We start from the raw sequence: 57,671 nt of genomic DNA, 5'->3' as shown, positions 1-57,671 counted from the left end.
ATTGTGAGGGCGGGAGGTTGCTATCCTTTCTCTGATCTTAGAGAGGAAGGAGGTGACCGAATGGATTCTTTATTTAATTTATTGTACGACGCTGCTAAGGTATTCCTTACAGTATTTGCTACAGCTTATGCGAATGAGCTGGCGAAAAAGATTAACAGTAAACGAAATAAAAGAACCGCCCCAAATGCCGGCAAGCGAAAGGGCGGTTCTAAACGCAAAAAATAAGTTTAAGTAACCGACCACCTTGCGGTAGCAGTTACTAGAAGAGATGTTAGCGCATCTCTTCTTTTATTATATACATAAGATATTCCTGTGATACTATTAATGTAATTATATCAAACGTACATAAAAAATTCAAAGTGTATAAATGTATAAAAAATTGTACCCAAAGAAAATTAATTTTAAGGTGCATTCTTCAGATTGGAACCATTTAAATTCTAATAACATGTATTGGTTATCATCTATCTTTATTTTATTATGTTAAACAATATTGGCCGATGAGAAATATAATTCAAGTCTATTGTTTTCCTTTTAAATACTTTCGGATTCCTTAGCTTCATCGATATTTTTAAAAATTAAAATTAAAACTTACTTAAAACTAAACATAAAAAGTATGTACTACTGTCTATTGTGAGACAATTTCTTTGATAAATAATAATCACCTTATGCAATATTGCATAAGAATCAATTGTTACTCGTGCTATAATTTCAAGAGTAAACTGTTGCATCCAACATTTTATAAACTGCTATATTAATTAATATAGCAACCCTAATTACAGGAGAAAGGGAAGAATATTGGTGGTTCTTCCCTTTTTTCTATTGTTAACAGTCTAATGATTTATTCTATAGTCTAAAATATTTCTATTAATGACACATATTAAAATACAAAATTTTTATTTAGCAGACTAGAGATAATGCTTCATTATTGTTTTTACTATATGAAAAAATTCCTACTCTCAATATAATAAGAAAAGCAAAAAGAACTTGTAGAAATTACTACAAGTTCTTTTTGGGTTAAAGCGAATACAAGGGACACATAAATTATCTCATTATTCATAACGGGGAAAGCATATTGATTACGGCTTAGCTCCATTATATAACAATCGCTTAATGCTATAGGTTGATATTTTTGAAAATTATGTGAATTAAACTAAGGAGATAATACATCATTTAATAATCCTATTATTACTCAACTTTATAGAAAGGTATGTTCAAGCGTTGTCATAAGGGTTAGGGGATTTATTAAATAGAAATAATTAGTTGTAATATAAAGTGTTTTTTACCTAATAAACCTTTTGAATTCTAAATATTAACTCCAAAGTAATTCATTTCATAAATTTTAAATTTTTGTGAACACTGTTATTATTTTATATAATATTATTCCAATAAGTGTTGTGTTAATTAGTTATTTTCTGATAATATCTCTGTGTGTTCTATTCTAGTAATTATAAGAAGGTGGTGTTTTCTTTATGTCCAACATGTTTCATCAAATTGGTGATGCGATTGAAAGAAGTATGTATTTTAAATCTTGTTTTTATATCTTAACAGGAGCTCTGCTTATTTATATTGGTTACATTGTAGGTAAGTGGGTGGGTTCTGTAGTATTTTAAAGTAAAAAAATGTAATTAAATCAAGAAAAAAGAATTTTTTCAAAAAAAGTGTAGATTTTTATTAAAAGGTGTATTAATATAAAGCTCATATTACTTAAGCGTAATATAAAAAAATAAGGATAGGTGATATTATATGAATTCAGTATTAAAAAAAGAAATGCCTAATTTAGCAGTATTAAGCAATGAGGAATTAAAGAACATTGATGGTGGAGTGGTTCCTTTAGCAATTGCTGGAGTTGCTGGTTTTACAAAAGTAGCTGGTGCAATTACAGCTGGAGCTGGAGTTGTTGGAGCAGGTTATGTAGGTGGAAAATGGGTTGGTAAAAAGATTTTCAAATAAGAAGTAGTAAGGAGTGCTAAAAATGAAAACGATTACTTTAGAAAAGTACAAAAGTCTAACTGAAGAAGAGATGTACGATACGAATGGTGGTATCGTTCCTGTAGTGATTGCAGGTGGATTACTAGCTGTTGGAGCTGGTGCTGGAATGTGGGATGCTTACGAAGAGAGTCAAGCAAAGAAGAAAAAGAAGAAAAAATAAACATTTTTATAAAGAGGAAAAGATTGTATGAGCTTAATAGTACAATCTTTTCTTCTTTATAAAAAGCCTTTCAATATGAAATTTTTGAAAGGCTAACAAATTTTATTGTTAATTACAATAAGTTTGAAACTCCTGTTTTTATTAACATATGTGGGAGAGAATTCATTTAAAAGTTAAATATGAGAGGTTGTTTAAATAAGTATGTCTTTATTTAAAAAATATCATTGGGTGAGACAACACGATATTAAAGATTGTGGTGCAGCATGTATTTCTACTGTATCTAAACATTATGGATTACATATACCTATCTCTAAAATTAGAGAATATGCTGGAACTGATAGAAATGGAACTAATGTTTATGGTTTAATACAAGCGGCTGAAAAGTTAGGTTTTTCAGCCAAAGGAGTAAGAGGAAATGTAGAGTCTTTAAAAGAGATTCCATTACCCGCTATTGCGCATGTCATAATTGATGGGAAGTTATTACATTATGTTGTTATTTTAGAAATCACCAAAAAGGGTAAAGTAATTGTAGCTGATCCTGGAGAAGGGATTATTAAATATGATATTAAGGAATTTAATGAGATTTGGACGGGTGTTTTAGTCCTTTTAATACCTAATGAATCTTTTCAATCACGAGATGAAGAGAAAAATACATTCGGTAGATTTATGTTTCTTTTAAAAAATCAACAAAGTCTCTTAATTCCTGTGTTTCTTTCATCAATTTTAATAACAATTTTTGGGGTTTTGGGTGCTTTTTATTTCAAAATTGTAATTGATAATATTGTTACTGAGAATTTAAAGCATACACTAACATATCTTTCTATTGGTATCATCGCATTATACATTTTTAAAGTTATTTTAGAGTTGTTTAGATCGCATTTAATTTTATATTTGAGTCGTCGGTTAGATATAAAGTTAATGTTTGGTTACTATAAACATGTTTTATCCTTACCCATGAACTTTTTTGAAACAAGAAAAGTTGGTGAAATTATTTCGAGGTTCCAAGATGCTGCTAAAATTAGGGAGGCACTTGCAACAACAACTTTAACTGTGATGATTGATACTATCATGGTAATAGCGGGTTCTATTTTGTTGTATACCCAAAGTTCTACTTTATTTTTCATTACAGCATTACACATACCTATATATATCCTTATTATTTGGATGTTTCAAAGTTCTTATGAAAAAATTAATCGTCAAGAAATGGAAAGTAATGCGGAGTTAACTTCCTATATTGTAGAATCGCTAAACGGGATATCAACAATAAAATCCTATAATGCTGAAAAAGAGGCAGAATTTCAAACCGAAAAAAGATTGATAAGTCTTTTGCAGAAATTCTTTAAACGTTTTGTGATTACAAATAGTCAAGAATCTATTAAAACGATTGTGGAATTAGTAGGTGGTGTAGTAATTTTATGGGTTGGAGCTATTTCTATATTAAACGGGGAAATGACAATAGGTCAGTTAGTTGCATATAATGCACTATTAGTGTATTTCTTAGATCCTATAAAAAATCTAGTAGATTTACAGCCGACATTACAATCTGCTTTTGTTGCTTCAAAAAGATTAACCGAGATTTTAGATTTAGATTTAGAAAAAAATGATCAAGAAGATAAAAAACTTTCACCTACTTCTTTTCATCACAAGATTAGATTGGATAATATAACTTTTAAATATGGAACTAGGCAAAATATATTTAATAATTTAAGTTTTGAAATCCCAATAGGATATAGTGTTGGGTTTGTAGGGGAAAGTGGTTCAGGTAAAACAACAATTGCTAAATTATTAATGAGATATTATGACGTAAACGAAGGTAACATTTATTATGATAACTATCATATTAAAGATATGAATAGGACGGGTTTAAGAAATAAAATAGCTTATGTTGCTCAGGAATCTTTTTTCTTTAGTGGTAGTATTTTTGATAATTTAGTATTTGGTTTGAATAGAGAGGTAACGATGGACAAAATAATAGAGGCATGTATATTGGCTGATGCCCATGAATTCATTAGTTCTTTGCCACTCCGATATGACACATTATTAGAAGAAAATGCTTCTAATGTATCTGGTGGTCAACGGCAACGGTTATCAATTGCCCGTGCTCTATTAAAAGAAGCAGATGTACTTATTTTAGATGAGGCTACAAGTCATCTGGATTCCACTAGTGAGAGAAAAATAATTGAAAACTTAAAGGAATATAGAGCAGGGAAACTAACTACCATAACAATCGCTCATCGATTAAGTACAATTATGCATTGTGATAACATATTTGTAATGAGCAAAGGAGAAATTGTTGAGGAAGGTAAACATGGAGAATTAATAAATAAAGATGGTTTATATAGAGTGTTGTGGAATAATCAGCTACCACAAGAATTATTAGAGATAACTCGATAAAAAGGAGCATAAGAGGAGTATACATAAATGTCACAACCAATAAGAGACATAACAGAGCTGACAGATAGCGTTGAAATGCTGGAGAAAAATCCCCCGAAATTTATTAAGTTATTTATTTATCTAGTACTAGCTATACTAGTTAGTGCTTTGATGTGGGCTTATTTTAGCAAAATAGATATCTCAACTAAAGGGTCTGCTACTATCCAATCTTCTACGGCTACAGTAGCTGTTAAACCAAAAGTATCAGGAGAAATTAATGATATTAAGATTAAACAAGGCGAAAAAGTACATAGGGGAGATCCTTTAATAGGCATAACTAATAAACAGTTAGAGCAGGAAAAAAAACACGTAGAAGAAAATAGAGATAAATTGGATGCGGAAATTAAGAGTTTAAACATTCTTAAAGATGTTATTGAAAAGAACCAATCAAAATTGCCTGTAGATGTAGAAGGCAGTATCAAAAATGAATTAGATAGTTATTTAAAGCAAAAAGACTTATTAAAGAATGAAAATAAAAATAAGATAGCTGATTTCACCTTTCGCCTTCAAGTCCTAAATCATGGAAAAGATGAAGTTATAAATAATCTGGAATTTGAAATTGAAGCTATAAAAAATCAAAATGATATCTTGAAAATCGAAAAAGAGGGTCTTCTTAAACAAAATAAGATTATTAAGAATGAAAATATTAATCAAGAAACTGAAGCGAATATGAATAAGGTTAATCAATTAGATTCTCAAATTGAGGGAAATCTAAAGAGTATTTTAATAAAACAAGAGCAAATAAAAAATAGGACCCAGGAAATAGCATTGGAGAAAAAGGTTATCAATGAGAATATAAGAACTCAAGAATCTAATATCCAGGATTCTGTTGAAAGTCTTAGAATTTCTAAAGTCTCGGATATTTCGAAGGAGATTGATGAGAAGAAAAAACAGTTGTCTTTGTTGCAACAAGATATTAATAATATTAATTTGAGTTATGAACAAACCGTAATTACTGCACCAAAAGATGGCGTAATTGAAATGCCGAATCTTATTAAAATCGGAGATATGATTGAACAAGATAAAGAGGTATTATCAATATCACCAGATGAAAATACGAATAGAGTTTTACTATATATTAATTCAGAAGAGATTAATAAAATTAAAACGGGCGATAAAATTAAATATACTTTTGAAGTAGGAAAGACGGAAACTTACTATGGAAGTGTAGTTCAAATCTATCATGACCCTGTTATTAGCAAGAATAAAGATACTACATTCTTTGTTGTAGAAGGAACAATTGAAAATACAGGGAAAAAGAAGTTGCGATCGGGTTCTACTGGAAAAGCTGCAATTGTAGTAAATCAAAAAAACATTCTTTCATTGATATTAGAAAAACTAGATGTACTTAATTAACAATTAACCAAAGAGTAATAAATTAGCTTTTTAGGAGGAACATTCATGTTCATGGTGTCTACAGCAGTTTTTTTACTGGTCACTTTACTGTGTATTACGTTATATTTTAAAACACATGATAAACGTTTTATGTATCTTGGATATGTAGCATTATTTTTAACTTTTTTTGTTATTGGTACTTTTTCATAATTAAATGTCCAGCGGTTTATTACAAACTAAATGAAGAAGAGCATATATAAGAGAGAAAGAGCATTCATAAGAATGCCTTTTCTTTATCAATAGTCGGGTGAAAAGAGATTATACATACTTCTTGAGCAAATAGTTGTAATTTATCAGATGCAGAAATAGATATATATAAACACGCAATTCATTCCGATCATGCTACAGAAAGAATTGCGTGTTTTGATATTTTAGGGGGGCATTTTTTAATTATCTTGATAATGATAGGTGCTACTTCTACTGTAAAATTTAAGTTTATATATATATATATATATATAAACTTAATATTCAGAATGTAATTGATAAATATACTAATTTAAACTATGTATTACAATAACTGTGTTAATCTTAATATAGTAAAAAAGAAGAAGAATAAGAAAATTAACAAACCTAGTATATATACTAGGTTTAATTTGTAGAAAAAATACATAAGAGAATTTTAATTTATATTATTAATATTACATTTGGTTTAATAATATCTTCGCTTATATACACTTTAACATTTTAACCTATAAATTAACAGTATTGTTATAATTTTCTAATTAACGTAACATTTAGGTTGTAAAGAAAAAACATAGGGAGGAAGTTTTATGAAGAATAAAATATTTTTATCTGTGCTGTCTTTCTTGATGGTAATTTCATTTTTAGTGCTACCTTCTAATACTCCAGAAGCAAATTCTTTTAATGGACAAGAAAGTTTAAAAATTGAAGGGCTGGAAAGTATTAGAGATGTAAATGGAAATCAGATTATTAGTGAAGATGACTTTTTTGAGTTTGCTGATGCGTTAGAACCAAAGCAAAATGAGGCGCTAGAAGTAAAATATTTTTATAATAATGGTGATGATAATACTTCAGTTTTAAATTTAAATGTGAAGAAACATGAAGGTGTCATTCAAGTTAATCTAGTAAATAGTATAGAAAAAGACACGCCAATTAGTGATGAAATTACAAATCAAACTATTTTAGAAAAAAATGTTTATCATGCAGCGTTAGCTAAGGGTAAAGGGAAACCAAAGCCAAAACCAAAACCAAAGGGAAGCAAAACAGTACCAACTAAAACGAATGGTGGTTCTAATAAAGGTGACTTCATTAATTCGCATGCATATGATAGACATAAATATGATGCGTCAAGGAAATCTACTAAGAATAGAACTCAATATGGAAAAAATGTTGATGTGAAAAAACTTAGAGAATCAACAATGAATGAACCAGATCAAGCATGGTCTGCTCGTGATAAAGGAGGACCTTGGAGAACATTCTATAGAAAAGAATTCAATAGTAATATAAGTACTGGAGATACTCCTACTGTTCATCATAGGGTTATCATTAATACAGAAGATAGTAGTAAAAGTACTCAATTTCCGCTATATTTAAAATAAAGGGAATGTTGAATTATGATCGAAAAATATACAACAGAAATTGTCATTGATGTTTACCGTAGAAGCGAAAGTGATTTAGAAAGCATGGTTGATGAGATAAAGGCTTATACAAAAACATATGAGCATGATAAAGTTACAGTTGTAGGGTTAAAAAAGGAAGATACATACTTTACAGATAAGGAACAGTATGTATTAACTTTACAGGTTGAAAGAGATATGCTTAATTTAGGTAGAAAGTATGAATACGAAGAAGAAAAGTTATTTGGCTTTTATGAAGATGAAGAAAATTAAATGTAGTTGAATTGTTTTTTTAAATAACATTAAAAAGCTTTCCGCAAAGGGAAGCTTTTTATGTTAAAGAAAAGCCATATTACGAAGCTGCACAAAAAAATTGGGTTAACTATTTACTATATTAAAAATCCTATTATTTATATAATATAAATAATATTCTTGGTGCGAATAATAAAAAGATAGGTTGAATTTATACTCGCTACAACTATTACTACAGGGGGAACTAAGTTTATTTTTACTATGCATATTGGAGAACATTTCGAATCTTATTTTTTAATAAGGAAGGCATTTAAATTTCCGTAAAGTATTATACTGCGTAGTTGAAAAGGTTATATAATGGTTATGATATAATAAAATTCGATAATAACAAGGGGGATTAATTAAATGATTTTTCAAAGCATGATTACAGCTATTATAGAAAAATTACAAGAGACAGTGAATCCCTATTGGATAATTGTATTTGGATCTATAGCAGAGAACAGAGAACGGGAAGATAGTGATATTGATATAGCATATTTAAGTGACATAAATTTAGGGAATTATGAACGTTTTTTATTAGCACAGGAATTGGCAGATATTGTTCATAAAGATGTTGATTTAGTTGATTTATCAAAGGCTTCAACAGTTTTTCAAGCTCAGATTATACATACAGGAAAGACAATATTTTGTTCTGATGAAGAACGAAAGGTTATTTTTGAAATGAAGACTTTAAAAATGTATTCAAAATTGAATGAGGAACGCCAAATAGTATTCGATGATATAAAGAAAAGAGGTTCTATATATGAAGAATGAGGTTATCTTAAATAAAATTTCTACAATAGAGCGTTGTATAAAAAGAATACAGGATGTATATGGGAATGCTCCTGAAAATTTAGAAGATTATACAAAGCAAGATTCAATAATATTGAATATACAAAGAGCTTGTGAAGCGAGTATTGATTTAGCGATGCATATTGTTGCAGGTAAGAAATTAGGATTACCCCAATCTAGTCGAGAGGCATTTGATTTGTTAGTTGACGCAGATTTACTTAGTAAAGAATTGGCAAGTAAGTTAAAAGCAATGGTGGGGTTTCGAAATATTGCTGTTCATGATTATCAGAGTGTAAATTTAGATATTGTTCGTCAAATTATTGAAAAACATTTAACTGATTTTAAACTATTTACAAAAGAAGTGATGGGAATATTGGAATTATAGGAAGGTAAGTCCTAGAATTATCGTTATATAGATGGGGAGAGTGTGATATGCTCTTTTCTAATTTTAGGGTGAGACAGATAACTATTTAGTTGTTTACTTACTTCATGTAAATATGAAAGAAACAAGTATTATATGGCTGTACTGTAGAAAGATACTCCCCGAAGAGTGTCTTTCTTTAATTTATCCCGTTACATATAAAATATTAATTTTTTTGCTAAACTCTAATTTTTATATATAAACATACATTAAACTCAAAAATATTCATCATGAAAAATAAGAAAGGTGAAATTAATGAAAAAATATTGGAATAAGCTATCATTGCTTCAAAAAAATGTATTACTAACTGTATTAGTAATTCTGACGCTTGTTGGAAGTATGGGGGCGTTAAGTTTTGATATGTTTCAAAATAGTATGATGTCTATATTTGAGAAGCAGTCTTTTGAAACAGGGGATACACTAATAAATCAATTAGATGTAGAAATAGTGAAAGATGTAGCAAAAGACCCCACAGCACAAAGAGTGAAGAAAGGAAAATTGACAGAGCAATTAGATAAAGCTACAAAAGATTTGAAAAGTGTCGGCCAAACATATGTTATAGGGGCCAAGTTAAATGATAAAGTTGAACTTCAAATAGTAGGTTTGGATACAGAATTAGCAAATGCAGTTTCTGTAAAACCAGGTGACTATTATGAACAGCCTACCCATTGGATGAAATCATACGATAAAGTAATGAAAACGAAACAGGCACAAATGACAGAAGTGTATGAAGATGAATTAGGTTCATGGGTAACAATTTTAGAGCCAATTATAGATGAAAATAAAAATATAATTGCAATTGTTGCAGCGGATTTAGACGCTTCTATCATTCCTATTACAAAGGAAAAATTTATAGTACAAGGTTTACTCTTTATTATAACTTCATTAACAATCGCAATTACGATTCAAATATTAATCTCACGAAATTCCCTATCGCCTTTAAAGGATTTACAAGAAGGCTTACGTAAAGTTGGTGAAGGTGATTTAAGTATTAAATTAAATGAAAGATCTGATGATATAGGGATAACCAATATTTATTTTAATAGCACTATTGAAAAGTTTAATAGGATTATAGATAAAGTAAGGCAGACTGCTGAACAGGTTTCGACATCTTCACAGGAATTATTGGTAAGTACAAAAGAGAATAGCATGTCATTTCAAGAGATTGCAAGCTCTATGACAGGATTAAAATTAGGTGCACATTCTTATGAACATATAGTGCAGAAATGTTTAGGAATTGTTCAAGAATTGGAAAGTAAGATGGTAGAAATTAAAGGATCTGTAAAACAAATTACGACTGCTTCGGAAGTCATGGAACAGCATTCTCTAGAGGGGGAAAATTTGATTAAACAAATTGTGAATCAAATGAAAATAATCCGAGATACAGTTCAAGATACATCTTCTAGTATTTATGCATTTGAATCAAGATCCAAGGAAATTAGTGAAATTGTCACTGTAATTACAACTATTTCGAATCAAACAAATTTATTAGCTTTAAATGCTTCTACAGAAAACTCATGTACTGGAGAGTATGATAAAGGATTTTCAGTTGTTGTAGATGAGATACGTAAATTAGCCAAAAAAACCGAGATATCTGCAAGGGATATAGCTAAATTAACTAGTGAAATCCAAGCTGAAGCAGAAGAGGCTGTAGTATCCGTGCAGAAGAGCTCAAAGGAAGTGGAATCAGGAATAAAACTTTTTCAAAGTAGTGGTGCTTTCTTTGAAAAAAATTCAAAATCTGTACAATTTGTTACAAATCAAATTAAAGCGACTTCGATTAATTCAAGAGATATTTTAGAAAGTAATCAATCCATTGTTCAGGTTGTAAATGAATTATCATATATTGCAAATACATATGTGAATAGTAGTAGTAATGTTGAGATAAGTATGAAAGAACACCAAATTTATGTACAAGATATTGCAGAGCTAGCAAATTCTTTAAATTGGCTCGCCCAAGAATTACAGGAATTAATAGGGGGATTCAAAAGTAAGTAGGAGAGGGGAAGGCGTAGGTAAGACCTGGACATTTATTTATTCAAATATAAGGTGCGAAGCCCAGGTATATAAGTAAGATAGCTAAAGGAATAATTTTTTACATATTTTATTGGAAATAGAGCATGATATTACCAAGTTAAACGGAGGTGTGTAAGAAATGCAAATTCGTGAAAATAATAATTCAAACGAAATCTTGGTAGCAACTGCAACAAGCGCTATTGAGCGAATGAAATATGAAATCGCTCAGGAATTTGGGGTTAAACTTGGACCGGATTCAACAGCACGAGCAAATGGTTCAGTAGGTGGAGAAATTACGAAACGTTTAGTTCATATGGCGCAAGAACAATTATCAGGTCAATATAAAATTCACTAAAGTTAAAGGTATATCTCATTGAAGGGATATACCTTTTTAATTTGTTTTTAAAGAGGGTAGTTAAATTCTTATATTAGTTAAGTTTAGAAACTGCAAATTTTGCTGTGAAATTCATCTTCTTCATGTAAGAAGAATTTACTCCTGCTTGAAATTGAACAGAAATATTACCATCTTTTTGTGCTTTGAATACACGGCCATATGGTGAATTAGCATTGTATGTGCCAATTACTTCATTATCTGCATCAAAGACCGTATAAGAAATTGGGAATCCAGAATTTTGTACAAAGACTGTAAGTTCTTCCCCTTTATTGAGATCAAATGATTCTTTTTGAGAAACTTCATAGGAACTCATAGAGTAATATTTTGTAAATTCTTGAATTTCTAAATTCGTAGTTGCTGCACTTGCTTTTGATGCCTCTGCTCCTGGTAAGTTCATACCTGATAGTACTGCAATTCCTAGTGCCCCTGCTAAAATTACTTTTTTCATAATTCTAGTTCCTCCTTTAATATATTGTGAGATTTGAAAAGGAAGTGAAAACACACCTCCTGAAACCATTATAGTTACAATGAGAATCATTTTCAACAAAGTTTGATATGTAATTTTGCATACATAAGATGTTGATATAAGGTAATAAATAAAATATTTCAATGTTGATAAAGTTCTGTTTTTGGGATTATTAAACAAAAATGAGATATTGTGTGTTACAATAAAGAGGCAACAAAGCACACCATCCTGATAATATTATGTATATTTACCCTATGTATGTCGTTTGTATTAGAAATAAGAAGTCTCTTAAAAAGAGACTTCTTACTTTGTATGGAGGGTTATTACAGAAGGTCGATTATAATCAAATTATTTTAATTACCGTGGTAGGTATTGCCACAATTTATTATATACAAAATGCTGAAAAATCAACTAAAAAAGCATTAAATAAGAGTAGGATTTAAAAATGAAGATAAAAACATTTGAAATGCCTGAGAAACGATTTGGAGAACTATTAGAGCACATAATTACTGTGGGATTTGTAGGTGCTGTAACAGGACAGAGTGAGAAGAAGTTAGAGTTTACATCAGGTTGATTAGAATCTGTATTCATAAATGTAAAAGAAGCCATTCAATTTCAAGAGATGAAAGAGAGTATTACAAAAGCCTCTGTAAAAACAAAGGCTAGTATGTTAGAGAAAGATAGTTGATTTATAGAAGCGTATGTAGGAATAATCAATGATATGTTTGTTATTTCTGGATTATTTGTAGGGTTTTTATCTGTTCTAAAAGAATTAAATTGTTTTGTTCAATCATCTTTGCTACTGCTTCAAAATAGGCTTGATTATCCAGAACCTCAATCTGCTTCTCTTTAGGAAGCGATTGTAGTATTTCTTTTATTTCTTTACACTCGTATATGTCATTCTCAGAGTCTTCGATTAATCTATTGCGACGATTTGTGTACTCAAGTGCGCCTAAAGTTGCTAATGCGCGAGTATCTAGTCCTAGGATTTCCATGTATTCATCTCCTTTCCTCTACAATAATTCGATAGAGTGAAGGAGATTCCTTTCGTGATTGGATTATATAGCATGTTACTTATTTGTGGTAATGTAATAGAATTAAATTTGAGCTACTCGTTATTTAGCAAAAAATGAACTGAGCGCGACTTCGTGGTAATCTAAATCTAGATATCCAATGCTTGTACAGATTTTGGGCATTTTAAATGGGGGAGATTTAATCCGATAGTGATAAAGAAAATTGAAGACAATATAAGGTTGATTTCGCATTAAGTCGAGCGATGAAACATACTAATAAAATGTTATTGAATTTGAAGAAGTTAAAGTATGAAAGATGTCATTTATAGTCGCTCCAATATCTATTGCAATTTCTCTATATAAAAAAGGTAGCTACACAAAAGTGTAACTACCTTTTTTCACAAAAACATTATTATTCTAATAAAAACTCTAGCGTAAACTTGCACTTAGAGGCACTTGAGAATAAACAGTAAAATTACTACCATAAGTACCGTGTCTAGAAAATGAGGAAGAAATCGAGCTGTTCCAACTTTTGTAGGTAGATCCAGATGTATCTGCTCTTAGAAGTACGTTTGAAAAGCTAGCTTGGCTAAAAGAATTACGCCCAGCATCTTCAACTCCCTGAACCATTTTTACTGGTTCATATTGAGAAAAAGTACCGTAGACAGGCTGATTTGTGTATCTAGGGCTTCCATTTACATACATAGTAACCGTACCATTTCCGTTATTAACTAATTTAAGGTTGACTCGATCACCATCTTTAATTGATGTATCATACTGTGTGTTCCAATATTTACTGTTTTGACCTGATTCATTATATCCTGAATTAAGAAATACTTTATATCCATTTGGTGTTTTTGAAATACCACCTTCAACTTTAGATGCTCCAATACCTAAATACCAATTCACATATCCATCCTTAACAACTACTGATTTTGGTAGATTTATATCAGCCGCGATCCCAGTATATTTACTATTTGTAACACTCTTTACAGCACCTTCTGTAGCTGCAAAACTTGTAGTTGAAAACATAGATAAAGAAATTAGAAGTGAACCAACTAGATACATCATTTTTTTCTTACTTTTCCTTAATACTTGATTCATTTTAGGTCCCCCTGACTTTTTATTATTAAATTGCATTGAAAGTTGGCCAACTAACTACGACTTACAACGCAAAGATACATCAGGTTTCGTTTTATGTATATATTTTCCTGTTATAAGTCATTAAAATGTCAAATAGATTGAATGTCTGATATTTATCAATATAGAGAATGTTGACAGAATAGAATGGTATTCCAGTTTTAATTTAGGAACGATTTTAAATAATATTATTAAGCCTATAAACATGTTGGGTATAATATGTAATACCCATTCATGTGTGAGAAATAAATATGGCATTAATATAAGTAGAAAAGGATATATTAGAAATTTTTAGGGTAGAATACCTGCAAGTGAAATTTCCTTATAAATTTAGAGAATAAACTAATGGATTTTTTTGTTTAGTAAATATAAAGCTGAGGCTAAAAAAGTGATTTGTAAATTATTTTTATAGTATTAGTTTTCATTATGAGAGCACGTTTAAGCTTATCAATATAGTTTAGTTAAATTTGATTTTAAACAGACCGCTCATATAAAGCGGTCTGTTTTGTGATAAACTTTGTAACTACTATAACTAATCTTATATTGCGTTTAGTTCAAGAATTGAGAGTAAAAGAATAGTAATAGAAAAATTAATGTTTTACCAAGTAATTTATAAAATAAACTTAAAGGAATCACAAGTTCTCCTAGTGTAAAGCTTTTTAGTTTATTCTTAGTTGATCCTTTTGTTAAATTCTTAAGTGTTTGGAAGTTTATTCTATTAACAAAAGACCAACTTGGCACAACTTTTGTACCTGAATCTATTTTGAAAATGATATGAATACTATGGGCATTAAAGCCATTTATAATTAAAATAAGCGTAAATCCTAAAATAATGAACCAAGTCATTTTTCAGCACCTCCTTTCGGTATCTAATATTAAGATATTAAAACTGTTGCGAAAGTGTGCTATTGTCCATGAAAAATATTGAGAATTTATTGAGGAAACGTTGAGAATGTAGCAATGCTATTGATTATAGAAGAGTTAAGTATGTGCCTATATAGACGAACAAAAAGAATCTCTGTAATAAGCGCGTTAGTTATGTTTGCTTATTCATTAGCATAAGTGAGAGTATCCCAATAATCTTTAGAGAGATTAAGACAGAATGTTTTATCGTATTTCTTGTTGGGAGATATATTAGAAGGTAAAACACAGAAAACGAAGAGAGAACAGTTGCGTAGACTGTTCTCTTAAGGAGCGGAATTGCTGAATATGTTCAATGACAATGATTCAAGCATTCCATTAGTAGTATGCGCTTAGGTTTAAAATTTATACAAGAAGGTAGTTATAAGAAAAGCTGACTTTCCCTATCGTTTCAATTTAAATATTATTTACGGAGCTAATTTTTCAATGGTAGGCATAACAGCAATTGGTGGTAGAGATTTAGTCCATGCAGCTGCATATATGTTTAATTTTTCCCCTAATTTGTAGTTTTCGTCATTGGAAATAGGAACCCTCAAAATTTTATTATGGGAAACTAGCTCCCACCAATCAGTTTGATAAGCAAGTGCTTCATCTTTTGTAGAAGTGGCAGCAACTACTAAGTAATTGTTATCTACTGAAATGACATATCCAGTAAAAGGTTCTTGTTCTTGGTTCTGAATAGAATGAACAGAAGTATCGTTGAGCGAAATCTTATTAGAATCTGCAAAGGCTGGTGTTAATCCAAAAGTAAATCCACATCCTAATGTTAAAGCTGTTACGGTTGTTACGAATGTTTGTTTTTTGTTAAACATAATATATATCCTCCTCTTATATTTAATCACTACATTATCGACTTTCTAGTTATACATATATAAAGCCTTTTATTATTAAGTTGTTTAACAAATCTGTAACAAATATTCCATAAATGTTAATATTAACTATAAATGGGGTTGTATTTATGTTATAATTCACTAGGTGAACTATTATTGTTCCTTTCATCTCTTGATGAATATATACCCTTCCTTAATTGTAAATATGTTCGATTTTATTGGTGAAGAGGAGAGCGATTCCTCTTCTTTTTTTATTAATATAGGATTTTATATATTGAACAGTAATAGAAACCTATATAGTTTTTTTCTAGACATATTAACAATAAGGACAGTATTGAAATGCCAATTTCAATACTTAAATTGAAGGGAAAGTTGGAGACCCTTATTATTCCTGTTTTTTTAATCATCACGAAGTTATAAAAAAGCACTCATTATGAGTGCTTCTTCATTATCTATCATATCTTTCGCCAGTCATATTAACTTTAATTTCACCGTGTTTCTTTTTATAAATTATTGCAGTATTTATTAAGAGCTCAATGCCCACGAACGTTGAATGTACTGATAACCTGTCCGTTATGAGTTACTTTATATTCATTTCCCTCTGTAATCCCCATATTGAAAGATACAGGAGTACGTAATCCTTTTGTAGTAACATTTTTAGAGGAAGTTAATTTACCGAATTCATAGCTTTTGATGGTATATGTTACATTCGCATCTCCCACTATGTAAAAAGTACCTGTTGTATAACCTGGGACATTAGATCCGTTATAGTAATCATTGCCCAAAATAGAAACCTTTTGTATTGTGGCGTCACTAATAGCAGCTTGTGCTTTTGTTATTCCTAATTCTGGTGAATCTATCGTTGATACTCCTAAAACTCCCATTAATATCGCACCGGATAAAACAACCTTCTTAAACATGTAAACATCCCCTTTTTTTATAATATTAAGTATAATTGTTACTATATAAATATATAACAATTATATGTATATGTTAATATTTGGGATTTGATAAATATATAACGGAATATTCAGTTATATATTGAGGGTTTTTTATTTTTAATAAAGGTAATCTAAAGATGCTTATTGAAATAAAAAGAGCCTTTTATAATGAAGTTTTTATCAAGGCCTTAATTATAAAAATTCAAAAAATAAATTTAAAATAATGGCGCTCAGTGTTTAATATTTTAATAATAGAAGGTTATTCTTTGGGGATATAATAGTTATTGTGAATTCAGATACTTTAAATCGAATGATTACAAATAATTTTTAAAACTTCATATAGAACACACATTAACTCCATTACTAACACAAACTAAAGGTGTATACTTTTGTTATCATATTTCACAACAAATATTAGAACATACTAATATTACGTAATAAGAAAGTTACGCTAAAATAGAAGAAAAAAGGGAGAGAAGATACTATGACAAGATTTACAAATCAGTATGTAGATAACACAATTTTAGAAGAGGATGTAGAGCTTTTAAAAGTTATGGCACACCCAATGCGTTTAAAACTAATCAGCGAGCTTTCAAAACATAAGACACTAAATGTGACTCAGATGACTGAAATTTTAAATATTCCACAATCCACAGTTTCACAACATTTATCTAAAATGAAAGGTAAGGTTTTAAAGGGAAACCGTCAGGGATTAGAAATTTACTATAGTATTCAAAATACAAAAGCTGAAGAAATTATTGATCTATTAGGTCCATTACAATGATTATCTATTTTTTATAAAAAGACGCTCGGTATAAAAATGAAGAAACCATTTTGAAAAAGGCTTTTCAAAATGGTTTCTTTTCTGTTAGCGTATTATTTATTTTTGTGCTTGCCAAATAATTAAAGAACATGTGTTAAGTACATATGTGAAATCAAGAGTATGAATAATAAAAGGAATAGTGGAAAATCACACCACTCGATTTTAAATTCATGAAGACATGTGTTTAATGGATAGTTAAAACTTCGTATCATTTCTTAACAATAAATAAGGCGCCAACCTAATTATGGCAGCGTTTATAACAATCATTATATACACTTAGTCAAGATTATTTATGATCACATTATTTACGTCCTTGTTTCCATACCCCATTCTTTTTATAATAAGTATTTTTGTCATTCATGAAGTCTGATGTATTACCAAGAATACTATATTTTTTGTTCTTTTTCTTAGTCTTCTTCTTTAGTCTTTTTTCTTCTTGAATAGCTTGCAAATCCGCTTTCCATTGTTTTAATAATCCCTTTTTATCTCGCATCAAATTTGTACCCCTTGGATTAAAATGTGAATCCAATAACTAGATTCTACATATGTGTATTGCTTACCTTTCAATCCAAAATCCCATTTTGTTTTTCTTTATAAATTTCTTTTCTTATGTATTCGAGAGTAATTGGAATTCTTCTTTATTCTTACCATTAATCTCTTTTTTTTATTTAATTCTTGATTTAATATTTTTTCTGTTTTGAAGAGACGTAATTTCTCCTCAAATAAAAAATTCTTTTTTTCTCCGTCACCCTTTTTACTTATTTTTTAAGAATTTCAGATTTTCTACTTTTACAATTGCTTTAGTTTTTTTGATAATTCTTCTTACTATAATAATTCATTAAGTATATTTTTACCATATATATCCTATAATTATCCATTTGACAAAAATATAAGTATAAAAATATTTATTAAATAAAAATACTCTACCAAGATGAAAGGTCTAAAAGGGATGAGAAACAAGAGAGGGAGGAAGAAGTGAGAAGTGTGACTTAAATAGTTCCTAGCTTTCAATCAAGATTCGTAGCTGAGCGTTTGTTGGATTAGTATGTAAAATGCACATGGTCAAATTAATGATAATTACGTTAGTGAAATGTTTTCTGTTTATGGAGTTAAATAATGAGTAATATAGTTTTTTTAATATTGTTTATTAGAAGTTATTTATAATACTAGTTAGAGAGGATCCAGAAATTTGAAAATAAATTGAGATAAAGTGAGGACTTATATTAGCATTTAGGGAAAAATGACTGAGTGTACGTATGGGTCATTAGTTTTCTTTGAGGTTACTACATTAAATTTATCATAATAAACAAATTTATTATAGACTATGAATGAAATTAGTTATTATTTATAATTGAGGAAAATAATTACTTAAAAGGAGAATGTTATATGAAATTTTTATCTAAAAAAATTTTAACAGGACTAATAGTAGGGGCTATGAGTATATCCGTATTAACTCCTTCAATTAATGCTGAGATTAACGATTCACAAAAAGAGGCAAATTCTACAGCTCAAATGATTGAGAAAAACACAGGAATTGATGACGTTTTAAATAATTTTAAAATGGAATCAAAGGAAACAAAGGTTATTGAAAATGCATCAGGTACAGTTAATATTCCAACTACATTAAACTCAGAACCTATTACTATCAAGGATAGAACAGAATCTTTACATATTTCTCTCCCGGAGCTAAATTCAAGCGAAGTTATTCAAACAAATAATGGGACTCTTATTTATCAAGATGAAAATCAACCAGCTGATTTAGCGGTACAAACTACTAAAGATGGTGTGCGATCGCTAATTAAAATTAAAAATCAATCTGCGCCAAAAGAATACGAGTTTGCTATTGATATCCCTAATGGTGGTAAACTAGTTTCATCTGCTGAATATTTGGGTCAGGAATTTGATACAGGAGAAGTATTTATAGTTGATGCTGAAAATATTATTCAAAGTGTCTTTATGCCTGCTTGGGCGAAAGATGCAAATGGAAATCCTGTTTCTACACATTATAAGGTTGATGGAAACAAATTGATTCAAGTTGTAGATTTTGATGAAAATACTGCATTCCCAGTGATTGCTGATCCAGATTGGATTAAAATAGGTAAATGTTCTGCTGCTTTAGCTGCTTTTGTTGGTGGAAATTTAATTGCTGTTTCTAAGCTGCTTAAAATTAAAAAATATATTAATGCTTTAGGTGGTTTTGGAGAAGCTGCAAAACTTCTTGTACAAGCATCTACTTGGGAAGAAAGAATGCGTGTAGGTGGACAAGCTCTTGTAGGATTAGCTGGAGAATTAACTGGTGCTACAGGTGTTTGGGCAGCATGTAAATAGGTTTTGTAATGGAATATATACTTACTGGAATTAATGTTTTATTTGGCTTACTTATTTTAATATCTGGATTAGTATACTTTAAAAATACAGTTAGGGCTTACAAAGATGATATTAGGACTAAAAATAGAATTAAAGAATCTAATCTTTCTATCATATTAGATATTGTTTTTATCTGTATTTTTATACTTATGCCAACTTGGCTTACTTATTCAAAAGTTGATTTTTTAGTAGATGTAATATTACCTGGCTGTATTATTGTAGGCGGAGTAAAAAGTATTCAATATCTTTTTCCAAATAAGGTATTAAATAAAAAATATCTAGAATATCTTATATTTATTATTTTGGGTATTTTAAACGGGATACTCATTTAATGATAAGGTAATAAACTAAGAGGTCTAGCTAATTGAATTGAACCTGAATAGTGGTACATGAGAAAAACACCTTGTGAATTCGCATACTAAGTATGCAAGTTCAATAGAGGTGTTTTTTTCTTTAATAATTTTATGTATGGTATTAAATTATTTTGTTAATGTTAAGAATGGGCTTCGTGTTACTATTTCTTCACTTTTTGGAATGCTGTTCATTCTTATATCTTCCTAAAGGTTTGTTTCTGTGCCTAACTGTGGCGCTATGTGGGTAGGAAATATTACATAAAATACTGTTCTGTTTAAAATTTGTGCATATTTTATCCATGATTTTTATTAGCATTACCTTTTGAACATTTAATAGAGTAGTTGAGTCAAGGCAATAGGATTAACTTAGAAAAGGCAATCAAAATGATTATACAGGGATAAAAAATTGCTAATAAGAAAGAAGAATTAATCTTTTATTACATAAAATCATATAAGTTTCATCAACAACATAGCGCTATGGTAAAAGAAATAAGGTATAGTGGGTAAACCAATTATAAATGGATATAATACTAATTAATTTGATAGGTTAACGGATTAAATTAATTGAGGGTGTCATGAGGAAAAGTAGAAAAAAATTCAATCGGTCATCACACGTCTTCAGTTACTAGCTAGATTATCCCCTTTATTCTGTTGCCAGGTTAGAAAGCTATCGATTACGAATGTTTTATTAATTAGAGGTATAAATCAATTCATAATTTATTTACATAGTTAGTATAAAAAGGAGACATCTATTAAGATGTCTCCTTTTTATACAATTCATATTAAGAAGGTGTTCAATTGCTTAAAAACTATGAAAAAACAATAATCATCGAGTAAAGTTATTGTAGCATCAATAAATAGGATTTTTATATGAAATATTGCATATGTAGATTTTATAGGTCTTATTTGTATATTTTAATTTTTTATCTATATTATTTTTGATTACTCTAGTAATGTTTTTTTCCATAAGATATCTTTTTATGGTATCTCGTTAATCTATATTGTCTTTTTTAAATATCACATAGAAAACTTGCCTTTTGTAGATTATTAGTTTTTGTATTAAAAGTAGTAGATTGATTATCATACAAGTCAAACATTATGTTAAATTGCATATTCAAAGAAGAACATTTTGTTAACGTTTTCAAAATAAGGAATATTCTTATATATTTCTGTTATTATCGAAGTTGTACTTATATAAAAAGAAGGGGATGTTTATATGTTAAAAAAGGTTGCATTAGGTATATCATCTTTAACAATGGCAGCGGTAGTAGGTTTAGGAATGGCACCTGAGGCATCAGCAGGGCCGGCAGCACCATTAACTTCTTTAAATGTAATTAAGATTGAATCACAATTAGGTGGGATAGAAACCATTAACCCTAATAGTTTTAGTACAACTAGAGATCATGGTGGAAGTTATTTATATGTATATACTAGAGAAATTGGTTATGGGCAATTTCCTTTTGCAAAAATGAATGGATTTGATGTGAAAAGTGTTGATTCACAGAGAATTGGTGGAAATCCTATAATTGGTTGGGAGTATAAATGGGATGTATCAAAGTTTAAAGAAGGAACTTTCGAGTATCAAAAAACTTCAATAAACCATCCTAGAAATACATTACGAACTTCTATATATATAAAATAATACCTTAATATATCATAAAAAATCCCTACACAATGTGTGGGGATTTTTTGTAGATAAGAAATTATATTTCAATTTAAAAATGAAAACATAAGAAGAGTTTTAAAGTTTATTCTATTTTTCGTGTAATTTTCATCAATGTATTTACTTATATCGAATAAGTCAGTGATATGAATGTTAAAGTATACTTTAAATATACTTAATGAATCAGATACTTTTATTTACCTTAAATATAGTCGTTTTGTTTCTAGTTCCGTAATTAATCCTATTTTCTGCATTATGTTGTTGTAATAGGTAAATTGTAAGAAATGACATCAAGCATAATGTCATTTCTTACAGACGAATATAATTTTATTATAAAAGTTATTATGAAATTGAAAAAAGTCTTAGGAAGACCAGGACTTTTTACGAAGAGATATGAATTTCTAAGGACCTCATTAAGATAACATATGAATGTTACGCAAATGCAACAAAAGTGAACAAGCTAATTATTTGAATGAAAACTGACAGATGAAATGTTAAGGTGGCATTAATTGTTACTAGAATAGATATTAATTTTAGTATTAAGCTTTTTAATTGGTACTTTTGTTTTTATTTTTAGAGGGATTGGTTTCGGAGATTGCTCCGATTTAAGTCATAAAAATTGCACTCCATGCTGAAAAGGAGAACATAGCACATCATAATAATAAAGTGAATATACATTACGTTATATAAATCAAAAAATATCGAGTTTAGAAGAAGGGTAGAAAATTCTTATTTAATTAAAGAATCCCTAGACTTAGGGGTCAAGGGATTCAGGTTTTGGTATATCTCACACGATATTATAAAAAAGAATAGAACTTACTAAAGATAACACATGAATGTTTCATAAATGTATCAAAAAAGAGGGATACTATTAGAAAAATTCCTAATAAGCTATCATCTTTATTTTAATTAGTTATAAAGCCTTCAAAAATACTTTTAAAATAAATATCTTATTGGATTTTAGCACGAATGTATTAGTAAAGCCCAGTCAAAAAATGTGAATTAGAAAACAATATTTTAGAGGTTGTTTTTTTAAATGGCAAAGAGTAACTCTTACCGTATTCTTTGTTCACATATTATATGATTATTAGTAAAAATCTAAGGCTCTTGATAATGAAAAATAAAGAAGAAACATTTTAATAGAATTTTATTTATTTTTTTTAATTCTACTACCTGTTCATTGTATGACATTATAATGAGAAAAATTTGTTTCTTTAGTTCTTTCTATTATTGTTGTTGTAAAAAATAATTGATAATTTTATAAAACATATATTTTGAATAAGATAATAAATAAATTTATAATTATAGAGGTATGTTGTTTAAGTATTAAAAACGAGGAAAGATAGATGAAGATAACATTTGATGTAATAAAAGAGGGGAATTTTGATTTTACTTTATTAGAAGCGAGATTACTGAAAACTTTTAAATTAGTGGATAGTGAGGCAGTAATTGAAAAAGTTCAAAATAAAATTTTTGAAAAGGATGATATACAAACGCATTTAGCAGAGATTACTATTAATGTTACAGGAAAGAATATTGGCTATAGATCTGTTTCAGCCAGTATATTTATTGTTTTAGAAAGTTTATCAATAAAGCTATTTAATATTAGTATCAGTAGATATTAATTGATTGGAATTGGTGGTTTTTATTATTGTGTAGAATTTACATATTAAGAACGGTTCAAGGTTAATACTTAGTAGATGGATGTACAGTTGAAAAATGTTTACGAAAGAGCATTTTTAATAAGGATAAGCATAAATTAGAGTGTAGGATAAGTTTACTAGCCTTTAACCTATTTCAATACTCATTGAGGATTTCTGCCACATATTAGAGCATCTACATCAGTAGATGCTCTTTCTCTGACGGTAATAGGAAAGTTTGTTTATGGTATAATGTGGATTTACGGACGTAGCGAAAGTTATTCTTAAACAATTCAATATTAATGCAGAATTTATCCATTCAAATTTATATAAATCAAAATAGGCTTCAATTCATAAAAAATGAAAAGACTAGTATGGCGCTATGCTAGTCTTTTATTTATAGGTATTCCTTAATAATAGTTAAACTAGCTATTGTTTTCCATGATTTATCATAAGAGATGCTGTACATACAACGATGAGTAAATGAAAGAAAGCCCTTGTTTTTATAATTTATACTCAAAACAAGGGCTTTTTAAATACAGTGAAATTAAGAGTCGTGTGGTATTTTTGGTGTAACTTTATTGCAAAGTAGCAATGACAAGAAAGTAAATGCTAAAAGAATAAATAGAAATAGGGAAATATCCCTTTTTAGAAATAGTTATATTTCCCTATTTCTAAAAATAATTAAATTTTCATGTAGAGTTGGTAAAGAGTTCAAAAGAAATGAAGTGAAATTTATAAACTTATGTAAACAAAGATTTTAGTACAAATTTTTAATTAATAAAAAATCCACTTATTTCGACAAAACATAGCAAAGACGGCACGAGCTTCGTCGATTGATTCTTAAAGGTATTAGGTCGCTTTCATTGAACTTTCCTTATAGGAGGTGATGTGGCGCTATGGCAGAAATGGAGATATTATATACGGCTAATGAGGTTTATAGTCGCTTAGGAGTGAGCGGCAGTACACTTAGGAAGTATTCAGATGTTCTTGAACGTGAAGGCTATGAGGTGAAAAAAAACAGTCGTGGAAGAAGAGAGTATACAGAGTTTGATGTTGTCCTTATTGAAAAGTTAGTGGAGTTGAGTAAGCAAGATGGAATGACCTTAGAAAAGGCTGCAAAAATGATTGTAAAACAATTTGGTATCGCTAATAAGAAGGAAGAATCTCAGGAAGAAAATCAGCTTCCTTCTCATATACAGTTTCAATTACAGAAACAATATAGCGCTATGGTAGAAGAAATCAAAAAGGTGCAGCAAGCAAACTTAATAGAAATGGAAAAAAGACTAGGTGATCGCATAGATCAACGGAATAAATTAATTGAAGATGATATGAAGAATCGCAAGGAACGTGAGGAGAGAATAGAAAAAAGATTAGAGCAAAGAGATGAAAATCTTATGCGAGTGATTCGAGAGATTCAGGATGTAAAACGTACACTTGAGGAAGTGGCAGTAGCAAACGCGCCAAAAAATCCTTGGTGGAAATTTTGGAAATCATAGAGTAGTAAAAGATCTCAACTTATTAGGGCTGAGATCTTTTACTACTCTTTTAATATTTTTAAAAATCTGGTGTAGAAATAGCCAAGAACTTATAATTTTAATGTTAATTTTGTTTAATTAATAATTTTATATATCGTATTAGTTTTAAGTACGGGATTAACTATAAACTTTTAGGATAAAAATATAATAATGGACCCGTTTAAGGAAGTCGATGCGAGAAGTATTTAAAATTTTTCAATATAAGATTTTACTGCCTGTAATAAAAACTCTTCTTGCCCCATACCAGCATCTGTGGCCATTTGAACTATTTTTTGTTTAAATTCATAATCCGCATGAAAAGTTAATGGCTCTACATTACTTTTAAAGTAAACGCCTTCTACATGTGGAAGTATTGAACCTGATTTCATATGAGAATGTAAATATTTTATCTCTTCTTGAAATTGCAATGGATTTACTTGTAAAACAAAGGGTTTAATTTCTAATTTGATGGCATCTTGTGTAATAGTTAATCGCATATTTGTGACACCAAGTTCTTTATAAAATAAGTTTATTAGATTGTAAGTGATAGAATCAAATAATTGAGGTTTTTTAAATGAAAAAGATAAATATCCTCGTTTTGTAATCACTGGCTGTTTTTTGAAAGGTTCAAAGGAATAATCATGCTCTTTATAAGTAGATAGTGGGAAAATCTCTTCATCCTCTGTAAGAATCTTTCCATCTGCGCCATTAAGCTCTATTAACCTAGCTGTTTTTCCGGTGCGTTGATGTGTTAATAATTGATATAAACATATCTCTTCATCATAGATCTTGGTAATGAATGTTTTTCGCTCTTTTGTTTTAGTTTTTTCATAATCAAGCATAAAAATTTCTAATTCTTCCTCATCGATAAGATATACTTGTTTTCCTCGTTTTTCTACCATTGTAGCGGGTAATTTTCCGGATTTGATGTATGTAAAGATAGTAGATGGTGCTACATTAAGAATTTCAGCTGCTTCTTTTGTACTTAGTCCATTAACCTCTTCTTTTTCCATTAATCTTTCAATATCTTCTAAATAGAAAATTTTGCTGCCGAATTGTTTCCAGTTATCTTTGTATACGCATTCTATTAATCCTTCTTTTTCTTTCTTTAATATGGTCTGTACGGTTACCCCCATTAAATCAGCCGCTTCTTTTGTAGTAACAGTAGGCTTTGTAATAAATAGTAAATCTTGTGTCATAAAATTACACCTCCGAATTTCGACTAATTTATAAACTCTATATAGTATCATATCAGATTTTTATATACATATTAAATTTGATTTTAATTCTAATAAAAATCAAATTTAATAGTAACTTCGGTAATGATAAAACATGATATTTATAAGTATATTAATTTTCATTTTAATGTAAAGTCTTTGTTTAAAATAAATGAGTTAAAAAATATATATAATTATACATATAATAATTAAATATTTATAAAAAAATATATGTATGTTTAGATAGAGAAGAATATATTATTCTTACAGAAAGAGTAATGTTTTTATTTTGTACAATTGTTACAAAGGAAATGAAAAGTATAGTATATTTAATAAGTAGATATAGTTTAATAATATTTGCAAAAAGTGGTGAATGAAAATTATGGATAGTAAAAGTAAAAATGAAGTTCTACCTATTACAAATTATAAAAAAGGATTTATAGATACATATTTAGAGGATATGAATGGTGTTGTGTTATTCCTACATAACAATCGTTATATGGATGCTGTAGAACAAAAGATGGAGAAAGCAGAAAAAGAGGGTAAAAGAAAATATGATTTTCTAAATGACCTTGAAGTGATCTATCATTTTGTCCATTTACAGAAAGATATGGATGAGAAGAAAAATAGGAAAGAGCATACAAAAAAGAGTTATGTTTCTGAAATTTTGTCATTTTGTCAATGCATGGTGCAGAACGCGGAAGAATTTGAATTAAATGGGGAAGACGTACAGCGCTATGAATCTTTATTGAAGGTATTACAGCCTTGGCATATACGTAAGTATAGTAGCTGGTTAAAAAGTGTAAAGAATGGCAGGGGAAATTCAAGCTATAGCGTTGCAACGCTTGCGAAAAAAACAGTATTGATTCGTTCATTTTTAAAACATCTTCACCTATTTGGCTATGTTGATAAGCCACTTTATGAGGAATTACAGCGCGCAAATGTAAATGAAAAAGATAGACCTAATCGTGATTTGTCTTATGATGAGGTAATAAAGATTTTAGATTTTTATAAAGTACGAGGACATTTAGTAAACTATACACTCTTACTTGCATTAGCTAGTACTGGAGCACGTATTCAGGAGTTGTGTCGGACAAGAGTAAAAGATTTATACTATGACGGAAAATATTGGTTAAAAGTTATAGGAAAAGGTGGAAAGGTACGTGAACTTTTCATTTCAGAACATTTGTATCAGTGTATCTGTGAAGTGAGAAGGAAAAGAGGGTTTCAAACCATATTAGATCAAGGAGATGGGGATCCTTTATTTGTAAATCAAAGAGGGAATTTTTATAACCCTAAAACGCTATCTAATCAGGTAACAGATATGATAAAGAAGACAAACTTAGAGTTTCTACAATATCGTGAAAATCCAGTAACCGCTCATACATTTAGGCATGCATTTGCAATTATGGCTGTGGAACAAGGAAACGCTGATTTATACCATTTAATGCAAACTCTTGGTCATGAAAATATTCAAACAACAAAGATTTATTTAGAGAAGTATATGAAGCGTCAAAATAATGTAGGAATGATTTTTGCTGATATGATTAAATAATAATTTTATTATGATACTACTGTAGACAAAAAGAAGACATCTTATTTTGATGTCTTCTTTTTGTCATATAGTTACTAATGTTAAGAAGGTAATTTATCGATTTATATTTATAAGAAATATAGCGATTCTCGATACAATACATCATAACATAATTAGTAATAATTATGTTATGTAATTTCGCATATATAAATTTAATTATATTTATACATATTCTATCTTTTGTTTCTGTCAGAGATTTTTTTTAGTAGTAAACTATTTTATCCATTGACTGTATATTTGTTATATCTCATTTTAAACATGAGGTTAAAATGAGCCCCCTCACCTAATGCGAAAGGGTGCTTGGTAAATCAGAAGTTAGGTTTCCAATCAAAAAATGAAAATATAAGCAACTATTAAAATGCTATCATAATGTTTTAATGATTTTTCAAGCATTATTACATATAAGTATAAATTCCTTTAATATCCATTTGATAAAATATAATCCAAATATTTACAATAGTTAAATAAATATTTCTACAAATTCAATATATTTACAAAAAATACAAAAATGATACATTTAACTTGTAACAAATATAATTTAAACAAGGGGGAATTTTTATGTTAAAAAAATTAGTAGTTGGAGTATTGGCGACTGGTATTGCTTTAACTGGAGGAATGGGGGCTTCAGCAGCAAGTTTGGAAAAGCCAGAAGGCCCAGTAAGTTCTTTAAAAGCAGCCAAATGTGAGCTGCCTTCTCGCATTAAAAAGCTTTCAAATGGTAAATTTGAACAATACGTTAAACGTACTGATAATTATTATACTGAATCGCTCTGTGGTGGTACAATGCATTGGTACTTCAAAGGTATGGCTCCAGATGGATATTCACGTTATGAAGGGCATCTAATTTTATAGAAGTATTTCTATAGAAGCATTTTAAATAATTATAAGCCATATTTTTGGGGTGGAAAATCTAAATTTAGCCCTTTTTTGTTAGGTGAGCATGTATTACTACATATCACTATATGTTTCTCTAAATTCCATTTCATTAGGTTCTGTCTGATACTACAAGGCATTAGCAGTCATGGATACTGTTAATGGTTTTAAGAATAATAAAATTTGAAAGCTTTTGTTGATTTGAAATAAAGTCGCGACTTTTTAAAAAAAGTTGTGATGCTTTCCCCTTTTAGATACGATTATCTAAAGGGGGATTTTTATGTCTAAAAGAAAAAGAACATCTGAAATTGAAAAATGGATAAAAGAAGTTCGCGTTTTATGTATCGGTGCAAATTATAAACCGTGGCTGAAAATTTAATATGTATTCTCTTTAGGTGTTTCAACTCGTTTAAAAGGAATAAAAATGAGTAGGCAACATGAACTTTTATCGGATTTAGAACGAATTTATTTTTATTTAATTTAATATTAAGATTTTAATTTGGTATTCGTGAACAATTTCTTTTACTACCGTTGGAAGAAACAATTGTTATTGTAGATGAGTTAGGTATTAAGTATCCTATTAATCCCAAAACCGGTGAACCAATTGTGATGACAACGGATTATTTATTAACAGTAGATAAAGGGCAGGGTATGTTTGAAGCGGATTGTACAGTTAAAATGAAGGATGAATTACTGAAGGAACGTGTACTTGAAAAGTTCGAGATTGAACGTGAGTATTAGAAGAGGTGGGACATTGATTGGAGTATTGTTACAGAGGAAGAGATTCATAAAATAATAGAACTGAATATTAGTTATTTTCATAATTATTACGATATATTTAAAGAAATGAGTTCACAGCTTATCGAGAATTTATGTTTATCGTTGATGCAGAGGTTACTAAATGATTCACGTAGTGTCCGTATAATTACAAGTGAATTTGATACGGATACACATTTATCTTTTGGTAGTAGTGTGACACTTTTTTATCATTTGCTCGCTCGAAAAATTATTGTGATAGATATGCTTGACCTTTAAGTTTAGAGCAATCAACTGATATTAAATCAATTGATGAAAGCAAGTTGAAGAAGGTGAAATACGGATGATTTATATTAATCAAGTGCTTCAATATGTAACGGATTCTAGGAGAATACGTGTAATCGATATTGAGGAATCATATGTTAATATTAATACGATAAGTGCTATGCCTTAATAGGGATTATATGGTGGTTTGCAGACGAATATAAAACAAGGTGAGCTTTTAGTGGTTATTGACCTTTATGCAAATTCTGGGGGTAAGGGAAAAAGTAAGTCTTTAACAAATACCAGGATAAGACGCCCTCGAAGGGTAAATATTAGTGGAGATTACCAAAAGGGTATCAATATTAATAGTTGAGTAAAGTTGCAATTTGAATATGCTATTAACAAGTATTATCGCAAAACAAATAACTATTTACTAACAGACAGACGTATACCATTTTATTTTGCGTGATTTCTACTCAAATCGCTAAAGAGAATAGGGAAATTAAATATCGTGTTTGGGATGCTAGTCGAATACCTTCTTATAATCAGCTTTACTATTGGTTTAAGAAAGTAGAGGGTCAAAAAAAGATATTCAATTCCGTAAGAGTGCAAAGGGATTTGAGTCTAAACATAGACCGATTTTAAGTGATTCAAAATCTGAAACAAATGGTCCAGGAACGCGCTTTCGAATTGATGTAACAATCGCAGACATTAATTTAGTTAGTTCCTTGGATGTAAATAAAGTCATTGGTAGACCAGTTATTTACACTTAATTGATGTGTATTCTCGAAGCGTTACAGGTTTATATGTAGGGTTAGCAGGCCTGACATGAATCGGATCAATGATGACTTTGGATAATATGGTCGCAGGTAAAGCTAAATTCTGTAAGCAATATGGAATTGAAATACTCAAGGAGCAATGACCTACATATCAATTATTCGAAATTTGGTATATATCAATAAAAAGAATAAGATTAAGAGAGAACAATCACAAGCTAGAACTAAAGAATTATTACCGTTATTAAAAATAAGAAATAAAGCACTTCATAAGAAAATTAATGTATATGAATTAACTTTAAAAGAAGGCTATATTAAAAAATGTAATATTTTTAACGAAGGAGGAATATAGAATGAAAGCGCGAAAATTTTATGAAATTCTGGAAGATTTAGATGCTATTAGTCAAGTGGAAATAGAGTTATTTTCAGATGTTGATATATATGGGTTTGAACCACGAAAATTTTATGATGAGTTCAGAATGAAGTGGTTTCAAGAATTCAATTGCGATTATTTTAGCTTTATTGAAAAAGTAGAGTGTTGGAATTATGGTTTTGTTCATCTAGAAGAGGTCTCTCTAGAAGATAGAAGCGTATATACTGGATATGACAATACGAGTTTTAAAATAGAAGAAGTAAAGGTTAATCCTTTTTCAAATATATTTGAGTTTGCATTTCTTATGAAAGGTGATATAACAGAAATTCATTTGATGGCAAATCAATCTTCGCTATATCTACCATTAAGGGTTGCAGGGTGTCCCAAAAATAATGAGTTTTGGAAAAAAATGTTGTATCAAAGTTTTATGTTATATAAAGCTCATGATTTGCTTGGTTGTTTTATGAATATGTTCATTGCGTTTGAAGGAATGCTCAGGTTTAATACTGGTGATGGTGCAGAAGTTAAGTTGAATGATGTTTATTATAATTATACAGGATATAGCTTACCTAGGTATTTAAAAGCATATAGGAATTTACGTAACCAGATAATGCATGGTAACGAAGGAGAATTTACTAAATTGAGTAAAGAAGATTTAATGATACTATTAATTAATATTCATGCTTTAGAAACGAATAAGTCAATAGTTTACCCTAAAAAAGATACTAAAGTTATTAAAAGGTTTTCAACAAAAAGTATTAAATAATAATTTTTACCATTTTTAACTAATGTATATCCAGATGAGTAAATATATTTAGCGATTGCACGTTATTACTTTTATAGTGGCAATATTGATTGTAAAGACACGTTAGAAGAAGTGTTTCAAAGCCTTTCTGTGATTCCGAGTGTGGAAATTGGCAGCCATTTTGCTATATTAGTTGAGCAATTAGACTCTAACTATTCTACTGAGACTATATTATTTAATTATACAATATTATGCAATGTTTTTTACAAAGCAGCGTAGTAAGAAATTCTACAAGGCGTTGCTAGTAATGGACCAGCACTTTATAAAAGAATCGGTATGATTGCAGGTAGCTTTATAAGAAAAAAGGACTCTATTATTGTGCGGAATGTATGAAAATTAATGTGAAGCAATTTGGAGAATCATACATACATCGAAATCATCAGTTACAAGGGGGTGATTACTGTCCTATCATGAGGTGAAATTGAGAACAGGCAACTAGCCGTATTGAATACGTTCGACTTAAGTTGAAAAATATTAACCTATCTTCTATTTACAAAGCTGATTCCTTTGCAGAAATTTTAATTTCACATCCAGAAATACAAGATAGAGAAAAATCTAATTAGGCAAAGAAATTTATTTATCATAAACAGAATTAAAAAGGTAATCAGGAAGAGTTCACACTAGATGAACAGGTAGAGGGGACTACTGAAGATTTTGATATGATCCAAATGAATCAATTAAAGCATGAATATACGACAGTACCTAAAATTGATTATGTTAAGGGTAATTCTAATAAGTAACGAACCATAGAAGATGAAAATACGAAGAGATACTGCATTAACAATGATTCTATTCGTTCCACAGCTGACAAGAGAATTAGAGCATAAAATGTTACACGAAATTCAAACACAGGGTGAACTACAAGATTTCATTAACGTATTAAAAATAACGGAACAGCATCCACAAGTACGAACAATTAAAGTAGTTATTGATGTATTACCAGATGGAACTGATGAAAGAAAATTCACCAAATTAACTGATGGTATTACAAAACGGTGTTATGTGATTGCTGAGGTATATATGGTTAATAGAAGGCGATTTAGCATTATAGAAATTGAGAGAGAAAATCATTCGTTATCTATACTTATTTTATCATCAGCCTTTGTCTGTAACTGAAACTTTATTTATAATCTTTTATTCGTAAATCTTTATATAGAGTGTGTAACGCTTTCGAAGAATTACAGTTTAAAATAGTGGATAAAAGTGTCTATTTTTCCACATTTAAGATGTTATAATAATTATAAAGATGTATATTAGAATTTCTGTAAATATTACATAGTCACTTTGGAGGACAATATGGAATTAAAAAGAGCTATAGAGCATATTTTAGATGGTAATGGTTTATTATTTTTAGGTGCCGGTTTTTCAAAAGGAGCATTGAATATTTTGGGGAAACCATTAGGAGATGCAACTGAGTTAAGTCATTTTTTATGCGATGAAATGGAGATAGGACATTCTAGCGAATTGGGGGAGGTTTCGGGCTACTATTTACAAAGCGCAAGTAATGAACTTGAGTTGAATAAGAGGAAGCTTACATTAATTAAACATATTCAAAATCTTTTTTTCACTAGAAATGTTGAAGATTATCATAAAATAATCGCTAATTGTCCTTGGAGAAGAATTTACACAACAAACTATGATGATGTAATTGAGTTTGCACATGATTCTAAAATAGATTCATATTTCATGAATTCAAATTTCAAAGAAATTATTAAGGATAAAAGTATAGTTCATTTAAATGGATATGCGAGAACAGTAACATCAGAACAACTGGATAATGAATTCAAGTTAACAAATCGAAGTTATTTAGAAGAAGATTTTTTAAAAAGTAGTTCTAAAAAAGCTTTTGACCATGATGTGAAAAATTCTAAAGTAATAGTCATAATAGGAGCTTCGCTAAAATATGATTTGGACATTCAAAGGGTCTTATTTTCAAGTAGCGATATTAAGAAAAAAACTATCTTTATAGATAGAGAAAAAACTCAGGGTTCACCAATTGAAGAGGCAAGAAAGAACTTAATTGGCGAAGTACACAGAATAGGAACAAAAAAATTTACTGAAGAAATTAATGAAATAAAGGAAACGTATAAACCAATTTCAAAGATTGATGAATGGAAATCATTCGAAAAACTTAGTAATAAATTTAATAATAGCTATAAAGAGTTAGAAGAGAGAGATATTTGGGATTTGCTAATAAGTGGGGATATAAATCATTTACTGGTTAATTCTAATAAGGATAATAACAATTATATGATTCAAAGATCTATCTTTGATTCTATAAAACAAGATTTAGGTAAAAGGAATTTTAAAATTGGCATTATACATTCTAATTTAGGGAATGGAAAGACATGTACGGTTAATTTACTAGCTTATCAATTGTGCGATTCTTACAATGTATATTTATTTAAAGAGTATGAAGAGGGCTGGGAATTAGAAGTTGAAAAAATCGGGCAATTAGAGGGAGAAAAGATAATTATTATTGAAAATTATCAAAACTATTTAGATTTAATAGATAGAATTTTAGATATCACAGATGAATCTTGTAAAATAATATTGACCAGTAGAACTTTTATAAATAATTCTACGTACTATAGAATAGAAGAAAAGATAAATGATAAAAATACCATTGAAGAGTATGATATAAATACCCTAAAATATAAAGAAATAAAGGATTTAAGCGTTTATCTTAAAGAAAGAAAATTTGATAAAATATTTGATTTGCCTTTAAAGGAAATTGAAAAAATAATAGTAGAGGATTGCGGGAGAAGGATGTCGGATGTTTTACTATATATTATTAAATCAAAAGCAATTAAAGATAAACTAGACCATATTATTGATCCTGTATTAAAAAATCATATAAAAAAAGAAATTCTGTTAGCAATTATTATAAGTAACGCTTGTTCTTTAGATCTCGAATTTAACGATATAGTTAGTATACTAGATATTTATGCTGATATTTCATTGGTAACTAGAGATTCTATGTTATCTGAATTTGTAGATGTTGATAATAATAATATAAAAATGAGGTCGGCAGTATTATCAAGTTATATTTTAGTATCAAAAGAATTAAATAAGGATATTATTAGTGTTATGGAGAAACTGGTCCTCAATGCTGATAGGGTGTTAGATGGAAATAAAAGTGATAATATTAGAAAACTCCTTATTTCCATTTCAAATATTAGAGAAATTTTAGTACAAACTCAAAAAGATGATAAGAATGATATTAATAATTATATTCTTCGATATTTTGAGAAATTAATTGAACTCGAAGAATTTAAAAATAATATTTTCTTTTGGCTACAGTATGCAATGGCATGTATAGATGCTAAACAGTTTGATAGAGCAGAGGTTTATTTCAAAAATGCATACAAATCGGCGTATTCAGGATTTAATACTTTTCAAATTGATACCCAATACGGGAGATTTTTGCTTGAAGTAGGTTTAAATGAGGATATGAGTAAAGAATCGTTTGATAATTTTATGAAGGCTAATAATTATCTAAAAGGTGCAATACTCAAAAAACCTAATCAATCATATTACGTTTATAAACAAGCATACTTGATTGAAAAATATATAAATAAATATGTTAATTTTTGGGATCGAAAAGAGAAAGCTAAAGCTTTAGAGATATGTAAATACCTGCAAAGAGAAATTCAGAGGTCTGGTAAAAGACATTTTAATGTTTTGAAAATAATGGACAGAACTATTAGGAAAATACTTCTATCTACAACTAAACATTCTATATATGCATCTAAATAATGTTATTTTGAAAAGACTAGTGTTAGATATGCTATAGAGAAATTTATTTGAAAGAACCTTTATTTCAAATCTAGACTAATTTGTTTTAGAAGATAACTGATTTAAAAATAACCTTCTTTTTCATTTTTAGTTGCACAGCAAGAATGAAAAAGAGGGTTATTACTTTATGATTTTTTTAAGTAAATGACCATTGTGAGCCAAAATTAAGGTTTTATGAATATAAATAAAAGAACATTTTACTTGAAAAAATCTGTGTGTTTAACAACAGTAGGCTTATCAAAAGCCAGTATTTATTTTGGGAATATGTATCAAGATTCAAGTGCGCTTTTAGAGATGTTAGATTTAAATATGGAAAATCCAATAGGTTATCAATATACATTAATCATTATTTATATCACAGTTTGTTTCCTGCGTTCAAATCGAGAATATAAAAATGGTAAATTAAAGTGCGAGTCGTTTTTTATTAATGGAAATCTAGTCCCTTTGTTGCCGCTATATCAATAAGAATGCTGTCAGACTAAAGATATCGAAAACTTATAATTCTTATAAACAAGGACATAATATTTTTAGTTTTGAGTTGCATTTTATTTTTCAGTCATTAGTTGTTACATGGGAATTATTAAAGGAAATTAAAATGTTTATTATAATACAAGCTTTGAATAAAGGTGTGATACTTTATCTTTTTAATCAAAGGTTTCTAAAAGAGTTTTGATTAAACCTTTTTAGAAAAACTAACTTCATAACAAAGTTTAACCCTCTTATTTTAGTCAGACTTTATCCAAACCAACATCTTTTCCGTAAAATTACAAAAATGATATGCCTATGGTAGTAATAAAGAAGGGTATAAAATATTATTAAAAAAAGACTGTTGTAAGAAATGGACAAGTATATGGCTTATATGGACTGAAATTTTGTTAAGAAAGGACACTCAATTGAGTGTCCTTTCTCGATTTATTAAATATCATACGCATAATGGAATTTAATCTAAAATTAATGTTTGATGAATTCCTGATAATTTATTAATTTCCCTAATTACTTCTGGAACTAATGGTTTCTCAGTTTCAATTATTAACAAAGATAGTTTTCCGGTTTCTTTTCTTGAAATTCTTACTGTATTAATATTAATTTTACATCTTGATAAGAGAGCGATTACAGAAGAAATCGTACTAAAATGATTATTATTCATAATAAGAAGAGCAGGGGTTGTATCGCGTAACTTTAGTTCAAAACCATTAACTTCAATAATTTTTACTCTTCCCCCTCCGAGTGAGCAAGCAATCATTTCAATTTTATCTTTACCTTTATATAAACAAATTTTGGCTGTATGAGAATGTACTGGTTTTGCAACCTCTTCTATACAATTAATTGTAATTCCTCTTTCTTTTGCGATTGTAAGTGCATTAATAATTAGTGAATCATCTATTTTGAAACCTAAGATGCCACCAACAATTGCTACATCTGCACCAAAATGATGATTCCTCTTTTTAAATCCTCCATATAAGGAAATATCAATTCTGTCTGGTTCATGTGAAAATAACTGTCGGATAGTATATCCTATTTTTACGGCGTCCGTTCCAAAAATATTAGGTGTTCCAATTGAAATAGGACCGATGATATCAAATACAGATCTATAGTTCATAATAGTTGGTTCCCCTTAACATTGTTAATGAAAGTTATAGATAATCAGCTTTCTTTTTCAAAGTATTATTAAATAAAAAAAGAATTATTGAGGTATTCAACATATGTTCATAATAGAAGAATTAAGTAGTTTGTATTCCACTTGTTAATTCGAAAACTTCTTTTGAAAAGTTAAGAGAACATACAGTATATGAACTAAAGTTATTAAATACCTCTTTCAAATATGTGTAAAGAATAGATAGACTTTACTATAAATAAAGCCCACAGGAGTTTTTAACTCCCTGGGCTTTCATTTTTCATAGTAATTCGGTTTCTATATGGTAAACGGAATCCTAATGCGATTGCGGCTCCAGCACAACTAAATAAACAACCAAATAATAAGTAGAGTGTAGGTGATGATTCCCCAATTGCAACAGACGCAACGCCCCCAATTGCAGGGAAAAGTGCAACCATATAACTACTTACTGATGCACCAATACGCTCTACTAACTTAAGGTAGAACATCCATGCACCGAAGGAAGCAAATACAGTTAAAAATGCTAAAGCTCCTAGGTAAGAAACAGATGTTGGTATTGTAAAGGTTTGTTGCTGGAAAACACAAACAGCAAGTAAAAGTATTGAAGCTACAATAAAACCAACACTATTTGAATAAACAGCATTAATCCCACGTCTTGCATTTCGAGCAGAAGCCGCGTCTCCAATTGCTGTAAGGACAGTTCCTAATACTGCAAGTCCTATTCCTTTTAAATCACTTGTATTAGAAGCCCCCGTTGTTAGTAATGGATAAACCAATATAGAAACGCCTGCAATTCCAACTATTCCACCTATTAAAATTCGAGAATGAAGTTGTTCACCTAAAAATATGCGAAGTGCAATCGGTGTCAAAACTGTTTTTAGTGAAAATAGTAGCGTTACTAATGCAGCAGAAATCCAAATCGTAGCATAGTATAAACATAAATAACTAATAGCTAAGTTACATACTCCAAAAGTAATGAGAGGTAAAGCATCTTCACGGGAAGGCTTACCCTTTGGACGTACCACGCAAGCAAGGACAATAAACATGAGTGCAGCTCCCACCAAGCGATAAGTTAATGATAGTTCAAGACTTACGGGTGTACCTTGGATTTTTACTACAATAAAGTTCAAACCCCATACTATCAAGCAAAATATATACATTAAAGCTGTCATGCAAATTCTACCTCAGCAACCTGTGCAAAAGGAATGTCGAAATAATTAAATACTTCTGTTAGTGCTTCAGCTAATTGCAAGATTTGTTCCTCAGTATGATTTGGTGTGACGTTAACTCGGAAACGCTCCGTACCTACAGCAACAGTTGGTGAGTTAATAGGTTGTAAATAGACATGATGCTGTTCAAGTAAACGTTGAGCAGCAGCTTTACATTTTTTAGCATCCCCAATTAGTACAGGAAGAATATGTGTCTCACTTGAATCCATAATAGGAATATTTGCTTGACCAAGTGCATCTCTTAACATACTAGTCTTTTGATGTAGGGCATTTCGTTCACTATCTGAAGATTTTAGGTGTTCAACACTAGCATGACATGCTGCAACAATTGCTGGTGGTAATGAAGTTGTAAAAATGAAACCGGATGCAAAAGAACGTACAGCATCAATTAATAATGCTGAAGCTGCAATGTATCCCCCAATTACTCCAATTCCTTTTGCCATTGTTCCTTGAATAAAGTCTAAACGATCTACAAGACCTAGTTCGGCAGCTATTCCTGCACCACGGGGGCCATACATTCCGATTGCATGCACTTCATCGATAAACGTTAAAGCATTATATTGTTCAGCAAGTTCTATAATTTTTTCAATTGGTGAAATATCGCCATCCATTGAGTAAACGGATTCAAAAACAATGATTTTAGCTCGATCATGTGGTTGAGCTGCAAGCAATTCTTCCAAATGTTCAACATCGTTATGTCTAAATACCGCTCGTTCAACTTTTGTACTACGTATACCATTAATGATTGAAGCATGATTGCGTTCGTCAGAGAATACGATACAATTTGGAAATAAACGAAGTAAACATTGTAATGTCGCATCATTAGAACCATATCCTGTAGGGAAAACTAAGGCTGCTTCCTTACCATGCCATTCAGCAAGTGAGGATTCAAGTGCAGCATAATGATAATGTGTACCACCTATGTTACGGGATCCACCTGAACCCGCACCAAATGCTCGAATAGCTTCGTGCATTGCTTCGGTAACTACTGGGTGTTGTGACATCCCTAAGTAGTCATTACTGCACCAAACAACAACAGGTTCTGTATCTTGTTGACCATTTAAGTGTGCCAATGGGTATTGACCGCGAATTCGATTAATGGTAACAAATTCACGATATTGTCCACTTTCTTTTAATGATTGGAGCTTATTGCTAATAATTTCTGAATACATAACCTTACCTCCAAGTAAATTTTACGGTTTGAACCGTTTTATTGTTATATTCTTTTTATTAAAAGAATATAAACATGTAAAAAAATTCTAAAAATTGCTTTTTCATTATAGCAATAAATTACAAAAATAGTTAATGATATGTAAATTTACATATTTTTATTTCTATTAGACTGATATCATACAAGAGGTATTGTATATATAAATGATACTAGCGATGTTTAGCTGTAACAGATGGTATGTTAAAGAAGTGTGTGGAAGTATTGTAAACAGAGGGATAATTTGTTAAGAGTGATAAATTAAGTTGAAGCAAAATAAAAAGCTCAATTATACTAATCGATTCAAGTGAAAATATAGAAAAAGAAAAGGGCAATATTATTAAATAAAGGATATAATAATTATGGAGATTGAAATAATTTCGATAATATGTTATTTAATTAGTATATACAAATTTTTATATTTAAAACTTTTAGACTGATATCTGTTCCTTATGTATTAAATTATATTTTATGAATGCATAAAATATCTGTTTTCCTTATAATTAGAAATAGAATATAATTTTTACATAATTATATTACAAAAGAAAAAATAAAAGAATGATAAATAAAGCCAATATTTTTGGAAATGCAAAATGAACTGTAAAAACAAGTGTACATAGATCGGAATTTTACAGTGTTATTTTCATTTAATTAAAATGTTTTTTAACTTTTAAAGATTTAATAATTAAAGGTATTTGATTTTTCAAGAAAATAGGTCTAGTTTATTGGGTATATAGGTGAATGAAAAAACATGCTACCTTTCTCTAGAATTCTATAGAAGTAATAGCATGTTTTAGCAATTTAGTTATATATACAGCGTTATCTTTATAATATTCATATTTTAATACTACTTTTGCAGTAAGATTACTTATTATTAGATAATAAAACTTCAATGATTTTTGGAGCCTTAGAATTACTTAAGTAATAATAAACTTCGGGCCCTTTTTTTTCACTACATAAAATATTTCCCCTCATTCTTGATAAATGTTGTGAAACTGCTGCTTGAGGGATTTGTAGCATATTAACAAATTCTGTGACATTTAATATAGTGTGCTGCATAAGGGCTACTACAATTTGCATACGATCGGGATGGGATAGTATCTTTAGGAGTTCTATATTATTCTTATATGAAGTAATTTTAATGTTGTTCATTATGTACTACTCCTTTTACATTTATATTTGTTTAAAGTTATAAATACTTATAAACTTCAATACTAAAGGTAATTTTTTAATCTGTTACTGATGTTTGTATTTATAGTTTCAAAAATTAGTTTCCTTTTGGGTTTAGCGATAATATTCTTAAAGTAGTTTCTTTCTCGTTGAAAAATAAAAACTATAATTCATTCTATTTCATAAAGTCTGTATTTATCTAGTTAATTTGTTAGTAAAATACACTTTTGCTCTGTATTAAAGTATATTTGTTGCGGCATAGGCAATTAGTGCAATAACTATTATAGCTCCGAAAATAGTGCTGAATAATGCAAGAAAGCTGAGAGAAATATAATAAATAAAATAGGCTCCAATTCCAATTGCTATTATAAAGCCAATTATAAGAAGAAGTGAACCAATTGTTTGTAAAGAAATTATATTAAAGAATATTAAGCCAATGACAATTAAACCAATAATAATAAGGGTTCTCATCGTATTGCTCCTTTTATAAATTATAAACATGTAAAAATCTCTATATTTCGAAATAATCATAACATAGAAGAATAGAGTGAGGAAGGGATTAAACTATCAATAATTAAGTAGTATAGATTAATAGTTCTTTTGAATGTATAATCCCTTTAATTAATATTATTTTTTGAGAAACAGGGGTTTTACGATTTTAATCAAGGAATTTTACATATTAATAATAAAATTCCTTGATTGGTAGAGTTTTTTAATTTTTGTTTGTTTGTCCATCGATCCTTTGTAGTAATGGTAACGTATTTTCAATGTGTTTTTTTATACTATCGTCTAACAGTAATTTTGTCTCGGGATTTGTAAAGTTTGTAATTGCTTTAGCATATTCTTGTGGATAAGGATCAATGCCTAATAGTATATTTGCATCTATATTATATAGAGTAATAATTTTTTTTATAACAAATAATGTAGGAGGTTGTTCATCCTTTTCTAACCGAGAATATGTACTTTTACTTATGTCTAATTTTGTAGCGACTTCTTTTTGAGAATAACCATATAAAGTTCGCAATTTTTTTAAAATATAACCTATCTCCATTCGGTATAATCAGTCCTTTTGATAACTACAAAGTTGAATACTTGATAGGCATTAAAAGATACACAATATAGACCTTTTATGCAATTACGTATATTTTACCATTCGTGTAACTTCCGTTCTATATTTTCGTTAAATGCTCAAAAATACATATTTTTAGATGCTTTATTATTTTACAAATATATACCAAACACCGTTTTGTTTAGTCATCATTAATGGATAAGAAGACGGTGTATAATCACTGCTTGAAAATCTAGTAGTGAACATTTCAAAGAAAAATTAGTGAGTAAAAAATGATGGGACTTGTCGTTTTAATCCAGGTTGATATAACTTTTTTAATATAATGTTATAGTGGTAATTTTTACGATTAGAACCGGACATTTGATTAAGTCACCTATTAATTTTTGAATAAATATTTTTCTAATTATATAATCTCAAAAAAAGCTTTGGATATTCTTGTAGAGTACATCAATTTAATAAACAGTATTTTATGTAGTTTTATGTTTTTTATTGTATAGGGCATTTAAATAACCTTGTTATACAAAATAATTTAACAAGGTTTAAGATAGTAATGTAGCGCTATGATATAAATAAACCCACAAATAAATGGACAGCCAATAATAGGTTGTCTTTTTTGTGGGAATTGTTTGTGCAGCTAAATTAAACTGGAAAAACAATTATTGAAACAAGCGGAATAAGATTCCGTTTATTTCCTAATCCCGAATTTCGGGATTTTTTTTTAGGAATTCTATGTAAACCATTTCAAAAAGTATTAATTTTGGGACTCTATTGTAATATCTAAATGAATTTGTATAATGATTTATAAAGGAGTTCACAAAAAAAATCCCAGTTGCTAGATGACTGATAACAAAGGAATTTTCGAGAATTCTTACATGTGATTTGGATAGATGTTACAATTTTTTATAAATTATGGATTGACTATATGAGGTAAACCATTGTAATCTTGTTTTAAAAGATTGTTTAATAACATCTTAAAAGTGAACTGCTTATAATTATATAGTTACATGGGCAGAAAATAATAAGAGCGCCAACTCCTATTATTTTCGACCTTTTTAAAACAGTTATGGTGTTTTAGAATGGCTGCCCACTTTGCGAAGCATAACTAGTATGCGACATCAATAATTTTATACTGTTTTGTGTAATTTCACAAGACCGTAGGTGCGCGTAATTTTTACAAATTATTATTGATTTTGCTCTGGTTATCCTTCAAAAGGTGGTTCTTCGGTATGAGAAGAAAAAGGCGTAGACTAAAACATGAGTCTATGCCTTTTTTATTTTTCTAACCGATACAATCTTTTTTACTTTAAGTATGCTTATCTTTATAAGGTGTAATAAGTATTAGTTTGATTTAAGTTGAGTTAAACATTGTAGAAGAATTAGTAGCTGATTCTGAGAAAATTAGTTATTAAATTAAGTGGATTGGAGAAAATGAGAGTGCGTACAAAAGATTTTAGTAGAAAAACACATAGCATAAGGGTATTACAAGAAATGGATGTAATGTCATTAGTCAGACAAGCGCATTCAGTTAGTACTTTTCAAGGTAAGGATTATATTGTATTAGATAATGGTAATCTTTATGATTCGGTAGGAAAACGTGAAGTTCCGGTAGCTACGATGTTTAGATATATTAAATGTGCTAGAAATAGTTATGGAGTCGTAATTGCTAAGAAGTCTAATACTTGTAGTAAACTGATGCAAGTTAAATATGTAAAAAAGAATAATAAAGTTAGCAAGTAATAAAACATTTAATCAATTTAATTGTGTATAAAATACACTAGGGATTATCCAAAGTTTTGGAATCGACATGGGTTGTTTTTGTATTTATTAATATATATAAAAAAACAAATTAATTCTCATGAGTTTAAGGTAATCCCAATTGCTCTTTGAAAAATTTATATAGATGCTGGGGGAGTGCCACGACCACTGTTTGCCACTCTATTTCGTGAAATTAGGAGAATAAAGACACGAATAAACCCTGAGGGTCATATGTACCGCTTGTAAGAAAGCAATGAAGTGGTGGTCTAACTTTGTAGAATTAGAAATAAGGCTGCATATTACTTAAAGGGCTGTACATTTGATTATAGCGCCATAACGGAGTATTCCTGAGCGATTAATCGTACAAGCATGCCTTTAACGAGTGGGTGGAACGAGACTAATCACCCCATTTATAAATGGAGAATCTCCTTCTTGCATTTATAAATGTATAAATATAGACCTATTATTTTTTAGTTTATAATATTAAAAATAGCTTTATATAGAATTAAGTTGATTAAATATTAATTTGTTTGAAAAGAGATTCTGTCAGTAACTGAAGTAAGTTACTTGTAAAGGGAGTAAAAAAGATGAGAAAGGGATGCCGGGAAAGGTATTTAAAACAGATTACTGCTGTCATAACAACAAAGAGAAAATACCCTACGGGATACCTAGTTGTTGGAGAGTATAGATTAAGTTTGGAAATTCAAAAAGATATTCTGGATATATTAGATCATTCAGAGGTGACAAGCAGTCATATAGATTTTAATAATTATAAGGATGAAGATGAATGCCTTATAGTAATGAAAAAAGCAAAAAAGCAATTAAGTGAGGACAGGCAATCAGGAAAATTATTAATTCTTGTTATTACGAATTTTGATCGTTTTAATGCAAAAAAAATGGATGCAGTGAAGCAATTGATTAGTTGCCAAGCCATAGGTATTAATCTATTAGTAAGCGCTAATGTGCCGTTGGTTCATTTAGTTGGATTAACGGAATATATGATTACTATAGATTCGACAGCTAAGGTTTTATCAAAGTTCTATAGATACAATACTCAACAGGTCATTTACTCTTTACATAACGAATCTTTAGTTTAGTAAAAGTTCTAAAAAATAGGGGTGGATAAACTGAATAATAACCTTAAAGCAAAAAAAATTCTTAAAACCAAAAGTATTAGTATAGGTTTATTTGAATTAGACGAACGTTACAGTCTAGGCAATAGAATTGATGTGTTTTGCGATAGATTAAATACTATTTATACATTTGAAATTTTTAATATAACGCTAGTTAGAAAGACGCACTGGGTTGTACATTTAAATTAAAAAATAGGGTGTTATACAAAATAAGAAATTTATAATGTTTATATAAATTTTTTGTGTTTAACATGAGTAATATAGTTGAATCAACAGAATGTAAGAGTGGCAACATGGAATCCTCCTTTTATAAAAATAATTTGGTAGAAATAATTTTTGCAACTTTAAAATAGCAGAAGATATGAAAATATTTCGAATAAATGTGGGATTTTGAGTAGGATCATTTTAGTGATGCTACTCTTTTTTATCAAAAATTACTAGAAAGTAACTCCGAAAGGAAGAACTAAAGTGTTTGATAATAAATTTTTAATATACCCATCTATGTTTATGGTAATGTGTTTTATGGTATTAATATTTGATTTTCTCCTTTCACTATTTATTAGATTAGTGACATGAGAATGATAAGGGATAATATAAAAGATGCTTTTTTGTGGTTTTGCGTTATCACTTTGGTAACAATAGGTTGGATAGCAGTTGAATATTTTTCTATTAATCTGCTTTTAGATTGAGGGTGTGTAATAGATGAACGGTTTAGTAAAAGCTACAGAACCATATGTTTTTGAAGGCGAAAAAAGAGCATTTGTTAAAGGATGTTTAAATGCTCTCCTTTTAGTTATACCATTTTGGATTGTTATTTTTACTATATATATTTTAAAAAAATAAGTGGAAAAGATTGTTTGCTGTTTTATTTAAAGTATTCATAGTAAATAAGATAACTAAAGATATTAGATTTTAAAGTAAAGGCTACATTATCTTCCTACCATATCTATTTAAAGGCCTATCTATAAGTTATAGGCCTTTTTGTTTTATTTAAGGAGAGAGCGAAATGAGGAATAAGGTCAGAAGCCCAACGCCCCCTTTTCTTTAACAGAAGGATCTAAAGAAAGGGGGGCGTTATCGTTGTGGATTAGAAGGACATGTAATTTATTGCTTGTTGTTATAATTCTATTAGGAAATCTTGTTGATTTTGTTTCTACTGGGTATGCAGAAAGTACACCAAGTCAAGAACAGGGACAAGAAAAAAAGGCCAAAGATGTGACTGTACTGCAAGGGAAATCAGACATGAATATTATGGGATTATCACCTAATGAGGTAGTCGTTGCTGATGGCAAAAAAGGTAGTAATTTATTTGATTTTGAAGCATTTATCAAACCTTCAGACATTGTAGATGGAACTGCTCCATTTGATTCAAATGATGAGGCGGGTAATGATTCTAACCCTAATAATGGTATTGTAAGGACGTTTGATACTGTTACCTATCCATTAAAAGTAACAATTAATCCGAAAAAACACGATCAGTTGAAGAATATTAAGCTGAAGATTACGGGTACATTGGAAAACGGCATTACAAATAAACGTGTGAATGCAAAATTTGCTGTTGGTGGTAAAGAAGATTTGGAGAAGGAAATTGTTTCTTTTGATATGGAATATATGTTAAAAGAAACAGGTAACTCTTTAATGATTCCTGTTACTGTGGAAGTACAAGGAGCCGAGCAGGGATTGAAATTAAAACCAAATATAAAAATTCAGGTTATAAGTGTGGATGGGGAAGATATTACGAATGAAAATGTGTCGCAATCATTTAATGATATTAGCCCTGTTATAGCTTCTGGAAAAGTAAATGTGAAGGCAAAATTTTCAACTCATTATGCAGGTATGCCTAGATTGGCTTATTCAGTATTCAATCCAAAAGTAGATAAAGATGATCGTTCTTTTATCTTTCCAGTTGTATTATCTTTATTTGTTGATAATCTCCCTAATCGTAGTGATATAAGGGGGGCTACATTCCCTATTGGTAAAGTCAATTATCACTTTGAGTTTAGTGGACGTGTTGATTGGGATTCACAATCAATGGGAGTAGAGAAATTAGATTTCGAAGGAAAAGATACCCCCTTTAAAATCTTTAATCATCAAGCTATTGATGATATAAGTCAAAAAATCCCTCAACCCAATACAGAAAGTTTTGAATTGGGTTTAGAGAGTTATAAAGACGTTCGTACTAATCAATCTGGGAGTGCAAAATCTTACATTCCGAAAGAAAAATGGAATGCGGCCGATATTGAAAAATATACGATTAATAGTGTTTGGGATAGTGGTATTACTCAAATAAGCAAACCGAAGGTTTCGAAAGAAGTTATAAATTATGAAGGAAATGTGAGTGACTTTACTATTGGATCAACATTTCCAACAATGATTTCACATGCTGACAAAGTAGTTGCTTTCAATAAAAATCAAAAAGCTTTTGCAACAACTAGGTTTTTAATTCATACACCAAATGAATATTATCCCTTAGGTAAAAATAATAAGATTAACAAGTCTAATAATGTTTATTATGATTTGAAATGTATTATTGATTCTTATGAGGATAGCCAAGGGAATATGGTACCTTATAACACTACAGCTTCTGTAACAATTAATGAGAGGAATGATCCTAAGGGCTCATATTCCATACAAACTACATTTCATACGCCTGAGGGAAAAGAGCTTGGAACACCGAATGTTGGGTATAACGTTGTATCTAAAGGTGACCCTACTGTTATAGTAGGTCAAAAGGTAAAAGTAGTTAGCCATTTAAATGTTCGTGCCGTTACTGAAGGTGGAACGACGATGGTTTATAAGTGGAATACAGATTCTTTTTATTTAACAAAGCAATATGCAGAATCGGCAAAAGGAAATATGTTAAATGAAGGGTATCCAACCTCTACAGGGGAAAGAATTAAAAATAGTGATAAGCAAGTTATCTCATTTGGGATTGCAAAGAAAAACGATAACTCATTTGATGCTCTAACTCAAAATAAAGAAGCAGATTATGAGTGGTATAACACGTATGATGAAGCTATAAAGTATGGTGAAGTTGGGGCGATTAAGAATGATATTAATGCAGTTATGGGTGACGGTGAAGTAGTAGCAAGTTTTATTCCTTTTGATGTTAAGACTAAGAAAGTTGGTAGTGTTAATGAAAAAGGAACACCAAATATAACAGTTACAGATTCAGTTATTTATCCAACAGCAGATCGAAAAGTGGGATATCGTATTCGTGAAGATGGTAAATATAACAATTTTACTGAGTATGATGAAAATGGTAATTTAACTAAATTACAGTCACCTGTAGGGGGTTCAATAAATTTTGAGACATTGGGCATTATCAATGGTGAAACGAGTAGTGATATAAAAACAAATAAAAATACATATTACAGCTCGGATAATGTAGACGTTACAGTTGATAATCTTGCCAAGTTACCGGCAGAGGTTGATTTTAATTCTTTAGATGAAAAAATTGAAATGAGGGTAAAAATACCTAAAGGACTTGACTACGTAGTTGGATCAGCTAAATATGGTGATCAATATATTGAACCAAAAATTGAGCAGCAAGGTGATGGGAGTAATCATCTAGTTTGGTATGATACATTGACACGTAATAATAAGGCTCTTAAAAAAATAAACTTTGAGGCACGTATTAATCCAGTATTACTTCCTCAGGGAAATCAAGTAGGACTAGAGATTCAAAATGTAATGAGTAGCTCTATGGATACTAGATTAGAAAAGTTTCGAACAAGTTCTAAAAATATTTCCGTTGTGAAAATTGGTATGGTTGGTGTGAGTGAAACTATTAAAAAAGTTACAGGTAAAAAGAATAGTGATTATGAAGTCGGTGTTCAACCCTATACAACCATTAAAGATGAATCACATGTAAAGGCACTTACATATGTGCCAAGAAATAAGGACGAAAATGGTTCCGCCTTTAGTGGTATAACTTTTTTAAAGCAATTGACACTAGATAATCCTAATAATAAGAACGTTGAAATATGGTTGAATAACAGTTTTGTTGAATCAAATAATCCCAACAAGATTGATTTACAATCAAATAGTTGGTACAGGTATACAGGAGAGCAGGATTTATCAAAAGTGGTCTCTATTTTGCTGTATATAAATGATTCATTAAGTAACAGTGATGTTGTAAAAATGAACCTTGTTTATGGGACGTATCAGAATGAGTTTGGTGATCAATATGTAAGTAAAACGGTCGTTAACACTTCAGTTGATTATAAATTATCACCAGTGTCTAACCAGGTAAAGTATACAATTGTAGCGGATGTAAATTTGAGCCTGAGAAAAATAAGAATCGATACTGCACCTGCTGAGAGTGGATTACCAGTAACCATACGGTTAGATAAAGACATTGTATATGAGGATTCTAATAAAGAGAAACTGAATGTTAACTTATATGACAAGACTGATAATAAGGTTGTTGGTAGCAAAGTTTATACGATTGAGGAACTACCCGAAGAAGTCAAATTCAAAGTAGATCCTAAGTTTTTAAAGAAAAATAATAAGAGAAATTATGAAGTGAGACTAGAAAAAGTAAATAAAGAATCTATTCTTATCGTAGATCATAAAGGTAAAGTAGATACAGATGGCTATACATCTTCTGAAGAAACAGTTAAGGCAAATGCCAAAGAATCTACGGAGCTGAAATATAAAGGTGTTATTATGACGGAACGTGAAGTCGGAAAAGAAATGGAAGTTTTCCATGAAACACTTACAATCCCATTAAAACAACTACCAAAACAAAAAACGGGTTATGGTTTTGAATTGAAAACGGAAGCTAGTTATAATAATGAATTGGCAATTGCTTATGATATTAAGGCAAATGCTTTAGTAGATAAGAGATTAGTCGACTCATATTTAAACTATGAAAAAAAGGGAGAACAAGTTGTTGTTCCTTTGGAAGAAACAAAAAAAACGGGTAGTTTGGATAAAAATAAAATAGACTTTTTGTTTGAGTTACCACATATGAATGTAGAACAAAAAACGGGAAATTTATTTACAGATCAACAAGTGAAAGAGCATGATTCACGTATTAAGAACGCTATAAAGGATGGAAAGAGAAAGTTGTATGTTCCAATTTGGGCAGATCTTGAAGAGTATGATGTTTTCGTGGACTCAGGAGTTTCTATAGGAGCAAATAAGATTAATTTTGAGGTAACGCAGCCGTTACAATTATATGCATATATGTACGGTACAATTGGGTCAAAAACATTAAAGGATGATGAATTACTAATAGAACCTGTTGATCCAAAAAATCCTTTCTCAAATGGTAAACCCTCTGATTGGTCAGATGAAGATATTGCATGGCTGAAAAAAAATTAAAGAACCTCAAAGGAGTTTATATGTAATTAAAGAGGGGGGATATTTAGTGTCAACTCGAAAGTGGTTTATCCTATTAATTTCTCTTATCATTTTGATAAATATTTTTTCGGATTTTGTAACTATAGGATATGCAGAAAACACAATGAACAAAGAGGCAGTACAAGAAAAGAAAACGGATGATGTAACGGTTCTACAAGAAAAATCAGATTTGGAAAGCATGGGGCTGACCCCCAATGAGGTAGTTGTTGCAGACGGTAAAAAAGGTAGTGAATTGTTTGATTTTGAAGCGTTTATTAAGCCTTCCGACATCGTAGATGGTACAGCGCCTTTTGATTCAAACGATGAAGCTGGCAATGATTCTAGCCCGAATAATGGAATTGTAAGAACGTTTGATACAGTAACTTATCCATTAAAAGTGACAATCAACCCCAAAAACCACAATCAGCTAAAAAATATTAAGCTGAGAATTACGGGTACATTGGAAAATGGAATCACAAATAAAAGAGTAAATGCCAAATTTGCTGTTGGTGGTAAAGAGGATTTGGAGGAGGGAGTTGTTTCTTTTGATATGGAATACATGTTAAAAGAAACAGGTAACTCCTTAATGATTCCTGTTACAGTGGAAGTACAAGGGGCAGAACATAACTTAAAATTGAAGCCTAACATTAAAATTCAGGTCATGAGTGTTGAAGAGAAAGATATCACAAGTGAAAATGTATCACAATCATTTAAAAATATTAGCGCTGTTACTACGTCAGGAAAAGTAAATGTAAAGGCTCGTTTTACTACTTCTTATGCTGGATTACCTAGATTAGATTATAAGGTTTATAATCCTGATGCGAAAAACGATGATCGTACAATCATATATCCTACTGCATTAGATTTATTTATCAATAATTTACCGAATCGAACTGATTTACGGGGAGCTACATTTCCTGTTGGAAAGATTAATTATCACTTTAATTTTTCTGGAAAGGTTGATTGGGATAATAACTCGTTAGGTTCAGAAATATTAGATTTTGAAGGGCGAGATAAGCTGATTAAGATATTTAACTATCAAGCTATTGATAAAGTAGTTGATAAAATACCGCAAGAAGGTACAGAAAGTTTTGAGATTGGTATGAAAGGTTATAAAGATCCTCGTACTGAATCAGCAAACAGTCCCAAATCATATATTCCAAAAGATAAATGGAATACGAGTGATATTGATAAATATACGATTGACAGTGTATGGGATAGTGGGGTGGTACGATTAAATAAACCGCAAATCACTAAAGAACACGTAGAATATACTGGTAGTATAGAAGATTACGTTATAGGGTCAACTTTTCCAACGATGATGTCAAGACCAAATTACCCGGTAATTCCTGCATTTGGAAAGAATGAGAAGGCATTTTCAAGTACACGTTTTTTAATTCATTCAGCAAATGAATATTATTCATTTGGTAAAAATAATAAGGATAATCTACCGAACAATGTGTATTATTATTTGGAGCTTGTTATTGATTCTTATGAAGACGGAAAAGGAAACACTGTACCTTATAATACAGTAGCAAAAACAACTCTTTCTGAAAGGAATAATCCTAAAGGTGCCTATTCTATACAAACAACATTTCATTCACCAGAGGGTAAAGAGCTTGGTACACCAAATGTAGGGTATACAATTGTATCTAAAGGTGATCCAACAGTTATAGTGGGACAAAATGTAAAAATAGTAAGTGACTTAAATGTTCATGCGGTTACTGAAGGTGGGGCGATGATGGTTTATAAGTGGAACCCTGATTCGTTCTATTTATCAAAAGATTATGCTGAACAAGCAAAAAATCAAATGTTATCGGAAGGTTATCCAATCAGTACGGGAGGCAGAATAAGAAATAGTGATAAACAAATTATCTCATTTGGAGTTTCTAAAACAAATGATAATTCTTTTGAAGCCATTACCCAAAAGCAAGCTGAAGACTTTGATTGGTTTAGCACATATGATGAAGCTAGAAAGTATGGTGAGGTTGGAGCAATAAAGAACGATGTCCATGCAGAAATAGCTGATGGTGTACTGGCAGCAAGGAATATCCCTTTAACAGTTAAAGTGAAAAAAATTGGTAGTATCAATGAAAAAGGTACACCAAATATAGCTGTTACTGATGCGGTAATTTATCCTACAGCGGATAGGAAAAAAGGTTATCGAGTTCGTGAAAATGGTAAGTATAATAACTTTACTGAGTATGATGAAAAGGGAAACATAACGAAAATTCAATCTCCTGTAGGGAGTACAGTAAACTTTGAAACACTTGGTATTATGAACGGTGAAACAAGTAGTGATGTGAAAACTAATAAAAATACTTATTATAGTTCAGACAATGTAAGTGTGACGATTGATAATTTGGCAAAACTACCCGATTCAATGGACTCTACCTCCTTAGATGAAAAAGTGGAAATGAGAGTGAAAATACCAAAAGGCCTTGATTATGTGGTTGGATCAGCTAGGTATGGTGATCAATATATTGAGCCAAAAATTGAACAGCAAGGTGATGGGAGTAATCACCTCGTTTGGTATGATACATTGACACGTAATAATAAGACTCTCAAAAAAATTAATTTTGAGGCACGTATTAATCCAGTATTACTTCCTCAGGGAAATCAAGTAGGACTAGAGATTCAAAATGTAATGAGTAGCTCTATGGATACTAGATTAGAGAAGTTTCGGACAAGCTCTAAGAATATTTCTATTGTGAAAATTGGTATGGTTGGTGTAAGTGAAACCATAAAGAAAGTGGCTGGAAAAAAGAATAGTGACTATGAGATTGGGATCCAGCCATACACTACAATAAAAGATGAATCACATGTAAAGGCACTTACATATGTACCTAGGAATAAGGATGGAAATGGATCTGCCTTTCATGGTGTAACGTTCTTAAAACAGTTGACATTAGAAAATGGTAATAGTAAGAACGTTGAAATATGGTTGAATAATAGCTTTGTTGAATCGAATGACCCCAACAAGGTTAATTTACAATTAAATGGTTGGTACAGGTATACAGGAGAGCAGGACTTATCAAAAGTGGTCTCTATTTTGCTGTATATAAATGATTCTTTGAGTAGTAGTGATGTTGTGAAAATGAATCTTGTATTAGGTACTTACAATAATGAGTTTGATGACCAATATGTAAGTAAAACGGTTGTTAACACTTCTGTTGATTATAAATTATCACCAGTCTCTAATCAGGTAAGGTATACAATCGTAGCAGATGCAAATGTGGGTTTGCGAAAAATTAGAATTGATACTGCACCTGCTGAGAATGGACTTCCAGTAACCGTAAGGTTAGATAAAGATATTGTATATGAAGATTCTAATAAAGAGAAACTGAATATTAATTTATATGACAAGGCCGATAATAAGCTTGTTGAAAGTAAAGTATATACAATTGAAGAACTACCTGAAGAGATTAAATTCAAAGTAGATTCTAAGTTTCTAAAGAAAAATAATAAGAGAAATTATGAAGTAAGATTTGAAAAAGTAAATAAAGAATCTATTCTTATAATGAATGGAAAAGAGAAAGTAGATACAGACGGTTATACGTCTTCTGAGGAAACAATTAAGGCGAATGCTAAGGAATCTACGGAACTAAAATACAAAGGTGTTATTATGACTGAGCGTGAGGTCGGAAAAGAAATGGAAGTTTTTTATGAAACACTTACGATTCCGTTAAAACGGCTGCCTAAGCAAAAAACTGGTTACGGTTACGAATTAAAGACGGAAATTAGTTATCACAATGAATTGGCAATTCCTAATGATATAAAGGCTGGGGCTTTAGTTGATAAGAAGTTAATTGATTCACATTTAAATTATGAGAAAAAAGAGGATAATATCATTGTTCCACTGGAAGAAACGAAAAAAAATGTTACCTCAGATAAAAAGAATACTGATGTTACCTTTGAATTGCCACATATAAATGTAGAGCAAAAAACGGGTAATTTATTTACGGATCAACAAGTAAAAGATAAAGACTCTCGTATAAAGAATGCATTGAAAGATGGGAAGCGTAAATTATATGCCCCAATTTGGGCGGACTTAGGAGAGTATAATCTCCTTATACATTCTAATCTGCCTATAGGGGCTAATAAGGTGAATTTTGAGGTAACGCAACCACTACAATTATATGCATATATGTATGGTACCATGGGGTCAAAAACGTTGAAGAATGATGAATTATTAATAGAGCCTGTTGATCCTAAAAATCCTTTCTCAAATGGTAAACCTGCTGGGTGGTCTGATGAGGATGTTGCATGGTTAAAGGGAGATAAAAAATCAGGTCAATAGCATCATTATCGTAGATTAAAAAGTACTATAGAAAATAATTTTTATTTAGTAAAATCCATAAAAAAGTCTATCGAATATTGTTGATAGGCTTTTTATTTTGTGAAAAACAGTAAAGGAGAGAGTGAATTGCTTATAAGAACAAGAAGTCCAACACGTTCTTGTCACTTTAATTAGAGAGGAAGTGAAGAATATTGAAATTGAAGATGTGCTTTACTTTAGGGATTAGTTTAATAGCATTTCTACTGTTTTTTTCAAAATCATGCAAGTGCACAGGACATTACAGAAGCTAGTAAAACGGTTGTAGTTGGCGATAATACAAAGGTTTTGTCAAAGCATTCGTTTGTCGCACAATTTAATAAAAAGAAAGCACAGGTTTCAACATTCGGAATTCCAGGAATTGAAACAACTAGTAATACAGGAAATACAAAATTTTATTCTTTTAACCGGCAAAACGGTACTTATCTGAAAGGAAAACTCGGTATTAAGTATACTAATGTAGGTCGTTATGGTGATAAAGAAGTTGATCTTAAAGTTACGATTCTGGATTGGGAGCAGTATATCAATCAAAGCGAGAAAAATCTCATTTGAGTAAAAAATAATTGCTTTTAGAACCTGTAGATCCTGCGCTGAGAGTCCATTCCCAATGGTCAACCTCCTAACTGGACGGATAAAGACATAGAGTGGTTAAAAAGATAGGAAAGGAGTTGAGAAATACATGAATGTTCTAACTTACAGCTCCGCCAAAAAGCAGATAATTTTCATGGCACTATACTTTGTAATTACTGGCATTGTAATTCGTTTAATCGGATATTCGTTGCAAGGCAGCCTTTCCACCTTTACACAAGCTGGTTTAGGAAATCTACTTTCAGGGAATTTATCATTAGGGGATCTATTCAATTTTGATTTCAAATTTGACTTTAGTTTTGATTCCAGTCAATTTGATGGATTTAGCTTTAATATGTGGATTGTCTTTATAAAAGATAAAATTCATAGTTTAATAAATGATGTGATGCCGACTACATTAGGAGCAATTAATATGATGATGTTGAGTAAGTACCTAACAGTAGAGCGCGCTATTAAATTAGGAATTCGATTGTATTAAAAACTAATAGGTAGAAAAAGAGACTTAATTTTATAATTAGGTCTCTTTTTTATATAAAAAACAAAAATCGAGAGGATGTTGTAACATGTTAGATCAAAATACGGATCGTAGTTGGTGGATGATTGGTGCAGTTGTAGTAGGGGCTGCTTTAGTAGGAGTTGTATCTATTGCTTTTCCTGACCTAACTAACTCAGTAATTGATGTGTTTAAAACAAAGCTGTCTTCTGTTAAATAGTATGCAAGTATCAAATAACATCTAACAAGGGAGAGAGTATTCACTCCTCCTTTGTTTGAGAAGGAGTGAAGGAGTTGAAAGACCATCCTTTTATCCTAATAATAATAATCTTGGGTTTTTTCCTAATTTCCATAGGTGGTTATTATTATAGAGAGAATTTTGCTAATGATTCCGTCATGCAAGGAATGACTGAGACAGTTCGAACAAGTGCTATTTCAAATGCGGATAATAGCTCACGTATCCAAAGTGGGGAGCTATTTATTATAAAGAGTGAATTTGAAAAAGATTTTAGAAAACGTATTGAAACAAATAAGCTTGTAAAAATCAGTAAAGACGCGAAATATGAATTTAAGTACTTAGATAATTCAAATGGTTCTACAAAGGCAATTAGAGCTATTATTCATGATGGAGAGAATACGTATCAAGCTACATGCAAGCTAAGTATTAGTCCGTCTGTCGAACCACCTTCATAAGAACTTTTGAAAAATAAATTGGAAAGGAGAAGAGTATGTTTAGTAAGGGACAAATGACTAATCGTAGGACAAGAGCTAAAGAGATAAACTTCGATTATAAAAAGTTAGAAACCATAAGAAATGACTTGAAAAATAGATATGCTGAGTTAGTTATTGATGCGCTATTAAAAGAAGAAGCAAGGCAAGAAATTAAGAAAAAAATTAAAAATGAGTATCCAGCTTATTTTATGGATTATGATGAAGACGATGTTGATGGAGTTATTGAATATGTTGTGTCTGAGCTTGTTGGGACGGGCGTTATAGAAAGACTAATTAAAGAACGTCCTGATATTACCGATATATCTTATAACGGTAGTCATTTAATTGTAGAATCGAGTGACTATAAGCGAGTTTATGAAGATCATGAACATCAAATTACAGAACAATATATAACAAGGCTAATTCAGAAATTTGCTCATGCAGTAGGAAAAGAGTTTACTCCGAAAAATCCTATTTTCGATGGTGTTTATGGTTCAATTCGTATTAATGCGGTACATAAACAGAATACGACTGGTAATTCTACTATGTCATTGAGGATTGTTCGACCTAATTTAGTGCTAAATGAATCAAACTTTGAGACATTTGCACCTCAATTCATATATGACTTTTTTAAAGTAGTAATGGCAAGTCGGAATAATGTCTTAATTTCAGGTGAAACAGGAACCGGAAAAACAGAGTTATTAAAGTTGTTATTTTCTATGGTTCAATTTGAACACAAGGCAATCATGATTGAAGACGTTCCAGAGACACATGTTAAATCTTTGTTTCCCGACAAGGATGTATTTAGCTGGCTAACTGGAAATGGAGTTACAGTAACAGATGAAATTATAGCTGCTCTTCGTAATAATCCACGTTGGATTATGATTTCTGAGCTTCGTGGGAAAGAAACATATGAAATGATTCAAGCAGTATTATCAGGACATCATGTAGTGACTTCTCTACACTCAGTAGATGCAGAAACATCACCGAAAAGGCTTGTGAATATGTCCAAAATTGGGTATCAGGTAGATGAAAAATCACTTGAAGAGGATATTATGCGTTATTTTAATTTTGGTTTTCATATTAAACGTGTGGTTGTAAAAGCAACCGATAAAAATGGAAATCCAATTAAAAGGGTTATCCGTTATTTAGCGAAAATAGTGGAGTATTCAGTTGAGGGATGCCAAATGGTATTTGAACAAAAATATCGACACGGCAAATTCACCTTCTCTACAGGATTATTATCAGAAGAATTTTATGACAAACTAGCGGAAATAGATTTGAGTTATGAACTTCCTAATTATACAGATGAAATAGCATTTAAGAAAAATTTAGTCATAAGTAGATAGGGGATAAAAAATTGTAGAGAGGAGGTATGAAGTATGAAAATCTCTACTTTCAATGCAAAAACAAAGAAA

Annotated in this window: 52 protein-coding genes and 1 pseudogene (1 of these 53 only partly in view); 39 read left to right on the top strand and 14 right to left on the bottom strand. The window is 30.1% G+C overall.

All coding sequences use genetic code 11. The features are described from left to right. Positions 1-60: 60 nt before the first annotated feature. The 13 genes from GD442_RS27970 (at position 61) to GD442_RS27220 (ending at position 11,429) form a co-directional block, all read left to right on the top strand. Positions 61-225, top strand: a complete 165-nt coding sequence (locus GD442_RS27970; RefSeq protein ID WP_000377655.1) for a hypothetical protein — start codon at positions 61-63, stop codon at positions 223-225. Positions 226-1,469: 1,244 nt separating this feature from the next. Further along, positions 1,470-1,610, top strand: a complete 141-nt coding sequence (locus GD442_RS27965) for a hypothetical protein (protein ID WP_000069043.1) — start codon at positions 1,470-1,472, stop codon at positions 1,608-1,610. A gap of 133 nt (positions 1,611-1,743) precedes the next feature. After that, a complete protein-coding gene (locus GD442_RS27265) occupies positions 1,744-1,950 on the top strand; it encodes a class IIb bacteriocin, lactobin A/cerein 7B family (RefSeq protein ID WP_001089632.1) in 207 nt (68 codons plus the stop codon). A 22-nt stretch (positions 1,951-1,972) separates the two neighbouring features. Then, positions 1,973-2,149, top strand: a complete 177-nt coding sequence (locus GD442_RS27260; protein ID WP_000849669.1) for a class IIb bacteriocin, lactobin A/cerein 7B family — start codon at positions 1,973-1,975, stop codon at positions 2,147-2,149. Between the two features lie 201 nt (positions 2,150-2,350). Then, entirely contained in the window at positions 2,351-4,543 is a 2,193-nt protein-coding gene (locus GD442_RS27255) for a peptidase domain-containing ABC transporter (RefSeq protein ID WP_146718309.1), read from the top strand. Between the two features lie 27 nt (positions 4,544-4,570). After that, the gene (locus tag GD442_RS27250; RefSeq protein ID WP_089172396.1) at positions 4,571-5,938 is read left to right on the top strand and encodes an HlyD family secretion protein; all 1,368 of its coding nucleotides are present in this window, start codon (positions 4,571-4,573) and stop codon (positions 5,936-5,938) included. 45 nt (positions 5,939-5,983) lie between these two features. Continuing rightward, positions 5,984-6,127 (top strand): hypothetical protein, encoded by a 144-nt coding sequence (locus GD442_RS27960; protein WP_000481196.1) that lies wholly within the window; start codon positions 5,984-5,986, stop codon positions 6,125-6,127. A gap of 620 nt (positions 6,128-6,747) precedes the next feature. Then, positions 6,748-7,536: a hypothetical protein gene (locus GD442_RS27245; RefSeq protein WP_000790907.1), complete on the top strand. Its 789-nt coding sequence runs from the start codon at positions 6,748-6,750 to the stop codon at positions 7,534-7,536. A 15-nt stretch (positions 7,537-7,551) separates the two neighbouring features. After that, complete coding sequence (locus GD442_RS27240) at positions 7,552-7,827, top strand: hypothetical protein (protein ID WP_000570854.1); 276 nt, start codon at positions 7,552-7,554, stop codon at positions 7,825-7,827. 384 nt (positions 7,828-8,211) lie between these two features. Further along, the gene (mntA, locus tag GD442_RS27235; protein WP_089172398.1) at positions 8,212-8,619 is read left to right on the top strand and encodes a type VII toxin-antitoxin system MntA family adenylyltransferase antitoxin; all 408 of its coding nucleotides are present in this window, start codon (positions 8,212-8,214) and stop codon (positions 8,617-8,619) included. Then, positions 8,609-9,022, top strand: a complete 414-nt coding sequence (gene hepT, locus GD442_RS27230) for a type VII toxin-antitoxin system HepT family RNase toxin (protein ID WP_000787536.1) — start codon at positions 8,609-8,611, stop codon at positions 9,020-9,022. Before mntA ends, hepT begins: the two co-directional genes overlap by 11 nt. Before the next feature lie 291 nt (positions 9,023-9,313). Then, positions 9,314-11,056 carry a methyl-accepting chemotaxis protein gene (locus GD442_RS27225; protein WP_159365277.1) on the top strand — a complete coding sequence of 581 codons (1,743 nt, stop codon included), beginning with the start codon at positions 9,314-9,316 and terminating at the stop codon, positions 11,054-11,056. A gap of 157 nt (positions 11,057-11,213) precedes the next feature. Further along, positions 11,214-11,429, top strand: a complete 216-nt coding sequence (locus GD442_RS27220; RefSeq protein WP_001167054.1) for an alpha/beta-type small acid-soluble spore protein — start codon at positions 11,214-11,216, stop codon at positions 11,427-11,429. A gap of 73 nt (positions 11,430-11,502) precedes the next feature. Here the strand turns inward: GD442_RS27220 and GD442_RS27215 are convergent, their stop codons facing one another. Next, positions 11,503-11,916, bottom strand: a complete 414-nt coding sequence (locus GD442_RS27215; RefSeq protein WP_000755787.1) for a hypothetical protein — start codon at positions 11,914-11,916, stop codon at positions 11,503-11,505. 463 nt (positions 11,917-12,379) lie between these two features. Between GD442_RS27215 and GD442_RS28320 the strand changes: the two genes are divergently transcribed. Continuing rightward, the gene (locus GD442_RS28320; protein ID WP_002104081.1) at positions 12,380-12,508 is read left to right on the top strand and encodes a hypothetical protein; all 129 of its coding nucleotides are present in this window, start codon (positions 12,380-12,382) and stop codon (positions 12,506-12,508) included. 154 nt (positions 12,509-12,662) lie between these two features. On the opposite strand, the gene GD442_RS27210 is transcribed toward GD442_RS28320, so the two are convergent. The 5 genes from GD442_RS27210 to GD442_RS27190 all read right to left on the bottom strand — a co-directional run bounded on the left by GD442_RS27210 (position 12,663) and on the right by GD442_RS27190 (position 16,758). Beyond that, entirely contained in the window at positions 12,663-12,929 is a 267-nt protein-coding gene (locus GD442_RS27210; protein ID WP_000404247.1) for a hypothetical protein, read from the bottom strand. A gap of 447 nt (positions 12,930-13,376) precedes the next feature. After that, on the bottom strand, positions 13,377-14,051 hold the full coding sequence (locus tag GD442_RS27205; RefSeq protein ID WP_001077585.1) for a hypothetical protein: 675 nt from the start codon (positions 14,049-14,051) through the stop codon (positions 13,377-13,379). A gap of 585 nt (positions 14,052-14,636) precedes the next feature. Continuing rightward, positions 14,637-14,933, bottom strand: a complete 297-nt coding sequence (locus GD442_RS27200; protein ID WP_159365276.1) for a hypothetical protein — start codon at positions 14,931-14,933, stop codon at positions 14,637-14,639. Between the two features lie 482 nt (positions 14,934-15,415). Next, positions 15,416-15,820: a DUF3221 domain-containing protein gene (locus GD442_RS27195; RefSeq protein WP_000482315.1), complete on the bottom strand. Its 405-nt coding sequence runs from the start codon at positions 15,818-15,820 to the stop codon at positions 15,416-15,418. 551 nt (positions 15,821-16,371) lie between these two features. Further along, positions 16,372-16,758, bottom strand: a complete 387-nt coding sequence (locus tag GD442_RS27190) for a hypothetical protein (protein WP_146718306.1) — start codon at positions 16,756-16,758, stop codon at positions 16,372-16,374. Between the two features lie 505 nt (positions 16,759-17,263). Between GD442_RS27190 and pagR the strand changes: the two genes are divergently transcribed. Continuing rightward, positions 17,264-17,563, top strand: a complete 300-nt coding sequence (pagR, locus tag GD442_RS27185) for a transcriptional repressor PagR (RefSeq protein WP_000196662.1) — start codon at positions 17,264-17,266, stop codon at positions 17,561-17,563. A 340-nt stretch (positions 17,564-17,903) separates the two neighbouring features. Here the strand turns inward: pagR and GD442_RS27180 are convergent, their stop codons facing one another. Further along, complete coding sequence (locus GD442_RS27180) at positions 17,904-18,095, bottom strand: hypothetical protein (RefSeq protein ID WP_001205050.1); 192 nt, start codon at positions 18,093-18,095, stop codon at positions 17,904-17,906. 893 nt (positions 18,096-18,988) lie between these two features. On the opposite strand from GD442_RS27180, the gene GD442_RS27175 reads away from it, so the two are divergent. The 5 genes from GD442_RS27175 (at position 18,989) to GD442_RS27155 (ending at position 25,124) form a co-directional block, all read left to right on the top strand. Beyond that, positions 18,989-19,930 (top strand): hypothetical protein, encoded by a 942-nt coding sequence (locus GD442_RS27175; protein WP_098292622.1) that lies wholly within the window; start codon positions 18,989-18,991, stop codon positions 19,928-19,930. An 8-nt stretch (positions 19,931-19,938) separates the two neighbouring features. Further along, positions 19,939-20,301: a hypothetical protein gene (locus GD442_RS27170; protein WP_000455746.1), complete on the top strand. Its 363-nt coding sequence runs from the start codon at positions 19,939-19,941 to the stop codon at positions 20,299-20,301. Positions 20,302-21,538: 1,237 nt separating this feature from the next. Next, on the top strand, positions 21,539-21,964 hold the full coding sequence (locus GD442_RS27165; RefSeq protein ID WP_000915034.1) for a DUF4879 domain-containing protein: 426 nt from the start codon (positions 21,539-21,541) through the stop codon (positions 21,962-21,964). A gap of 1,367 nt (positions 21,965-23,331) precedes the next feature. After that, positions 23,332-23,610, top strand: a complete 279-nt coding sequence (locus GD442_RS27160; RefSeq protein ID WP_000704697.1) for a hypothetical protein — start codon at positions 23,332-23,334, stop codon at positions 23,608-23,610. Between the two features lie 914 nt (positions 23,611-24,524). After that, a complete protein-coding gene (locus tag GD442_RS27155; protein ID WP_000829453.1) occupies positions 24,525-25,124 on the top strand; it encodes a DUF3967 domain-containing protein in 600 nt (199 codons plus the stop codon). Between the two features lie 224 nt (positions 25,125-25,348). Here the strand turns inward: GD442_RS27155 and GD442_RS27150 are convergent, their stop codons facing one another. Beyond that, entirely contained in the window at positions 25,349-26,341 is a 993-nt protein-coding gene (locus GD442_RS27150) for a helix-turn-helix domain-containing protein (protein ID WP_159365275.1), read from the bottom strand. Between the two features lie 400 nt (positions 26,342-26,741). Here GD442_RS27150 and GD442_RS27145 point away from each other — a divergent pair, with 400 nt between their 5' ends. The 8 genes and pseudogenes from GD442_RS27145 to GD442_RS27115 all read left to right on the top strand — a co-directional run bounded on the left by GD442_RS27145 (position 26,742) and on the right by GD442_RS27115 (position 35,559). Beyond that, the gene (locus GD442_RS27145; protein ID WP_159365274.1) at positions 26,742-27,914 is read left to right on the top strand and encodes a tyrosine-type recombinase/integrase; all 1,173 of its coding nucleotides are present in this window, start codon (positions 26,742-26,744) and stop codon (positions 27,912-27,914) included. Positions 27,915-28,511: 597 nt separating this feature from the next. Then, positions 28,512-28,805, top strand: a complete 294-nt coding sequence (locus tag GD442_RS27140; RefSeq protein WP_098570233.1) for a hypothetical protein — start codon at positions 28,512-28,514, stop codon at positions 28,803-28,805. 552 nt (positions 28,806-29,357) lie between these two features. Next, positions 29,358-29,567 (top strand): TnsA endonuclease N-terminal domain-containing protein, encoded by a 210-nt coding sequence (locus tag GD442_RS28560; RefSeq protein WP_236582436.1) that lies wholly within the window; start codon positions 29,358-29,360, stop codon positions 29,565-29,567. Positions 29,568-29,579: 12 nt separating this feature from the next. Further along, positions 29,580-29,861 (top strand): TnsA endonuclease C-terminal domain-containing protein, encoded by a 282-nt coding sequence (locus tag GD442_RS28555; RefSeq protein ID WP_481747876.1) that lies wholly within the window; start codon positions 29,580-29,582, stop codon positions 29,859-29,861. Between the two features lie 64 nt (positions 29,862-29,925). Then, positions 29,926-30,765: pseudogene (locus GD442_RS28210) on the top strand (Mu transposase C-terminal domain-containing protein); the annotation flags it as partial. A 210-nt stretch (positions 30,766-30,975) separates the two neighbouring features. Further along, on the top strand, positions 30,976-31,761 hold the full coding sequence (locus GD442_RS27125; protein WP_159365273.1) for a hypothetical protein: 786 nt from the start codon (positions 30,976-30,978) through the stop codon (positions 31,759-31,761). Between the two features lie 792 nt (positions 31,762-32,553). Next, a complete protein-coding gene (locus tag GD442_RS27120) occupies positions 32,554-32,916 on the top strand; it encodes a hypothetical protein (RefSeq protein WP_159365272.1) in 363 nt (120 codons plus the stop codon). A 180-nt stretch (positions 32,917-33,096) separates the two neighbouring features. Then, complete coding sequence (locus tag GD442_RS27115; RefSeq protein WP_159365271.1) at positions 33,097-35,559, top strand: SIR2 family protein; 2,463 nt, start codon at positions 33,097-33,099, stop codon at positions 35,557-35,559. A 979-nt stretch (positions 35,560-36,538) separates the two neighbouring features. On the opposite strand, the gene sdaAB is transcribed toward GD442_RS27115, so the two are convergent. From sdaAB to GD442_RS27085, 6 genes are all read right to left on the bottom strand, one after another. Beyond that, positions 36,539-37,198 (bottom strand): L-serine ammonia-lyase, iron-sulfur-dependent subunit beta, encoded by a 660-nt coding sequence (sdaAB, locus tag GD442_RS27110; RefSeq protein ID WP_098364379.1) that lies wholly within the window; start codon positions 37,196-37,198, stop codon positions 36,539-36,541. Positions 37,199-37,470: 272 nt separating this feature from the next. After that, positions 37,471-38,385: a DMT family transporter gene (locus GD442_RS27105; protein ID WP_000126047.1), complete on the bottom strand. Its 915-nt coding sequence runs from the start codon at positions 38,383-38,385 to the stop codon at positions 37,471-37,473. Then, positions 38,382-39,614, bottom strand: a complete 1,233-nt coding sequence (hemA, locus tag GD442_RS27100; protein ID WP_000286715.1) for a 5-aminolevulinate synthase — start codon at positions 39,612-39,614, stop codon at positions 38,382-38,384. The genes GD442_RS27105 and hemA overlap by 4 nt, the downstream gene beginning before the upstream one ends. Before the next feature lie 899 nt (positions 39,615-40,513). Further along, positions 40,514-40,801 (bottom strand): ArsR/SmtB family transcription factor, encoded by a 288-nt coding sequence (locus GD442_RS27095; protein ID WP_001059605.1) that lies wholly within the window; start codon positions 40,799-40,801, stop codon positions 40,514-40,516. Positions 40,802-41,056: 255 nt separating this feature from the next. Then, the gene (locus tag GD442_RS27090) at positions 41,057-41,290 is read right to left on the bottom strand and encodes a hypothetical protein (RefSeq protein ID WP_001259527.1); all 234 of its coding nucleotides are present in this window, start codon (positions 41,288-41,290) and stop codon (positions 41,057-41,059) included. 241 nt (positions 41,291-41,531) lie between these two features. Beyond that, positions 41,532-41,870 (bottom strand): helix-turn-helix domain-containing protein, encoded by a 339-nt coding sequence (locus GD442_RS27085; protein ID WP_098256002.1) that lies wholly within the window; start codon positions 41,868-41,870, stop codon positions 41,532-41,534. Positions 41,871-43,322: 1,452 nt separating this feature from the next. Between GD442_RS27085 and GD442_RS27080 the strand changes: the two genes are divergently transcribed. The 11 genes from GD442_RS27080 to GD442_RS27040 all read left to right on the top strand — a co-directional run. Then, positions 43,323-43,625 (top strand): hypothetical protein, encoded by a 303-nt coding sequence (locus GD442_RS27080; RefSeq protein WP_146719121.1) that lies wholly within the window; start codon positions 43,323-43,325, stop codon positions 43,623-43,625. Positions 43,626-44,230: 605 nt separating this feature from the next. Continuing rightward, positions 44,231-44,740 (top strand): hypothetical protein, encoded by a 510-nt coding sequence (locus GD442_RS27075; RefSeq protein WP_149150192.1) that lies wholly within the window; start codon positions 44,231-44,233, stop codon positions 44,738-44,740. A 738-nt stretch (positions 44,741-45,478) separates the two neighbouring features. Further along, positions 45,479-45,619, top strand: a complete 141-nt coding sequence (locus GD442_RS27945; RefSeq protein WP_179953540.1) for a hypothetical protein — start codon at positions 45,479-45,481, stop codon at positions 45,617-45,619. A gap of 237 nt (positions 45,620-45,856) precedes the next feature. Beyond that, positions 45,857-50,107, top strand: coding sequence for a fusion protein (includes pXO2-28-29-30) (locus GD442_RS27070; protein ID WP_159365270.1), 4,251 nt, complete (start codon positions 45,857-45,859; stop codon positions 50,105-50,107). 46 nt (positions 50,108-50,153) lie between these two features. Further along, complete coding sequence (locus GD442_RS27065; RefSeq protein ID WP_159365269.1) at positions 50,154-54,425, top strand: fusion protein (includes pXO2-28-29-30); 4,272 nt, start codon at positions 50,154-50,156, stop codon at positions 54,423-54,425. Between the two features lie 324 nt (positions 54,426-54,749). After that, positions 54,750-55,013, top strand: a complete 264-nt coding sequence (locus tag GD442_RS27060; RefSeq protein ID WP_236582435.1) for a hypothetical protein — start codon at positions 54,750-54,752, stop codon at positions 55,011-55,013. A 127-nt stretch (positions 55,014-55,140) separates the two neighbouring features. Continuing rightward, positions 55,141-55,527 (top strand): hypothetical protein, encoded by a 387-nt coding sequence (locus GD442_RS27055; protein ID WP_001101891.1) that lies wholly within the window; start codon positions 55,141-55,143, stop codon positions 55,525-55,527. 85 nt (positions 55,528-55,612) lie between these two features. Then, positions 55,613-55,762 (top strand): hypothetical protein, encoded by a 150-nt coding sequence (locus tag GD442_RS27940; protein WP_000886826.1) that lies wholly within the window; start codon positions 55,613-55,615, stop codon positions 55,760-55,762. A 74-nt stretch (positions 55,763-55,836) separates the two neighbouring features. After that, complete coding sequence (locus GD442_RS27050) at positions 55,837-56,235, top strand: hypothetical protein (protein WP_000651503.1); 399 nt, start codon at positions 55,837-55,839, stop codon at positions 56,233-56,235. A 35-nt stretch (positions 56,236-56,270) separates the two neighbouring features. Beyond that, entirely contained in the window at positions 56,271-57,602 is a 1,332-nt protein-coding gene (locus GD442_RS27045) for an ATPase, T2SS/T4P/T4SS family (protein ID WP_159365268.1), read from the top strand. Between the two features lie 33 nt (positions 57,603-57,635). After that, positions 57,636-57,671, top strand: the start of a protein-coding gene (locus GD442_RS27040) for a hypothetical protein (protein ID WP_000704104.1). It continues 798 nt past the right edge of the window; only the first 36 of its 834 coding nucleotides appear in the window; its start codon is at positions 57,636-57,638; its stop codon lies beyond the right edge, outside the window.

The sequence above is a fragment of the Bacillus sp. A260 genome, from assembly GCF_009861435.1.
Classification (GTDB): Bacteria; Bacillota; Bacilli; order Bacillales; family Bacillaceae_G; genus Bacillus_A; species Bacillus_A cereus.
Note: the sequence above shows the minus strand (reverse complement) of the source record. Positions and strands in the feature narration are given on the sequence as shown.

What these genes read in the sequence shown, in the direction of transcription:
- GD442_RS27970 (WP_000377655.1), top strand. Translation starts at nt 61, where the DNA reads ATGGATTCTTTATTTAATTTATTGTACGACGCTGCTAAGGTATTCCTT.
- GD442_RS27965 (WP_000069043.1), top strand. Translation starts at nt 1,470, where the DNA reads ATGTCCAACATGTTTCATCAAATTGGTGATGCGATTGAAAGAAGTATG.
- GD442_RS27265 (WP_001089632.1), top strand. Translation starts at nt 1,744, where the DNA reads ATGAATTCAGTATTAAAAAAAGAAATGCCTAATTTAGCAGTATTAAGC.
- GD442_RS27260 (WP_000849669.1), top strand. Translation starts at nt 1,973, where the DNA reads ATGAAAACGATTACTTTAGAAAAGTACAAAAGTCTAACTGAAGAAGAG.
- GD442_RS27255 (WP_146718309.1), top strand. Translation starts at nt 2,351, where the DNA reads ATGTCTTTATTTAAAAAATATCATTGGGTGAGACAACACGATATTAAA.
- GD442_RS27250 (WP_089172396.1), top strand. Translation starts at nt 4,571, where the DNA reads ATGTCACAACCAATAAGAGACATAACAGAGCTGACAGATAGCGTTGAA.
- GD442_RS27960 (WP_000481196.1), top strand. Translation starts at nt 5,984, where the DNA reads ATGTTCATGGTGTCTACAGCAGTTTTTTTACTGGTCACTTTACTGTGT.
- GD442_RS27245 (WP_000790907.1), top strand. Translation starts at nt 6,748, where the DNA reads ATGAAGAATAAAATATTTTTATCTGTGCTGTCTTTCTTGATGGTAATT.
- GD442_RS27240 (WP_000570854.1), top strand. Translation starts at nt 7,552, where the DNA reads ATGATCGAAAAATATACAACAGAAATTGTCATTGATGTTTACCGTAGA.
- mntA (WP_089172398.1), top strand. Translation starts at nt 8,212, where the DNA reads ATGATTTTTCAAAGCATGATTACAGCTATTATAGAAAAATTACAAGAG.
- hepT (WP_000787536.1), top strand. Translation starts at nt 8,609, where the DNA reads ATGAAGAATGAGGTTATCTTAAATAAAATTTCTACAATAGAGCGTTGT.
- GD442_RS27225 (WP_159365277.1), top strand. Translation starts at nt 9,314, where the DNA reads ATGAAAAAATATTGGAATAAGCTATCATTGCTTCAAAAAAATGTATTA.
- GD442_RS27220 (WP_001167054.1), top strand. Translation starts at nt 11,214, where the DNA reads ATGCAAATTCGTGAAAATAATAATTCAAACGAAATCTTGGTAGCAACT.
- GD442_RS27215 (WP_000755787.1), bottom strand. Translation starts at nt 11,916, where the DNA reads ATGAAAAAAGTAATTTTAGCAGGGGCACTAGGAATTGCAGTACTATCA.
- GD442_RS28320 (WP_002104081.1), top strand. Translation starts at nt 12,380, where the DNA reads ATGAAGATAAAAACATTTGAAATGCCTGAGAAACGATTTGGAGAACTA.
- GD442_RS27210 (WP_000404247.1), bottom strand. Translation starts at nt 12,929, where the DNA reads ATGGAAATCCTAGGACTAGATACTCGCGCATTAGCAACTTTAGGCGCA.
- GD442_RS27205 (WP_001077585.1), bottom strand. Translation starts at nt 14,051, where the DNA reads ATGAATCAAGTATTAAGGAAAAGTAAGAAAAAAATGATGTATCTAGTT.
- GD442_RS27200 (WP_159365276.1), bottom strand. Translation starts at nt 14,933, where the DNA reads ATGACTTGGTTCATTATTTTAGGATTTACGCTTATTTTAATTATAAAT.
- GD442_RS27195 (WP_000482315.1), bottom strand. Translation starts at nt 15,820, where the DNA reads ATGTTTAACAAAAAACAAACATTCGTAACAACCGTAACAGCTTTAACA.
- GD442_RS27190 (WP_146718306.1), bottom strand. Translation starts at nt 16,758, where the DNA reads ATGTTTAAGAAGGTTGTTTTATCCGGTGCGATATTAATGGGAGTTTTA.
- pagR (WP_000196662.1), top strand. Translation starts at nt 17,264, where the DNA reads ATGACAAGATTTACAAATCAGTATGTAGATAACACAATTTTAGAAGAG.
- GD442_RS27180 (WP_001205050.1), bottom strand. Translation starts at nt 18,095, where the DNA reads ATGCGAGATAAAAAGGGATTATTAAAACAATGGAAAGCGGATTTGCAA.
- GD442_RS27175 (WP_098292622.1), top strand. Translation starts at nt 18,989, where the DNA reads ATGAAATTTTTATCTAAAAAAATTTTAACAGGACTAATAGTAGGGGCT.
- GD442_RS27170 (WP_000455746.1), top strand. Translation starts at nt 19,939, where the DNA reads ATGGAATATATACTTACTGGAATTAATGTTTTATTTGGCTTACTTATT.
- GD442_RS27165 (WP_000915034.1), top strand. Translation starts at nt 21,539, where the DNA reads ATGTTAAAAAAGGTTGCATTAGGTATATCATCTTTAACAATGGCAGCG.
- GD442_RS27160 (WP_000704697.1), top strand. Translation starts at nt 23,332, where the DNA reads ATGAAGATAACATTTGATGTAATAAAAGAGGGGAATTTTGATTTTACT.
- GD442_RS27155 (WP_000829453.1), top strand. Translation starts at nt 24,525, where the DNA reads ATGGCAGAAATGGAGATATTATATACGGCTAATGAGGTTTATAGTCGC.
- GD442_RS27150 (WP_159365275.1), bottom strand. Translation starts at nt 26,341, where the DNA reads ATGACACAAGATTTACTATTTATTACAAAGCCTACTGTTACTACAAAA.
- GD442_RS27145 (WP_159365274.1), top strand. Translation starts at nt 26,742, where the DNA reads ATGGATAGTAAAAGTAAAAATGAAGTTCTACCTATTACAAATTATAAA.
- GD442_RS27140 (WP_098570233.1), top strand. Translation starts at nt 28,512, where the DNA reads ATGTTAAAAAAATTAGTAGTTGGAGTATTGGCGACTGGTATTGCTTTA.
- GD442_RS27125 (WP_159365273.1), top strand. Translation starts at nt 30,976, where the DNA reads ATGAAAGCGCGAAAATTTTATGAAATTCTGGAAGATTTAGATGCTATT.
- GD442_RS27120 (WP_159365272.1), top strand. Translation starts at nt 32,554, where the DNA reads ATGAAAATACGAAGAGATACTGCATTAACAATGATTCTATTCGTTCCA.
- GD442_RS27115 (WP_159365271.1), top strand. Translation starts at nt 33,097, where the DNA reads ATGGAATTAAAAAGAGCTATAGAGCATATTTTAGATGGTAATGGTTTA.
- sdaAB (WP_098364379.1), bottom strand. Translation starts at nt 37,198, where the DNA reads ATGAACTATAGATCTGTATTTGATATCATCGGTCCTATTTCAATTGGA.
- GD442_RS27105 (WP_000126047.1), bottom strand. Translation starts at nt 38,385, where the DNA reads ATGACAGCTTTAATGTATATATTTTGCTTGATAGTATGGGGTTTGAAC.
- hemA (WP_000286715.1), bottom strand. Translation starts at nt 39,614, where the DNA reads ATGTATTCAGAAATTATTAGCAATAAGCTCCAATCATTAAAAGAAAGT.
- GD442_RS27095 (WP_001059605.1), bottom strand. Translation starts at nt 40,801, where the DNA reads ATGAACAACATTAAAATTACTTCATATAAGAATAATATAGAACTCCTA.
- GD442_RS27090 (WP_001259527.1), bottom strand. Translation starts at nt 41,290, where the DNA reads ATGAGAACCCTTATTATTATTGGTTTAATTGTCATTGGCTTAATATTC.
- GD442_RS27085 (WP_098256002.1), bottom strand. Translation starts at nt 41,870, where the DNA reads ATGGAGATAGGTTATATTTTAAAAAAATTGCGAACTTTATATGGTTAT.
- GD442_RS27075 (WP_149150192.1), top strand. Translation starts at nt 44,231, where the DNA reads ATGAGAAAGGGATGCCGGGAAAGGTATTTAAAACAGATTACTGCTGTC.
- GD442_RS27945 (WP_179953540.1), top strand. Translation starts at nt 45,479, where the DNA reads ATGAACGGTTTAGTAAAAGCTACAGAACCATATGTTTTTGAAGGCGAA.
- GD442_RS27055 (WP_001101891.1), top strand. Translation starts at nt 55,141, where the DNA reads ATGAATGTTCTAACTTACAGCTCCGCCAAAAAGCAGATAATTTTCATG.
- GD442_RS27940 (WP_000886826.1), top strand. Translation starts at nt 55,613, where the DNA reads ATGTTAGATCAAAATACGGATCGTAGTTGGTGGATGATTGGTGCAGTT.
- GD442_RS27045 (WP_159365268.1), top strand. Translation starts at nt 56,271, where the DNA reads ATGTTTAGTAAGGGACAAATGACTAATCGTAGGACAAGAGCTAAAGAG.